The organism is Bacillus silvicola, assembly GCF_050524305.1.
Taxonomy (GTDB): domain Bacteria; phylum Bacillota; class Bacilli; order Bacillales; family Bacillaceae_G; genus Bacillus_A; species Bacillus_A cereus_AT.
In genome coordinates, this window is sequence record NZ_JBNGVC010000001.1 from 1,037,503 (window position 1) to 1,095,173 (window position 57,671).

Here is a 57,671-nt window from a genome sequence, read left to right on the forward strand (position 1 = left end):
GCCGTGAATTGACTCATCACGAATTATTAGGTTAATAATCTCACCACTTGCTGTCAGTTTACCTTGACCAGCTAAGTAAAGTGGATAGAAGAATCCACTATAGAATAAGTAACTTTCTAAGAATACGCTTGCTACCATTGCCATGTATAACTCTTTTTTCGTTACTTCAGGCTTTAATAGACGACGGTAGTAGCGAGTAATAATACCAGCCTTTTTCTCAAGTAATGGATGGTTATCTACCCATTCAAAAATATCATCAATTTCTTCTTCAGTAGCTAGCGTTGTGAAAATATGACTGTAACTCTTCGCATGTACTTCTTCCATAGCACCCATGAAAGCTAATACACTTTTCGCTTGTAAATTTTCAAGATGAACAAGTACAAGTGGCATCCCTTCGCCGCCTTGTTTCGTATCTAAAAGTGTTAAACCACCTAATACACGCTTATAAGCAACCTGCTCTTCTCTTGATAATTGTGCCCAAGTATTTTTGTCAGAAGATACCGCGATTTCTTCTTCTGTCCAAAACTGAGCGATGTTTTGCTTCCAAAACATTAAACTAAAATCGTCTTCCTTTTTGTTCCAGTTTACCGCGCGCATTCAATCGCCCCTTCTCTAAATAAACATGAAAAATTGATAACTAAGCATGAGCAGGGTTCAGAAAACCCTGCTCATAATGTCACACTTTTTATATTAAACAGTACAAGCCACACACTCTTCCACGCTTAACTTACGTGTTCTTGTATAGTACAGACTCTTTAAGCCTTTTTTATGTGCATAGATGTAGTAACGTGCTAACTCACGTGTTGAAATATCACTATTAACGTAAAGAATCGTACTAATTCCCTGGTCAATATGCTCCTGAATTTCTGCGATTAAATCAATTAATTTAAACTGATTCATGTCGTAAGAAGATTTATAGTACCAGAATGTATCTTTTGATAAATATGGCATTGGATAATATGTTGTCGCATTCGCATACGTTCTTGATTCGATTTGACTTACGATCGGCATTACGCTTGAAGTTGCATTTTGAACGTAACTGATAGATTGTGTAGGAGCGATAGCAAGACGATATGAATTATATAATCCATTCTTCTTCACTTGCTCTTTTAAACTTGTCCAATCTTCTTTTGTTGGAATATGAATTCCTTCAAATAATTGCTGAACTTTTTCAGTTACTGGGCTGTAATCTGTCGTTTCATACTTTTCAAAGTATGTGCCGTTCGCATAATCAGACTTATCGAAGTCTTTAAATGTTTCGCCTTTTTCTTTAGCGATTTCCATACTTTTCTCAATCGAGTAGTAATTTAACATCATAAAGAATGTACGAGCGAACTCTTTCGCTTCTGCACTTTCATATGCGATTTTATTTTTTGATAAATATCCGTGTAAATTCATTGCTCCAAGTCCAACTGAATGAAGCTCATCATTTGCTTTTTTTACAGTTGGCGCATTCGGAATGATCGTCATATCAGAAACAGCTGTTAAAGCTTCCATTCCCGCATGAACTGCTTCACGGATTTCTTTATTTTCCATTACATTTACGATATTTAACGATCCTAAGTTACAGTTAATATCACGACGGATAATGTCATCTGTACCGTAATCATTTATTTCAGAAGTTTCTTGAAGCTGGAAGATTTCTGTCTCGAATGTTCAACCGAGTTCGCTACTACTCAGTCCGTTGCTCATGCAACTGCTGTATGTCACCATACAGGACAGACTATATCATCACCTACAGCATTACCTGGTTAGGTGCTCCGCTTTTCGAACGCCAATCGCTTGCGCTCTACTCCCAAATGGGATAGTCGTTAGGCTTTTACTTATCTTAATCTTTCAGAAAGTCTCTTATTACTTTATGTTGTCCGATAACTCTGCTATACAAAATAATAAGATACATTCTGAACTTTTATATTTTCATTCTAAGATAAGATTTAGCACGGTAGGTTACCTCAAACTTGAGGCTTTCCCCGTTTAACGGAGTGTTCGACTAGCATTTCTACTAGAAGGTGCTACATATTTAACACAAGTTCGACATCTTCACAGTTCCAATATTCTTCAATGGATGCTGGTTATTTGCATTTGATTTAAACATTAAGTATGGGTAACCAGACTCAAGCTGAATCATAGCGATTTTAATCAGCATATCACGTGCACTAATATCTAGTGGCTTCTTCTTCACTTTCGGATTGCTCATTAATTCATCGTACATTTCATCAATATCTATATCATCTAAATGTTTTCCGTACTCTTTAAATACTGTATAAGGCGCGAAAACATGGAAAGGTTCGTTTTTCTCAGCAAGTTCAAAGAACTTACTTGGAACGATAATTCCGATTGATAGGGACTGAATACGGCTCTTCTCATCGGCATTTATTTTTTTTGTATCAAGAAATTCAATAATATCCCAATGGAAAATGTTTAAGTATACAGCGCCGGCACCTTTTCGTTGGCCAAGTTGATTCGCATATGAAAACGAATCTTCAAGCAATTTCATAACAGGTACTACACCACTTGCGGCGTTATCAATACCTTTAATTTGCTCACCACGTGCACGTAGCTTAGATAAGTTTAAAGCTACTCCACCACCGATTTTCGATAATTGCATTGCAGTATTAATGTTAAAGCCGATTGAATTTAAGCTATCGTCCATCTCTAACAAGAAACAAGACACCATTTCTCCTCTTCTGCTTCTTCCCGCATTTAAAAAGGTTGGTGTCGCTGGTTGGTAGTTTTGTTTTACAATCATGCTTGCGAATTGTTTTGCCTTCGCAACATCACCGCGTCCTAAGTATAGTGACACAATTGCTACACGATCTTCATAGCTTTCTAAGTATTGTTTTTGATCATTCGTTTTTAACGCATAATCTTTATAGAACTTAGATGCTGCCATATAAGATTGGAACTCGAAGTTTTCACCATAAGCGATGTTATATACTCCTTCTACTTCCTCCAAGCTATACTCGTCCAGAACGTTGTAATAGTAATCGTGTTCTTTCATATACTCCATTCGCTCTGCCACGCTATTAAAAGGAACGGTATTCTCTCTAGCCTCTTCCATAAAGACTTCTAATGCCTCTTTATCTTTATGAAGCTGATAAAAACCATCCTGCATTTGCGTGATTTCATTATTCAGTTCAATGTGTCGCAATCTCCCGCACCCTTTCTTTAAAATATTCTACATCATTATTTGTTCCAGATAACTCAAATTTTGATACAATAGGCACTTCATATTTAGTAGAAATTTTGTCAGCACTTGCACCAAACATGTCTCCCCAATTACGATTGCCGCTTGCAGATACGCCTTTTAATTTTTCATTATTGCGTTCTAAAAAGTCTAAAACACGTTCCGGTACATTGCCAAAACCTGTTGTATACGTAATAAGAATAAAGTCTTCATCTAATACTAGAGCTTCATCAATTTGAACGGCCGGCATATTTAATTTGTGGATGAAACGCTTCACGTTTCCTGTCATAGAATCATATGCAACTAACATTTCCGACCCTCCCTCTCCAATCTATATTCTCTGTATGTCGTTTCTTGATTTCTCTATATATTGTATTACGTTTCAAAATAAGACACAAGATATATGTATAAATTCTTTCTTTTTTTAACTTTTACTTTTCGACATGACCGTCGATTTTTTTCAATACAAAGACTATGAAACAACATTCTAAAACTCATGTCAATAAAGTGCTTTTCAAAAAAGTTGTCAACGAATTTAACCTTATTTTAAAAAAAGTTGACAATATTTTTTGTCATAAAACAGTAAATGCTGGAGTAATATATTTCTCCAGCATCACGCAAAAAAGAACAGACATTAAACGATAATCTGTTCTAAAAAACGATTACATTTATCAATTTTACTTTATTAAATATTATACATATACTTTCGTTCCTCGTTACATACTAAAAGATAACTATTATAGAAAAAGATTATTATTATGGAACTTCAATTTATTTATGAAAAAAATTATTCCGGATGCTCAATACGCAAAATATCTTTTATAAATATATGATGTGGATTCTCATCTTTATCGAGCATTGTACATACAGGAGCTTCTTCATCAAAGTATACGATCATTCCTTCTACGTATTGATATGTATGTTGAACTTGTACAGTTACTTTAATTTCTACAGCTTGCTCATATGCTCTTTTTATTTTCTGAAGCATTTTTGCTGAACATTTTCGTTTCTCTGGATACATAACCATTCCCATAAACCTATTCCCAGCTCTATCTTTCCACATATAATCCCAATGTGGTAATATGCCTTGTTTAAAATCTCCCATAATTCTCCTCTCCTTTATCTTCTATTTATGAACGTGGTGTTTCTGAATATGTATAAATTACCTGTCCACCGCGCTGTGCATTCCCGATAATATGTCTAAAATCTTCTCGACTTACAACAACTTCCCTGAACGTATAAAATACATCTTTCGTCGCAACATACTCCTTTATTTCACCATTTTTCAGCTGATCCAAAATTGCATTTGCTAATTGTTTATCCATGTATTTCACCTCTCTGCAATAGTTTATTTTATCGCATCTTCTATAGGTCGACAACGGTAAAATTATCCCGTTACTATTATGTAATTCACTTTCATTATTTTTATAGCTATATCACTTTATTATATTCGCACTAAATATCATATACTAACATAGCTACTTCTCTATATCAAACTTTTTGACGCTCTGTATAACAAAGTTCCAATCCACTGTTTGTTATTTTATTTTATGCTACAATATATGCATAGAACTAGGAGGGATACTATGATTCGGAAAGCAAAAAAGACAGATGCGATAGGAGTAGCACCTTTACTGTATAACGCTCTGCACGAAATTGCTGAAAAAATCACAGGTAGCACAGTTGAAGCAAAAGTGATACTAGGACTTGAAACATGGTTCGCAAAAGAAAATAATCGATTGAGCTATGAAAACTGTTTAGTGGCTGAACAAGATGGAAAGGTAGTTGGGGTTATTGTCGTTTATCACGGTAGTAACGCTGAACAACTTGATGCACCAATCGTACACCACTTAAGAGAACTACATGAAGACGAATCCATTACGTTAGAAAAAGAAGCTGAACTTGATGAGTATTATATTGACACGTTGTCAGTTTCAAATATGTACAGTGGACGTGGCATTGGCTCTAAATTAATCGATGCAGCTGAACTTCATGCAACTGAAAAAGGTCATGAAAAAATCGCCTTACTTGTTAATTTAGAAAACAAACGCGCTTTTTCACTATATGAAAAACTTGGTTACAAAAAAGATAACATCGTTATGCTCGTTGGTGAACCGTATGCCCATCTAATAAAACCATTACGGTCATTAGTTTCTATATCTTAAAAGGACAATTCTTTTTGCTTGTTATGTAAAGAAAGAGACTGCCAAAGGGACAGTCTCTTTTATGTTAAATTCGTATTTAATACATTTCCATCCATCGCCTCACGAAATGTATACGTTGTACATCCCCACGGCTTCCTATGGAAAATAGGCGAACCTGACCACCCTATTGCCCTCAGTTCAGTCCCAATCATCACATTGAAATAACTATGACCTACAAGAGTAATATGTCCGTGTACGAGCGCATAGCGGTGTAACATATTAGCAGCTTGCCTTGCTCTTTCTCGCACTTCCTTATAAGACTCAACATCCTTACTATAAGCAGCTATCCATAGTGTACGTCCAATAAACATCCATACATTAGGTTTACATTTCAACCATTTTGGAGCATAAAAACCTGTCGGAACTTCAGCTTCCCTAAAAAGAGGATTTTGCACAAAAGATAAAGAATCCGTTAATTCGGCTGCTAATTGCACAGCGCGCCTCTGATCACTCGTTACGACCAATTTCGCTGTTGTAATCGCCTCAATTGTTTCAATCGGTATATGAGCTTCTTTTACCGTAGTTCCTAAATCATATTGCTTCATCCATTCACGAAATGAAATAATTGTCATTGGCTCTATAGCACTATCCAAACGACCATGACGAATAAAAGAAATTCTCATTCTTTCCACTCCCCATTCATCACTTACGAACTATATTATGTACTATTTCTTATTGCCATCATACCATGCATAAAAAGAAAGTTATACATCATTACATATCCCCACTACTATCATGCGTTATCGATGTATGCAAACCATCCAGTCCATCAAAATATGTAGTTGTTTCATGTTGACGCATTTTCTTCAACTGTATATAAGAAAATAAAAATAATAAAATCGCTATAAAGCTCCCCACAATTTCAAACATCATTTTACCGCCCCTAATTTCTCCTACTTTAGTAGGTCATTGTATCTTTTTTATTATACTCCCATATAAAGATGTATGCATTTCCATCATTCCTCTCCTAACAATATTTTTTTCACATATTTTCTTACAAAAAGTGAATATTTTTCGAATTTTTACTTTGGAAACATTTACAAACTAGACAATATGGTTCAAAATAAGAGGAAATAAAAAAAACCAAAATTATTCTTTTTTGGGAAAACTGTAACAAGGAGAGTTGCTTATGCAGATCGCAGAAACTGGAGATATCATTGAATTTAAAGGTGGAATGCAAGGCCGTGTTCAAAAAGTAAATCAAAACTCCGTTATTGTAGATATAACAATTATGGAAAATTTTAGAGAACTAGATATGGAACCTCTTACAGTTGTAAGTCATAAAAACTATACTGTCATTAATCAAAATGCATAATATAATAGAAAGAAAGGATCTGTATAACATACAGATCCTTTCTTTCTATTATATATTAACGATTATCAATTGTTTCTGGATATAGATCATGGTTCATCATGCGGTAGTCTGCCATTTGTTCATATTTCGTTCCTGGGCGACCATAGTTGCAGTAAGGATCAATTGAAATCCCTCCACGTGGTGTGAATTTCCCCCATACCTCAATGTAACGCGGATCCATTAATTTAATTAAATCATTCATAATAACGTTCATGCAATCTTCGTGGAAGTCACCATGATTGCGGAAACTAAATAAATATAGCTTTAAAGATTTACTCTCTACCATTCTTTGTTCTGGAATGTAGCTAATATAAATTGTTGCAAAATCTGGTTGGCCTGTTTTCGGACATAAGCTTGTAAATTCAGGGCAATTGAATTTCACAAAATAATCACGGTTTGGATGATTATTATCAAATACCTCTAAAATTTCTGGGCTATATTCAAATAAATATTTTGTATTTTGATTTCCTAATAATGTTACATCTTTTAAATCTTCATCTAATCTTCCTGCCATTTTAAACATCCCTTCTCATTATACTCCGCGTTTATTTCCCCATACTAACGCATGAAGCTGCGGCAATACTTTTGCATTATTCATCTCTTTACAGTTAACCGCTTTTTCAATAAGCCATTCATACTTATCTAATAATTTTTTAATTAGCATCGCATCATCCACAGTTTTTGTATCATCATTCCCTACTTGTAAGAAAAATGGCACATCTGGATAACGTTCATGCATCTTAACTGCATACTCAAAGTCATAATCGTCAAATACTACTACCTTTAAACTAATATCTTTTCCTGCTAGTTTCTGAATCACATCATCTAACTTCTGAAAATCAGTACTCATCGTCGAACTTGGTGGTTTTGGAGAAATCGTTATCTCATCAATTTGAAGTAACCAATCTTGCCATTTACTCCCTTGCGTTTCGATTGCTGTTCGCATTCCATTCTCTTTTAATATAGAAAGAAGAAACTCAATATTTTTCAGCAATGCTGGATTTCCCCCTGAAATCGTAACATGAGAAAAATTTTCGCCACCAATTTCTACAAGCTCATTCCAAACATCTTCTGGAGTCATCTGTCTAATTTGATCTTTAGCCGATCCATCCCACGTAAAAGCAGAATCACACCAAGCGCAGCTATAATCACAGCCAGCTGTACGGATAAACATCGTCTTTTGTCCTACAACCATTCCTTCACCTTGAATAGTCGGGCCAAATATTTCTAAGACTGGGATTTTACTCATCGAGCATCCACTCCCGTCTTACTTCCGCATAACTAGTCGGTGTCTCAAACAAACGAACAAATTCAACACGCGCTCCTTTGTATTCACTCGCACGATTATCTTTTGTTAATGCTTCTGCCATCTTTTCATAAATCCAAACTACCATATTTTCAGCAGTCGTATTCATTGCTGGTAATGTTTCATTTAAATAACGATGATCTAAATAAATTTCTATTTCATTTTTCCAAATTTCTTTTATATCTCCAAAGTCAATTGCAAGGCCTATTTCATTTACATATCCGCTAATTCCAAATACGACTTTATATGTGTGGCCATGTAAATTTTTACATTTACCTTCATAACAGTGTAAATGATGCGCTGCATCAAATGTAAATTCCTTGCTGACCATTACTCTTCTATTATGATACTTGAGTTGTTCACGCTGAATATCCTTGTCCATTTTTTGCAAATTTTCTACGATGCGAAATCCAAAGAAATTATCCATTAGTTGTTCGCTCCTTCGCGTTCTTGTAAGTACGTATCTAATCCTGCTTTACGAAGTTGACATGCTGGACATTCACCGCAACCATCACCAATGATTCCGTTATAACATGTTAATGTTTTTTCTCTAACAAACTCGAATGCACCAAGTTCATCAGATAATTTCCATGTCTCTGCTTTATCAATCCACATAAGTGGTGTATGAATGACAAACGGATAATCCATAGATAAATTTAATGTAACGTTTAACGATTTCACAAACACGTCACGGCAATCTGGATAACCACTAAAATCAGTTTCACATACACCTGTTACAATATGACGTGCTCCAACTTGTTTTGCTAATACAGCAGCAAATGATAAGAATAGTAAATTTCGTCCATCTACAAATGTCGATGGCAATTCACCGTCTTCATGTGTAATCTCCATATCCGTTCTCGTTAACGCATTTGGAGCAAGTTGATTTAATAGACTCATATCTAGTATCGTATGTTTAATACCTAGCTCTTTCGCAATTTCTGCTGCACAATCAATTTCTAACTTATGACGTTGATTGTAGTTAAACGTTACAGCTTCCACTTCTGCGAACTGCTCTATCGCCCAAAATAAACATGTTGTACTATCTTGTCCACCACTAAAAACAACAACTGCTTTTTCTTTTTTCATTTCACTCATTCTCCTTCTCTACTACGAATAAGAAGAAAGAACGTTCTTGAACTGTCACAATAAAAAAACAAAACAATACCTAAGGATATTGTTGTTTCCATAGTTTTTTATAGAGGGAGTTCGCGAACCTCTCCCATGCAGTGCATGGAATTTCTTCTTTCATTGACAAAGCTTATTGTAACATATTGTATACTACCATAAAAAATTTCTGATTTTTCCGCTATTTCTCATTTCATTTCTTTCATTTTATAGTATGATTAATTTAATGTTAGAAGAGAGGAGGCATCCCACTGGAACTCTTTATTATTTACCTCTTTTTAAATATATTATCTATTCTCGTTACAATGCTCGTATATCATTTATTTTGGAATCAGAAAGGGAAACGATCTCCTAAATTAAATTCAGCTATATTTATTGTATTGTGTTGCCTCGCTACCATACTATGTATCACTTTTGCAGCAAAAACAAATAATGGTTTTCAGTTCGACATGCGACATATCGTATTAATTGTCGGTACGTTAACGGGAGGGCCTATTGCTGGTGGTTCTATTTTAGCTGTATTAAACATTTATCGCTTTTTATTAGGAGGAATAGGTGCGTTTCCATCCTTTATCGCTTCTATTCTCCTATTTATTGTTCTACTATTAACATACAAATTTTTCAATCGAAGTTCTAATCATATAAAAATAACACTTGCTATTTTTTACAGTCTTACTTATGGATTTGGTTGGATACCATTTTTCCTTGCAAGTGTTACAAATGATGCAGATTATATACCACATATCATTGTGTACGAACTATGTACGATGATTGGCACGATCCTTATTTTATATTTACTACACATATTACAAATGCAAGTTCGTCTCCAAAATGAACTTATGAACGCTGAGAAATTTCATTTAATCGGCGAAATGGCGGCTTCCATCTCTCATGAAATTCGTAATCCTTTAACTTCAACGAAAGGATTTTTGCAACTTTTACAGTCAAATACGTGCTCTGAGAAGGAACGAAAATTATATATCGACATAGCCATTAATGGGATCGAACAAGCAAATCATGTTCTTACCGACTACTTAACTTTTGCAAAACCGAGTATTGAAAAAGAACAACAATTACAAGTAGAGGAAGAATTACTTCATGCGTTGTCTTTGATTACACCTCTTGCCAATTTAACGAATGTTCGTATACATTACATAAAACAAAGTACATCTTTCTTTATAGCTGGTGAAAGGCAAAAGCTGAACCAATGCTTATTAAATATTTTTAAAAACTGTATTGAGGCTATGCCTAACGGTGGTGACCTTATTCTTACATTAGTTCCAGACCATAAACATATACAATTATATATAAAAGATACAGGCGTTGGTATGGATCCAGAACAAGTAAAACGCCTCGGGTCACCCTTCTACTCGACGAAAGAAAAAGGGACCGGACTCGGGATGATGGTCGTCTTCAGTGTCATTCAAGCAATGAATGGAAAGATTGATATTATTAGTGAAAAAGGAACAGGTACAACATTTTTATTAACTTTCCCAATCATACAAAAAACGTGATGAAATTCATCACGTTTTTTCTGTTCCTTCAACTAATTCTGCAAAAGCTTTCACTTTTCCATGTGGTTTTTGATTCTCTTTCCGAGCTTTCCAAGCGCGCTCTTCTTCTCTCTTTTTCTTTGACATACTTTTCAACTCCTTTTCTCTTCTCCATGTAGTATTCCAAAATGAGAAAGAAAACTATGCATGAGTAAAAAAGGAAAAGAAGCGGTTCACCGCTTCTTTCACTTTATCCCGTTATTTGAGGGCAGCCCGATCGGTAAAGAATAATAATCAGTGCGGGATGCCATCCAATGATTAAAGTTTCACTTTATCGCTGTAAAATTGCATGTTTTGCTTCTTTTAGCTGTGTAAGATGCCTTTGTTCGTGCAAATCCAAAAATTGAACCCATTGGTATAAATTCAAATCATTAAAAATAGGATGTTTCAATCCATTTTCAAATAATTCTTTTTCATCTATCACACTATGAAGTGCATGTAATAATTCTTGTCGTGAATGTTCTAGTAATTGAATTCCTTGCAGTTTCTTCATTAATGTTTCTGTTGGTTTCATTTGTTGAGGAGCTTCCCGTTTATATGTGCGATCAAGCGTAAGTTGGAGGTCTTTAAATGGAGCAATTTTTCTTTCTTTTTTTTGCAAAGCATATACAAGGGCAGATGTGACAGACTGTTCAACTAAATGTAAATGATGCAAAATTTGAATAATACTCCATTTATCACGACGTGGCTTTACATTCACCTCCGTATCATTTAACATTTCAATTTCTGATAACAGCGTGCTTCGTGTAGACTGTAATGAGTGGACTAAAGTTTCTAAACTAACATCCATATTAGATTGAAGCATAATGCTTTCCCCCCTTTTGTTGGTGAAAAGAGGTGCTCCTTATTAGAAACACCCCTTAGATAATTCTGAATTTTCTTTTATTATCTCATCATTTTTCCATTATGTCGATGTTAAACATGTGAAAAAAAGCGCATATTTTTTACAATTTTGTGTCGTCAACAGCACGTAACCACGCTTCAATTTCTGTAATTACACTTTTTACACAACCTTCAGCAAATGGCGATGTTAAATTTGCAACTTCTACTAATTCTAAGAATGATTTACTTCCACCTTGCTGACAAAGATTCACATAATCTTCCCAAGCCTCTTGTCTATTATCTCTTGCACGTTTCCAAAATTGCAGTGCACAAATTTGAGCTAACGTGTAGTCAATATAATAGAACGGTGAGCTATAAATGTGGCCTTGACGTTGCCAGAAACCACCGCGCTCTAAATAATCATTATCTTCATAATCACGATGTGGTAAATATTTCTTCTCTATGTTACGCCATGCTGACTTACGTTCTGCTGGCGATGCTTCTGGATTCTCATATACATAATGTTGATATTCGTCTACAGATACACCGTACGGTAAAAATAGAAGTGCTGAACTTAAGTGTGAGAAATAATATTTTTCCGCATCTTCTTCAAAGAATAACTTCATCCACGGCCATGTAAAGAATTCCATACTCATCGAATGAATTTCACACGCTTCATATGTTGGCCAATTGTATTCCGGAATTTCATACTTACGACTTTCATATACTTGGAAAGCATGACCAGCTTCATGTGTTAGTACATCAATGTCACCAGACGTTCCATTAAAGTTTGAGAAAATGAATGGCGCTTTATAATTCTCAATATATGTACAATATCCACCACCAGCTTTTCCTTTTTTCGCAACTAAATCTAATAAATCATTATCTAGCATGAAATTAAAAAATTCATCTGTTTCAGCTGATAATTCTTTATACATCGTTTTCCCGTGATTAATAATCCAATCCGCATCACCTTTTGGAGTTGGGTTACCTGTAGCAAACTCAAAGTTTTCATCATAATAAGCGAGCTTTTCTACACCAATGCGTGTTTTTTGCCTATTTCTTAACTCTGTTGCAACCGGAACGATATAATCTAATACTTGCTGGCGATAGTCCGCAACCATTTCAGCATTATAATCTGTACGATACATTCTCGCATATCCTAATTCAACAAAGTTTTTAAAACCAAGTGTTTTTGCAATTGTTGTTCTCACTTTAACAAGCTCATCATAAATACGGTCTAACTCTTCCTCATTCCCAGCTAAAAATCCGTAGTATGCTTCACTTGCTGCTTTACGTTCGCTTCTTTCTTTTCCTTGCATAAACGGAATAAGTTGTGATAACGTTCTTTCTTCTCCTGCAAAGTCAATTTTTGCAGATGCTAACAACTGTGTATATTGTGAAGACAATTTATTCTCTAATTGCAAATCTTTCACTACTTCATCTGAATATGTTTTTAAATCACATTCAGCTAGAGCAAATAATTGCTTTCCATAATACGCTTCTAATTCTTCACGGAATGGAGAATTCATTAACGCCTTATAATATTTTGTTCCATAGCCTTGTACAACTGGAGAGTACTCATCAAAGAAATCTTGCTCTTCTTTATAAAAAGCATCTGTCGTATCAACAGAATGACGAATGTAACAAAGATTCCCCATTGTACCAAAATCATTACGAATTTCATTAATTGAATTAATTACTTGTTTTTGTTCTTCAACCGTTTTTGCATTATCGAACTTTTCTAAAGCAACAGTAAACTTCTCTTTTAATTCTTCAATATTTGGCCGTTTATATTCATAGTCTTTAAATGACATGAACGAGCCCCCTCTCCATTATATGCATCATTACTATAATTCAATGCTCACTTCCAAATATCCTCTTATTTTTCAGCAAAATACAGCAGCTACTGTCATAATTACATGTAAACAAAAAAGCCTTGGATTTCTTTATCCAAAGCTCCTTTGGAACGTATTATTATTTTTCATACTTTCCAATTTTTTTTAATAGATCAAGTAATTCATCCTTTTCATCTTTCGTTAACATTTCGAAAGACTGATGTATAACTTGCTCATGCCCTGGAAAAATAGAAGCAATAAAGCTCTCCCCAGACTCCGTTAATTGCGCATAAATAACACGTCTGTCATTCGGGCATGGGATCCTCTTTACTAGTCCTTTTTTCTCGAGCTTATCTACAACGTATGTAATGCTGCCACTAGCTATTAAAATACGCTCACCAATTTGCTGAAGTGGTTGGCCTCCTTTATGATATAGTAGTTCTAATACAGCAAACTCAGTTGGATTTAATCCGTTACTTTGTATGGATTTATTTGTAGTATCCATAACAGAACGATGTACACGGGATAATGCAATAAATACTTTTAAAGATTGAGAAATATCTTCTCGCTCATTATTTGATGTCATACCATTTCAACCCTTCACTTAAATTCTCCGCAACAAAAAGAAAAGCAACGTAGTACTTCATTACAATTTACAAATGAATATTCACTCATCCCTTTTCATTTCCCTAATGTAATGCAAATGATTCTTGAATAAAAACATGACAATTTTAACATAGTTTATATATAATGATAATAAAAAAGAAGGAGTACCAAATTTGAAAGTCAAATTACAAAGCATAGTTTTTTACATACTGCTTGTTATACTGCCAACGATAGGGATCGGTGCCACATTTTTTTCGTATCACACTTATCAAATGAAACAAGAAAACAAACTATCTGCTCACACTGTTCTCTTTTTATATAGAGACTATTTAGACCATCACCTTGGCGAAGCTATATCTGCCTTAGAAATGCTCGCAAAAGTCGTAGGGACCGAAACTGGAAACATCAATGGAATTAAACAGATTGTACATGATACGGATGGAAACGATGCACGATTTTCTGGTCTATATTACTCTACAACAGATGGGATGATTACAATCGCATCTGAAGGCGATTCGCCGCCTATTGACGTTTCTGACCGCCAATACATTCAAGATGCATTACAATCTAAGAAAACAACTGTATCATCAGTTATTACAGATCGCGTTCTTGGACATCAAGCTATTATGATTGCCTCTCCAATATTTAATAGACAAAAGGAACTCTCAGGCTTATTATTAGCGAGTTTACGTTTTGACTACATTTCAGCCTCTTTAAATGCTATTAAACCACAATATCATTTCGAAGTGACTGATAAACATGATGTAGTTTTTCTAACTGATGATAATAATGAAACAAACGATGGGCATTCTAACATGCTCACTACCCCACTCCAAAGATTAAATTGGAAGGTCTCTGTTTCTCCGTTACCTATTCATCAACAAACTTTATACCAGTTAGTTTTAATAGAGTGTATAGCTACTTTATTTTTACTGTCTATTTTATTTTTACTTGCTCAATATATGTTATTAAAACGTCAAACAAAACTGGAAAGACAACAAAATGAACTGCAAAAAATTGAATTGGTTGGAACTTTTGCAGCTAGTACAGCCCATGAAATCCGTAATCCTCTTACTGGAATTAAAGGACTCGTTGCTCTGTTAAAAGAGAAATATAAAGATGACCAGGATCAGTTCTACTTTTCCATAATCGAACAAGAAATAGAACGGATTAATGAAATTGTAAGCGAATTTCTTATTCTTGGAAAGCCAACTGCCATCATTGAACAAACATATGATGTAAGAACGATTCTTAATGAGGTAGCATTAATTATTCAATCTGAGGCGAATCTACATAACATTGTATTTCATTTACATTTGCCAGACCAACCTGTTCATATACTTTGCTCAAAAGACCATATGAAACAAGTGGTTTTAAACATTACAAAAAATGCAATTGAAGCTATGGCTTCTGGTGATACATTAACCATTGTAGTAACAAACAATGAAAAACACGCACAACTGCAAATTATTGATACTGGAAAAGGAATTCCAAAACATATTCAAAAACACCTCTTTCATCCGTTCTTTACTAATAAAGATACTGGAACAGGTCTTGGACTTGTCATATGTAAACGAATTGTAGAGATGTACAACGGGCATATATTTATTGATAGTAAAGAAAACAAAGGAACGACAGTTCATATAGAGATTCCATTACACATAGTATAATTATCCTTATCCCAAAAGGATAATTATACTTATTTCATAAAACCAGCCACAAGCATTCTCCAAAAATTGCTCGATTTTCCTTCATACCCAATTTGAAAAATAGGGACCTTTATAATTGAAAACCATTTCGGTGTTTGTCTTTCTTTGTAACTCTGATACTGTACGATAAGCTTGTCCAATTCTTGACTAACTTGAATTGTCTCCATACTATTTAACCCACTTGTTAATCCTAAATGGATCATTTCTTCACGTTTCATATGAATATCATGCGAAAGCTTTTCTAATGTGTACTTCCTTTTTACAGTAAACATCCATATCCCCCTTATTATTCTCCCATGCTCTCAACGTCTCTTCTACTTTAGCCCTTTAAACATTTAATTCTATTTGAAGAATCAGAAATTTTAACATTTTCCCCCTGTAATTTACAAATCTTTACCCTCACTTTGAGAATTATTACAAATTATTCTATCTTTGTAAATACATTCGCAATAATAGACATTTTTTTCATCTTCTTTTTTGTAAATACTCAGTAAACAGTGGGTTCTCTATTTTCAATGTACTTTTCTTCGACATTTTTTGTTTAATTTATGTAAAAACGCAAAACATAATGATGATTGATAAAGTGAAACTTTAATCAGTGAGGGTTTTGTTCATCCCCCGCTGATTATTAGCCCTCACCAATCGGGCATTTACGGACAGTGGATCTCCCACCTAACTTCTTTGCTCTAGCCGAATTTTGAGGTGGGAATCTTACTGCCCGCAAATAGCGGGATAAAATAGAAAGGAAATATTCAAATGCACAAATATACTATTACATTTCTCGTCTTCATCCTGTTCATACCCTTCTTCCTATTTCCTATTCAAGCAAACGCTCATACGAATAAAGTTGCTATTGTCATCGATGATTTCGGCAATAATATGAAAGGAACTGATAGGATGTTATCACTTCCTATTCCACTCACTATTGCTGTTATGCCATTTCTTCCTTCTACTAAACAAGATGCAATAGCTGCCCATAAAAAAGGGCATGAAGTTATTATACATATGCCCATGGAACCAATTAGAGGAAAAAAAGAGTGGCTTGGACCGAAAGCGATTACAACAGATTTAAGCGATGAAGAAATAAACAACCGACTCGAACAAGCAATTCAAGAAATACCTCATGCAATAGGAATGAACAATCATATGGGATCAAAAGTAACCGCTGATGAAAGGATTGTACGTCTTATACTTTCTGCCTGTAAAAAACACGGTTTATTTTATTTAGATAGTAAAACAAATCCCAATAGTGTTGTCCCAAAAATCGGTAAAGAATTAGGGGTGCCTATCATTGAAAATCAATTATTTTTTGATGATGTATATACGGCAAGTCATATTTCAAGACAAGCCCAATTACTCATCAAAAAAATTCAAGAAAAACCAATCATGGTAGCTATCGGGCACGTTGGTCCTCCAGGTGAAATTACATCACGTGTTATTGAAACTTCTATTCCTAAAGTTCGCGAACATGCAGACTTCATTTTTTTATCTGATTTAGTATTATCTCCACCTCCTGTTTCAAAATAAGATTCATTTCTCGTACTAAAAAAGGTAGCTATCTACATATAACAGATAGCTACCTTCCCTTTTTAACTTAAATATGATCTACATGACTCACCCTAAATCCCTTTTTCTCTATCTTTTCAATTAATTGCTTTAATCTTTTTTCATTTAACTCATCTGATATATTTACGATAATACGGCGAATATATTGATCACCATTATCAAGCGTAAACAGTCCACCTATATTGTATGCCTTTAACAATGTCCCCAGCTCTTTAATTGTTCCCTTACAATCTTGTGTTGCAATTGTTAATATATAACCACCCGTCCGCATACCGAACGAATCTTCAATAACATCAAATACATTAGAATGTGTTAAAATACCGACAAATTCATTATATTCATTTAAAACCGCTAAAAACGGGAGACGACGAATCACGTAAAAAGCTCTAAAAAAAGAATCCTTTTCAAAAATAAACGAATTTGAATCTTCCAGCACATCTCCTGTACTTACATGCTCTAATCCGCTATTACACTTCTTCTCTAAAAGATCTACTTTATAAATAATCCCCGTGAATTCCTTCTCATCTTCTGCTAATACAGGGATCGCCCTAAATCCCGTTTCATTCATAATTTGCAAAGCCTTTTCACCAGAATCATTCGTTTTGCAAAATGTCACTTGCTGTTTTGGCAGAAAATGATATTTAACTCGCAAAATATGTTCCTCCTTACATGTCAACATGTAATCTATATATAATAAGGAGACCTATATTTTATGAGTGAAATTTAATTTTAAAACGCTTTCATTTTTATAGAATGGTAACCACTGTGAATACACCTTTATATAACAGAACTTTTTGCCCCTTTTATCATTAAAAGCTTTACGTGGTAGTTCATTAAATATTCTATACCTTCCAACCATTTTTTCGCCTCTTCTGGTGATTTTCCCCACACGATCATTCCGTAATTATGAACAAGGACTACTCCTCCACCTTCAGTAAAATTCGGAACATTACTTTCCAATAAATCAGCGAATTTTTTTTCATCTTCTACAATTGGAATTGTCATTTCTGTAATGCCTTCTTTGCCAAAAACACGTTCCACGCTGCGTTGTTCGAATGTCACTTCTCCTTCTTTCCCATATAACTCTGACATTAAATGACTATCTACAGTCTGTACTTGTAAAATACATTCTGCACTGCTTTTTTTATAAATATCCGCATGCATAAACGACTCTGAAGCTGGTTTTTCTTCGTTTTCAAATACTGGCTCACACATGTAATTTACTACAATAAAGTCTTCTTCAGAAAATACTCCTTTATCTCTTCCCTCTACATTTACCAAAAATGTTAATGGCTCTTTTGACGTACACATCGATAAACTAATTTTTGTACCATAAAACCAATCGCGAAGTGCCAGTTCTGCCTTCACATCTTTTAATTCGTTCCATTTCTTCAGAAAAAATAACATTTCGTCACCCCCGGCGTAATATTAATATAATGTTCGAATCCTTTCTATGTAAAAGGAATGTTTTTTGATTATTCTAAAAATTTAATTGAATTATCACACGAGAATGCCTTTTTGTCAATATGGTTTCAGCACCTATCAGAAAAATAGACATATCACCTATAAGCACTCCTGTCTATTTCTTACTTGATTTTGTACATATAAAAAATACGTTATTCTTCTTATTAAAGAATAACGTATTTTTCTCATTTATTATCTTTTTATTGCATTATACAAAAATTGCGCATATTGTTCACGTGTTACGAAATTATCCCCTAAAAAGTTCCCATTCCCGTCACCTTTTGATATGTTATTATCCTCTAAAGCTTTCACATATCCTTCTGCCCAATGACCAGTTGGTACGTCTTTAAAGTTCTCCAAATTACTTTCATTTGCCTTTAACCGAAATACTTTTTGTAATACTACTGACATCTCGTACCTAGTTAATACTCCTTCTGGACGAAACTTCCCTGTACCATCTCCTTGCATAATTCCAGCTTGTGCAACTGTAGCAATATCTTGCTCAAACATATGCCCTTTCGTATCTGTAAACATCTCTTTCTGCTCTACTTTATTTTCTAATTTCAAGTACCTTTGTACTAAAGATGCAACTTGTCCACGGGTAATATTATCCCCAAATCCAAATTGTCCATTTCCATATCCTTTGAAAATATTTTCTTTCGCTAAATAATTAATTGCTTCTTCTGACCAATGTCCTTTTGGTACATCTTTAAATTCTACTACTTCTACTTTTTCATCTTCTTTAGAAGTGTTATCCCCTTTACTTTCTACTACATTTTGAATTACAGATCCTGTAAAGAAGATTCCTGTATCCGCAAATGGATCTTTCACTCCAAATTCATATACCTTCTCACCTGGCGTACTCCATTTAATTACACCGTTACTATACGTACCACTATCACTCTTCAATCGAATTTTCGTAGAAATTTCACCATCTTTTTCATATATAGGTACTTTCATTTCTTTATTTACTTCTGCTTCTTCTAGAAATACTTTTTGATTTTGAACATTAATATATGCTGTCTTACTTAATTCCACAACTGGTCTCACATCGCGGATTTCATTCGCCACAAAACTTAGAAATACTAACTTTTTCAAATTGCTAACTGGTGTTAAGTCTGCAATATAATTTGCCTCTAAATCAAGTTTTTGTAAGTTTACTAGACTTGATAATGGAGTAATATCTTTTAACTCATTGTTAGGTAAGTTTAAAACTTTCAACTGTGTCATCTTACTTAGAGGAGTAGCATCTGTTATTTCATTTTTTCCTATCCATAACTCTTGTAATTGATTCATTTGATCAATACCCGATAAATCTTTAACCTTATTACGCGTTAATACTAAGTCCTTTAAAGGTAATGAATATAACGGTTTAATATCTTCAATTTGATTACCTGCTAAAGTTAAGTATGTTACATTTTTCAACGCGCTTAATGGAGCAACATTCGTAATTTTATTATTTGCTAAATTCAAGTAATCTAGTTGTTCCATTTTCGCTAATGCTGTTACATCTTCTATTTGGTTGCCTGATAGATATAAACTTTTTACATTTTTCATTTCAATTAGTGGTGCAACGTTTGTAATTTTATTATTACTCAAATCAAGAGATTCTAAATTATCCATCTTAACAAGTGGTGTTACATCTGAAAATTCATTACCACGCAAAGCTAAATGATTTAATTGCTTTAAATTCGCAAAGAACGACGGATCTGTTATCTTCGCATTCGCAACTGTTAAAGATTTTAAATTTGGCATATATTTTAATGCACTATAATCAAGAATCTCATTCGTGTTTAAAAACAAGTCCTTTACTTGTAATAACTCTTCTTTCGTAATTGGTGTATTTAAATCTTTTCTATTAAATACTTTTTTATTAACAAGTTCTCTTAATTTGTTATCTGTTATCATATTTTGATTATCAACTGGATTATCTGTTTCCGTATTGCCTGAATTAGAGTTATCATCTGGTTTCTCTGTTTCTTTGTCGCTTACAGTTGGATCTTTAATTTCAAATTGAACTTGATATTTGTGATCGTATCCAATAGCTGGAATAAGTATATGCATTTGCATATTATGCTTCTTCTCAAATTCACCAATTTCAAATTGAACTACTTTCGTCCCATTTTTCCTCTTATCTTCTGACAAAACTTTTACATCATGAAATACACCAGGCTGGTTTCTATCTTCTATTCTAAGATATTGAAAATAATCGCTATCTTGCATTGTTACAGTAACAATTTTTTTCCCGTCTTCAATTGCTACTTTAGGATTTTTTATGTACTGAGAAACCATAGATGGCTCATCTTTTTGATCCTTATATATTTTAATCTCAGTATCATACGTGCGATCACTGGCTGCTGCTAACGACTGGTTTGCTTCAATTTTTATTGCTGCTAATGCTGGAGTAGAGTATGCAGCAAATGGAATAGCTAATGTTGTTGCTACTACTAGAGCTTTAATATAACTTTTTTTCAAAATAATATCCCCTTGTCTTATATACATTCCAATTGATAATACCTATCAATTACTAACATAACAAATGATAATGAATATCATTATCATTGTCAACGGGAATATTACATTAAGTTTATAATTTCCATAGATACAAAATAAAAAACCCTTTACTCAAAGGGCTTTTTTACCTATCGTATGAAGGATTTCATTTTTTTCCTTTTCATTAATAACACCAATTTTTTGCAAAATGTTTGCATACAATACAAGTTTATTATATATCCGTTCTGACATACTTCCCCTTCTTTCCTTCGACCAACTTTTTTTGTATTGGTAAATTATATGAACGAGATGAGAAAATGTGTCCACTTTTTTGCATAAATACAAATCTTTTATTTTGTTACTTACTGATAGTAAAACTCCCACCTAAAAATTAGGCGGGAGTCTAGATGTATTCAATTCATTTAGCAAATTGTCCATTGAATATTATGTTTTTTGACTTCTTCTTCAAAACTATAAGGCATTTTCTTATCACAAATGACATGTTGAATTTGAGAAAATGCTGCTATTCTATAATTCCCTTTTACGCCTACCTTTGTATGATCACATAAAATAAATGTTTTCTCAGCTAGCTTAATCATCGCTTCTGAAAGTTTCGCCTTTTCTAATTCAAAGCTAGAAACCCCAAAGCCTGGCAACAACCCATCAATCGAAACGAATGCCTTATGAAAATGAAATTGATGGATTACTTGCTGTGAAATAGACCCTGACACCCGTGAATGTTTTGGGGATACTTTTCCACCAATAAATAAAACCTCACCGTGAAACATCTTTTTATTAATAGAAGATATTAATTGTGTCGCTACTGGAAAAGAACTCGTAACAATCGTTAAATTTTTACGATGAACAAGATATGGTACCATTTGAAGTGGTGTACTTCCATCATCAATCGCAATAACATCTCCATCTTCTACAAACGTTGCTGCTTTATACCCAATTCTTTTCTTCTCTTCTATATGCAGCATCTCTCGTTCTAACATTGGTGCCTCTATTCCAACTCCCGGAAGTTGAACGGCTCCACCATACACTTTCTTCAACTTCTTTTCACGATCTAATTCTTCTAAATAACGGCGAATCGTCTCTGTTGATACAGCAAACTCTCTCGCTAATTCTGAAACTTTTACTTTCCCTTTAAACTCTACCTTCTCAAGAATTGTTCGCTTTCTTTCTTCACCTACTACAGACATAGCCTCACCCCATTTATATCTACCTCATAAACTGCCTTACTTATACAAAGTTATAATTTTCTTTGTAAGTAGAAATCTCTTCATGAATATAAATACCACGCTTTTCTAATTCGTCAAAAATGATTTGTGGATTTTCAAAAGCTTCTTCAGGAGTAATAACACCGACTTTATTAACTACTCCTTTTGCAATTAACTCTGTAGCGACTCCGAATGGGATTCCAACATTTCTTGTATAAGCTCTTAATTGCTCCCAACCTACTACAGAACCATCAGATAACGGATGTGTATGATATAACACATGCCTTTGTTTTTCATTATTTTTCATACCTACTACCTCTACATGAAGTGCATAACCATAAAGCTCTGTTTCCTTTCCTTCTTTCGATTTTAGTAGATACTTCGAAATACAATCCATAATACCTATTTCTCTACCGTTTATTTCAATTTGATCATTACGCAATATACCATAATCATATAAAGCACGAATGAGCTGCATATTTTGCTCAGGCCAAGTACCTCTCGTTTCTATCAGCACAACACCTTTGTCCTTCAGTGTCTTCGCCAACGTAATCGTTTCTGAATGCGGGATTATATACTGCGTTGTTTTTCCGTAAGGCGCTGGTAATTCAATTTCTCTTGGGCGCGCAAACGGAGGTACTTGCTTAAATTCACCGTCTTCATACACTGTACGCGATGGTAAATGTGGATCATATTCATATGTCGTTGTTTCTGTAATTGATGCTGAAAAAGCAATTGGGCGGTATGAGCCATGGCTTACTCGAACTGACTCTACAGTATCTAGTTGATTTGCTGCATGCATAGCCATCATTTGCGTTACACCTGGTGTCATACCGAACCCAGGTAAACATGTTTTTCCGTTTTGAACAAATATAGCATGCGAATCATTTTCTTCACCAAATCCATTCAAATTCACACCGTGACAACCTGCTTCAGCAATACAACGAGTTGACAAACCATTTAGCTTTATCGTCGTGCCATCCATTACAATGTCATAGCCCTTCATTTTTGCAACCGTATCCTCATGATTCGTTACATCTACTTTTACAAAATCTACGCGAGGATCGTTGAGCCATTCTACTACTTTCAGGCCCTCTTCTTCATTAAAATCAGCTACTGTAATCGTCTCAAAAGATGAAAATTGTACTAAATCTAAAATTGCTTCATGACAAATTTTACCTGCTCCACCTAAACAAAATACTTTCACCCTATAACAACTCCTTTAGCAATACTATCAACTAAACGATTAATGTCTTCTTCATGTACATCACCGATATTTCCAATACGGAACGTATCTACTTTCGAAATTTTCCCTGGGTAAATAACAAATCCGTACTGCTTTAATTCGTTATATAATTGCTGAAATTCAAATCCTGCTTCTGGATAAATGAAAGATGTAATAATAGGAGATTGATATTTTTCATCTACTAGTGGCTTAAATCCGATTTCTCTCATTCTATTCACTAATAGTTTTTGATTGTTATAATATCGATTGTAACGTGCTCTTACTCCGCCCTCTTTTTCTAGTTCCAGGAGCGCTTGATAAAAAGCGTGTACAACATGTGTAGGTGACGTAAAACGCCATTTTCCATTTTGTTTTTCCATCATTTCCCACTGATCGTATAAATCTAAAGATAATGAACGTGCCTGCCCTTGACACTTCAACAATTCATCACGCTTTGCGATAACAAAGCCGAATCCAGGCACACCTTGAATGCACTTATTCGCACTACTAATTAAAAAATCAATTTGTAAATCAGCAATGTCTATTTCAATACCGCCGAAACTACTCATTGCATCAACAATTGTAACTTTTCCATACTGCTTCCCTAATTTACATACATCTACAATTGGATTAATAATACCTGTCGTTGTTTCACAATGAACAACGGCAATATGCGTAATCTCTTTATCTTGCTGTAATAACTTTTCTACTTCTACAATATTAGTAGGCTCCCACTCTTCCGTTTGACTGACCACCACATCTATATGTAACATCTCCGCCATTTGCACAATCCGTTTACCATAGGCACCATTTGTACAAATAAGCAGCTTTCCAGTTGTAGGAATAACAGAACCGATTACTGCTTCAACCGAAAAAGTACCGCTTCCCTGCATTAAAACTGTTGTGTACTTTTCTTCTTCCTTTGTTGCTAACGATACAAGCCTATTTCTTACATCTTGCACCATCGTGTTATATTCAACATCCCACGTACACCAATCATATAACATAACTTCTTTTACAGTTTTTGTTGTCGTTAATGGTCCTGGCGTTAATAATAAGTAGTGATTTTCATTCATGATCCCGTGCCCCTTTTATGAAATAATAAGTTCTTGTTTCTCGATATGTTCAATTACGTTCTCCAGTTCTTGCATCGTTTCAATCGTAAAATGAGCCCCGTTTTCAACGAAACGATTACGAACTACTTCCATCTTTTCATGAAGTTCTACCGGATCCATAGTTTCAACTTCCCACTCGCTTAAGCCGAGCTCACTACTACCGAGAATTACGCCAACAGTCCACATCCCAGCATTTCTGCCCTCTTTCATATCTGACACCGTGTCTCCCACTTTTATCATATGATTCATCGGATACACACCAAGTTCCATCGCATTTTTATAGCACATCCACGGGTACGGACGACCTGCTGGAACATCATCTGGCGTCACAAGAAAATCAGGTTTATACCCTTGTAATTTTGCTTCTTTTGCAACAATGTCCATCATTTCTCTCGTATAGCCAGTTGTTGAGCCGATTTTAATGCCTCTTTTACGTAATGAAGCCATCACTTCTCTTATCCCATCAATTGGCGTGGCATAGTTTGGCAAAATAGCAAAGAGAATTTCTTCAAATTCTTTATACATCTCATGAATGTCTGCTTCTGTTGGTAATTGTCCGAAAACATGCTTCCACTCATTCGCGATACGAGGCATTTCTGTTAGTGCTCTTACATGATCTATTTTTAATAATCCCATTGGCTTACGTGCTTCTTCTGCTGTAATTTTAACACCACGTTTATGAAAAATTTTCATAAATACTTCCAGTGGTGCAAAACATCCGTAATCAACTGTCGTACCTGCCCAATCAAAAATAACTGCTTCTATTTTCATTCTATCCATCACCCTTCTTACTTATCTTTTTTGCCATTGTGACGTTCGGTTACGAAGTGCTTTCGTTCCCCATTCATATACAACTCTCACTACAATATTTGTAACAACAATAAGTACACTCATTGCAGCTGCTGGTGCTACATTTCCTGCATCATCCATATTTACAATTGATACAGCAGCTAGTTTAAAATCAGCCGCATACAAGAACACGACTGCCGATACAGTTACCATTGAATTTACGAAGTAGTACATAACCATTTCTAAAATGGCTGGTAAACACATCGGTACCGTTACTCGAAAGAAAGTTTTATAAAACGGTATGCTCATCGACTGCGAAACAAGCTCAAACTCTCGGTCTAGTTTCTTTAAAGCCGTCGTTGCCGTAACGAATGTTACAGAGTAGAAATGAATGATATTTACTAATACTAAAACGGCAATTGTGCCATATAAAGAATGAAACGGATTTGTTATTGAAAGTCCTAGAATTTGAATTGTTGGTTGACTGAAGAAAAAGACATATCCTAATCCAAGTACTAATCCAGGAATCGCTAACGGTACAATTGAGAAGAAATAACCCACTTTTCTTAAAAATTGTAGCTGTTCTATTTTTTCAATCGCATAAGCGAACACAAATGTTAAAATCGCCCCGATAACTGCCGTAACGGCTGAGACAATTACACTATTTTTAAATGCTTCAAGTCCGTCTCCTGTCAAACTTGAAAAATTAAAATGCTCAAATGTAAAACTCATATTATATGGCCATACTTTCACACTTGCAGCAATACCAACTGCCACAAATAAAAGCATGATCATAAGCGTTACTACGCTACAATATACGAATGAAATAACATCTCTTTTCTTATTATTTATTATTCTGTAAGGTACTGCTTTTGAAGATAAGAGATTCGCCTGTTTCCTTTGCGTAATACGATCAACTGCAAATGCGAAAATAGCTGGGATTAATAAAATCATTCCGACAGTTGCGCCCATGGACATATTTTGCTGTCCAATTACTTGCTTATATACGTCAGTAGCAAGCACATTATATTGTCCACCAACAATTTTGGGTGCCCCAAAATCAGTGAAACTAAGTGTAAATACAACGAACATCGCACTAATTAATCCGTATTTCACACTAGGTAAGGTAACCGTAAGAAACTGCTTCGCTTTACTTGCACCTAACATATTAGAAGCTTCATATAAACGATAATCAGAACCTTGGAAAGCAATTAATAAAATAAGGAATGCTTGTGGAAATGTATACATAACTTCAGCCATTACAATTCCTACTGGTCCGTATAACGGTATTTGTATTCCTTCAAATAAACCAAACATCCCTTTTGTTATTAATCCTTGATTACCAAATAAATATGTAAGCGCAATACCGTGCATCATCGTCGGTGCGAATAATGGTAATAATGCTACGTATTGAAATACGCGCTTTCCAAAAACATTGGTACGAGCAATCGCATATGCATAAGCGAACGCGAGTGTAACTGAAATAATTGTTGTAGCGCCCGAAATCCATATCGTATTTTGTAATGATTGTACTAGCGTTGGTGTTGTGAAATATTTACTGAAATTCGCAACACCAACGAAAGCTCCGTCTTTATCGTAAAAGGCTTGTGTAAATAGTTGTAATAGAGGCAATACAAGCATGATAAAAAATGAAAGAAGCATACCAATAATTAATAGTCTTTGTATCCACTCTTCTTTACCGATACGTCTTTTAATCTTTTTTTTCGCACTTTCCACCTTTAAATTTTCTAACATCTCCATCTATACAATGACCTTCTTTCCATATGACAACATATGATTTTCTGAGAAAGAGATTTGAATTGGCTTTCCTTTTCTAATAGCAGTTTCCTCTACTTCTGATGCCAATATATCCACTACAATTTTCTCGTTATAAAGGTGTGTTTTCTCTTCTATAACCCGCACTTCCGTCCGGTATACAGAGCCGCGAAATTCCATGCTTTCTACAACTGTTTTAATACCATTATTTTGTACAACTGTTACATGTTCCGGACGAATTGCATGTTCTTCGTTATTTTTCGAAAAGAAATTAATAGAACCAATAAAATCTGCCACAAACGGATTGGCTGGTCTTTGATAAATCTCCTCTGGTGTTCCAATCTGCATAATTTCCGCATGATTCATTACAACAATTTTATCAGCCATTGTTAATGCCTCTTCTTGATCATGCGTTACCATAATAGTTGTTACTCCCACTTTTTCTTGCAAATCGCGCATTTCTCTACGCAACTTTTCACGCACTTTTGCATCTAAAGCTGATAACGGCTCATCGAGTAACAGAATATCGGGAGACAGAGCGAGCGCACGTGCAAGTGCCACTCGCTGCTGTTGTCCACCAGACATTTGAGCAGGATATTTATCTTTTACATTCAGCAAATCAACAAGTTCTAACGCCGATAGCGCCTTCTCTTTTACTTCTGCTTTTCCATATTTTTTTGTCTTTAAGCCGTATTCAATGTTTTCAAGTGCTGTTAAATTCGGAAATAATGCATACGATTGAAACACCATTCCGAAGTTCCTCTTTCCGGGAGGTAATGCTGTAATATCTTTTCCATCCACAGCTATACTACCTGTTGTTGCCTCTTCTAGCCCTGCTAAAATTCGAAGCAATGTTGTTTTCCCACAACCACTTGGGCCTAATAAACATACAAACTCATTTTTTTTCACAGTAAAAGAAATATCTTTTAACGCTGTAAATGCATCAAACTGTTTTTGAATGTGTTGAATTGATAAATATTCGCTCATTTTTTCTCTCTCCCACTCACTTACTTTTTCGGTTCTGCTTTTTGACCAAACTCTTTTTCCCATTTTTCTAAAATTTTGTCACGATTTTCTGCTGCCCACTTAAAGTCATTCTTTTTATATAACTTTTCTGTCACATCTTTAGGGAATCCATCTGGAAGTTTATAATCATTTTTAATTGTCGCAAATCCATTTTTCTCGAAGTATAACTTCATTACATCATCAGTAATTGCCCAATCTAAAAATGCTTGCGCTAATTTATCATTTTTTGCATTATCTTTTTTAATAAGTGCGTTCGCTTCTACTTCCCAACCTAATCCTTCTTTCGGCAATACAACTTCAACTGGTGCACCTTTTTGTTTCTCTTTCAAAGCACTATAAACCATTGATACACCAACTGGATATTCACCTGCACCTGCTAATTTCGCTGGTTTTGAACCTGAATGAGTATAAGTTGCCATATTATCATGAAGTTTCTTCATGTAATCCCAGCCCTTATCTTCTCCCATAATTTGTAGCCATGCAGAAACTGTTAAAAATCCTGTTCCAGAAGAAGCTGGATGTGGCATAACTAGTGTTCCTTTATATTCTGGTTTCGTTAAATCTTCATATGATTCTGGCATCGGTAAATTTTTCTTCTTCAATTCTTCTTTATTCACAGCAATCCCCGTCATAAATGCAGTATTTCCTACCCATTTTTCTGGTTGCTTATCATCTTTAAATTGCGGAAGAACACGATCTGCTCCTTTTGGAGAGTATCCTTTTAACATATCTTTTTTATCTAAAGCTAATAGACTAGACGCTGCAGTTCCCCATACAACATCTGCTTGTGTATTTTTTCCTTCAGCTAGCAATTTCGCAGTAATTACTCCTGTTGAATCACGTACAATGTTCAACTTCACATCTGGATATTTCTTTTTAAAAGAATCAAGATAAATTGGTACAAGTTCTTCTTCAATCGCTGTGTAAACAGTTAATGATCCAGATAATTTATCATCTTTTACTTTTGCCCCAGCACTTTCTTCTTTCTTTGCACCACACCCCATTAATAACGAAAATACCATTCCAGTTGCTACAGCTTTAAAGATTGTTTTTTTCACTGTCTCTCTCTCCTTTTACAAATCTTATGTACAACTCAAATATAAACAACTAGTGTAAAAGCAGTATTAAACCAACATTAATCTTTTGTTTGTTGTTTGTTTTTGTGTAATACGTTGCTACTTCTATGTTTTTTCTCATTTTTCTGCTAATATCAATCGTGAAATTTACAAATAATTAAAAAAACCTTTATAATCCCACAAAAAAATGAGGCGTTTGTAAAAAACGCCTCATTTTTGTTTACCTTTTTTTGAATTACGATTTGCGTACTTCGCACTATTTTCTCCTTCATACTCTACTGCAAATTCTGCATCGGGTAAGCTTTCTTTCGGAGTTTTATTATTATTAATTGCTGCATTTTGTTTTACTTTCCTTTTTACCAACATACTCACCTGCTCTCACTAAATAACTTTCTATTCTAGTTTGAAACAACTTAAAGTAATTATTACTGGGAAGTGTTAACAAGTACATAAGAGCTTATATATGGAAATACTACATACGAACAAGCCATTACAAAAAGGAGCGATGACTTTGAAGGAGAAAGAAACGATCCAATCGCCAATTTTAGACGAAACGCTCCCTCATCAAATGAATTTTCCATCTTTTAAAGGCACGGGCAAAAAGATGCAACAACCTTTTATAAATCAATATGATGTTGTAATTGGAGACAGTAAATACGATTCCACTAACAGTCCTCTTAATAATTGGAGTGATGAGGTAGATCCTGCCATTATGGCTGGGGAAGAATGGATACATCCTACAAATGATATTGGGTGGATTTCAGAAGAAAATCAAGAACTACTTAAAAACGAAGTTGATAAGAAAAATGATGCTTTTATGCATCCTCAATTTGGAATTAACGACTAAAAAACCATTCTACCTAACATAGGTAGAATGGTTTCATACTATCCAATAATAATTCTCTCTTTCGGATATTTATAGCGAGGTGGTTGCTCTCTTCCGCCACTAGCTAATATAAATGTTAAAATACCGACGCGTCCGATAAACATAAGTACAATGAGTACAAGTTTACCAACAGTTGTTAATTCAGGAGTAATACCTGTTGATAGTCCCGTTGTCCCGAAAGCAGAACAAACTTCAACTATTAAGTTCATAAGTGGTACATTTTCTGTAATGGATAAAATAAACAGCGCCGAGGCACATAATAAAATCCCCATCGTCATAACGACAGATGCTTTCAACACATCCTCTTCATGTAGCTGACGTTTGAAAACTCGGACTGTTCTCCCGCCCCTTGCAAATGTATATAACGATAATATACTAACAGCAAATGTTGTTGTACGTATTCCGCCCCCAACTGAGCTTGGAGATGCTCCAATGAACATTAATATACTCATAAATAAAAGCGTTGGTTGTGATAATTCACGGATGTCCATTGTAGCGAGTCCACCACTTCGCGTCGTCACAGATTGGAATAGCGTATAAAATACCGTTTCATGCCATGACTTTCCTACTAAAAAATGATTTCGTTCTAATAGAAAAATCATAATTGTTCCAACAATAACGAGTGCAAAAAATGTCGTTGTCGTCAATTTTGTAAATAATGAAAAGCGAAATAGTTGCTGTCGCCTTTTACTAAGGAATTGCTTTACTTCCATTAACACCGGAAAACCAATAGCTCCTAAAATAATAAGCAACATATGAATCATTTGAACAATGTAATCTTTTTTGTACGGAATAAGTGATTGTCCTGTTAAATCAAATCCTCCGTTCGTTGTTGCACTCACAGCAGCAAAGAAACCGTGAAAATAAGCTTCTTGCCAAGTCGGAAAATATAGTAAAAATCTTGTACCTAACAGTATTGCTCCAATGAGTTCTATCGAAATAATTACAATTAAAATAGAACGCATTAATTCTACAAGGCCCGATAAATTTCCTTGGTTATGGTCTGCCATAATTAACCTTCTTCTTTGCAAACCAATCTTTTTACCCGTTATAATCCAAACGAATGTACCAAGTGCCATAATTCCTAATCCGCCCAATTGTAAAATCAAGGCTAAAACAATAATTCCTGCTGTTGTAAACGTATCTGAAATAGTAACAACAGAAAGTCCCGTAACACTTACGGCACTAACAGATGTAAACAGCGCATCTATAAATGTCCATTTCACACCAGGCTTCGTAACAAATGGCAAACTAAGTAAAATTACCGATACAACTACCGCTAGTAAATAAAATACAACGATAAGTTGCACGGGACGTAATTTTTGTAAAAACTTTTTTATATCTCTCATTCCATCACTTCGCTACCTTTTTCTATCGATTAAATAAAGAAAAATCATCACTTTCTTCATTTGTAAATAACTGCTGAAATAGTTTCGCAAATACCATTCCGTATACAGTTCCATTTCCCCCATACGGCAGTGCGTAATATAAATTATGTATTTCTTTATCTTCTTTTAAAATAGGGAGACCATCATGACTGCCACCAAATGCTGCTGCCCAATAGTACTCTGCCTGTATATTTTTATATTGCGGGAACATTTCTTTTACAATGTTAATAAGGATATCACGCTTATGCAATAATTTCGTATCACCAATTGATTGAATTTGCATCGCTTCATCTAATCCACCTACAATAATGCGGTTTTGATACGTTCGAAAATATAAGTAAGGCCGTGCTGTTTCCCAAATTAATGATTGCTCATGCCAGCCTTCAAAATAATCTATTTTATTTGTTACAACAGCATAAGACGTTTCTACTGTTGTGTTTTTTTCTTTCTTTCCAAAGATTGCTTCATAACCTGTCGCCATAATAATATTCTTTGCTACGATTTTATTTCCTGTGTTCGTGTAACAAATTAAATCATTTTGGATTTGTTTAATATGTAATGCCTCTGTATGCTCATATATAGTAGCACCCATTTGTTTCGCTTTATGCAAAAGACTATGCGCTAATAAATATGGATTCACTTCTGCATCACCGTTTGTATATAACGCCGCTTGTTTTGCAAATGAATAACGCTTCTTAATATCAGACTCTGTAAAATATTCAACCGGAAACCCATAATGGCGTAACGTATTATATTCTTCTTGTAAAAATGAAATATCTTCATCTCTACTTGCATAATACAAACTATTTCGTGGAATAAAATGGGGATCAATATCGAGAGTTGGCACAACTTTCTCCATTGTTCTAAGCGCTTCATAACAAAGTCTATATGCTCGCCCCCCTTTCGCTTCACCAAATGTATGAATAAGAGAGGTCAACGATTTATCATGAACAAATTGTAATAATCCTGTATTTGCAGCTGTGCTACCACATGCAATTGCTCTTTTTTCAATGAGCATAACACGCATTCCAATTTTAGCTAACGAATACGCTATATGAGCACCCGCTTCTCCACTTCCAATTACTAGCACATCACATATCATATCATTTTCTAACGTTGGATAACAAGGTACAGAAACTCCAGCACTCCAAAACAACTTACCAGTCATAAGCTTCATAATTATACTCCTACAATGTATTTTTCTCCTCCCTATGTTTCGTCATTTTCCATAAAAAAATCCAACTAACATACGCTAGTTGGATTTCTTCTTTTTAATTAGAACGCTCTTCAAGCCAATTTCCAACCGTCGGATATGTTTGCTTTACAGCCGTTCCACCATACACAATAGACATATGTCCTGTCGGTAAACATACATACTGTTTATCTGTGCTAGAAATATGATCAAGTAAAGCCTCTACTTGACATGGCAAAGCAATATGATCACGTTTCGCGGAAATATTTAAGACATTCGCCTTAATATTTGCAAGGTCTACCTTTTGTCCGCGAATAACGAGTTCACCTTTCACTAATTTATTATTTTGATAAAAATCACGAATCCATTGTCTATACGATTCACCTGGGAATGGAATACCGTCACCAACCCATTTTTGAACTAACTTCCAGCTTTCGACGAAGCGCTCATTTTCTGAACGATCGACTAAAGCGACATATGGACCAACGAAGTTTGTAATTGGTTTTAACATCTTATTTCCGAAATCAATCATTTCTGGCGGAATATTTCCGAATGTATCAACCGCTTTATCTAAATTGAAATATTTCTCATCTAGTAAAGGACCGTATAATCCTGTTTCAGAGAAATCAAAAGGACTTGTCATAAAAATCAAGTTACGAATTGGCATGTGTGGATGAAGTGCTGCATAAATAGATGTTAATGTTCCACCCATGCAATAACCAAGTAAAGAAATCTCGTCCGATTTTGCAGTTCTCATTACTTTTTTCACTGCTTTTGCAATATAATCGAACACGAAATCATCAAATTTTAAATGACTATCTTCTAAACCAAATGTGCCCCAATCAAGCATATATACATCAAAACCACGATCTACTAAATATTCCACTAAACTATTTCCTGGAGTTAAATCCATAATATATGGTTTATTAATAAGAGCATATATTAATAAGATTGGAACTCTCTGCGTTTTTTCTTGTTTTGGAATATAACGATACAGCTTCGTTTTATTCTTCGTCCAAATAACCTCTTTCGGTGTTAAACCAACTTGTGGTTCTGGTTCGCGTAATAAAATTTCGCTCGCTCTTTTCACACGACGATATGCTTTGCGATATTCTTCTGGGTACAACTCTAATTGCTTTTCCCATTCTGTTACGAATGTAGTCATTTTTTTATCCCCTTTTCGGTCGATTTCTTTCTAAAAAAAGAAGTGCATTCCTGCTATGGATATGCACTTTTTTCTTACTTCATTACATGTATAATCCGCCGTTAATGTTTAATTGCTGACCAGTGATATACGCACCGTCACGGCATAGGTATACTACACCTTTTGCAATTTCATCAGCTTGACCAAAACGTTTTTTCGGGATTTTCGCAACGATTTTTTGACGCACTTCTTCTGGTACTTCTGCTACCATTTCAGTATCAATAAATCCTGGGCAAATTGCGTTTACAGTTACATTTGTTTTAGCAAGTTCTAACGCTAATGATTTTGTAAATCCTAACATACCTGCTTTTGCTGCTGAGTAATTTGTTTGTCCAAATCCACCAGCTTGGCCAATAATAGAAGAAATACTAATGATTCTTCCTTCTTCTGCTTCCGATATGTATGGAAGTACTGCGCTTGTCGTATTGAATACGCTACTTAAGTTCACGTCAATTACGCGCTCCCAATCTTCACGATTTAATTTTTTGAATGTACGATCTCTTGTAATACCAGCATTATTAACAAGAATATCAACTTTACCAAAATGATTCACAGCTTCTTCTACAAGTCTGTTTGCATCTTCTACTTTAGAAACATCCGCTTGAACTGCATAAACGTCATGTCCTTCTTTTCCTAATTCATTTACTAAGTTTTCAGCCGCTTCTTTACTGCTATTATAGTTAATAACAACTTTTGCTCCCTCTTGTGCTAATGCTACTGTAATTGCTTTCCCAATTCCTTTTGCCCCACCTGTTACGATTGCTACTTTGCCATTTAATTGAACCATTTCTTTTCCCCCTTAAATGAATTTGTGAACGATTGTTATGAATCATTTTGGTACTCATACTAATAGAGTCCATATATTAATTATGTTTCGTTGTTTATTCATGAAAAAGAGATTCTCCCTCTCTCTTTTTCACGTTATAAACAAACGCTTTTATCATTTTTTATTTTCTGGCTTATTCGCAGGCTTTACTTCTTCTTTTACAGGTACTTGTAGTTTAGCTAGTACCGCATTTTGCTTTTCTAGTAATTCTAGAATTTGATCAACTTTCGTTTCTAACGTGCGAATATCTTGTTTTACTTTCGTAACATCACGCTTTAATGTAGGAGCTTGTCCTAAAGAATCCACTTTCTCTTCTAGAACTTCCTCGATGTTATCAATTTTATTTTCTAAGTTAATAACAAGCGTAGCTACTCTAGCGATATCCTCTTTCGTTGGCACATTCACTTGTTCTAAATAACTTTTTGTCGTATCATTTAATGCTTTTTGATAAAACAAATTCAAATCTAGAACGCTGCCCATCCAAGCAGAATATTCTTCTGTTTTAATTGTTTCATTGAGCGCTTTTCCCCAAAATGTTTCGGTTTGTTCATAAGCATTTTTCCATGCTTGCAATGGATCGAATTTTTGATCAATCACTTCGCCTACACTCCCTTTTTCGTTTTTGAAACAATTCAACCTATTCACTATTTTCTAATATTCCGAATAAAACTTCAAGTCTATATTTTATTTTTCTTTATTTTCTAACAAATGTATTGACATTAAAAACAGATAGGTGTAAATTGCACTTATAAGCAAAAAATTCCATCTAACTGATTCATGAGGTGATGCACAATCATGCTACATAATGAACCAGAACACCCAGAAAGTTTGGAAAAAAACCAAGCGAAACAACCAAACTCCATGCCAAAAAACTTCTTAGTTCCTTTCTTACTTCTCTGTCTAAAAGACTGGAGTCTTCATGGTTACAAACTCATTCAAATGCTAATGGACATCGGCTTTTCTTCTGTTGACCAAGGTAATGTGTATAGAACATTGCGCAAGTTAGAAAAAGAAAATCTCATTTCTTCCACTTGGGATACAAGTGAAGGCGGGCCAGCGAAACGAATTTATTCTTTAACAGAATATGGAGAGCAATATTTATCAACATGTGCGACTTCTTTTGAACATTATCAAAATATGTTGCGGACGTTTTTCACGTTATACACCAATGCATTCTTTCCATTTTCTACTTCTCCAGAAAAGGATGAAAAGGGTTCTTCATCTTCACCTGGTGGTACAGCAGAGTAATCTGCGTTCACAATATGCAAAAAAACATTTGGAGGTCAAACAATGGAAACTAAACCATACGAATTAGTCGATGCATTTTGGAAAAACTGGTCTCAATCTCTTTCCCTCTTCTCTTCAGCTGGGAAACAATTAGAGCAACTTACTTTAGAAACGTTAAAACAACAACAAGACGCTTTGCATAAATTAACATCAGGAGTAAATGAACTAGAAAAAGAACTACAACAATTCACAGCTCAGTTCAATAACCAATATACAGATTACGTGAAGCAATTAACTGGAAACTCCTTAAATGATCAAATTAACGAGTGGCAAGGGAAATGGAATGAGCTTTCTACTCAAATGCATCAACTTACTGTTTCTCCTACAAAAACATCTTTGTCTATTCTTACTCAAACTAGCGGTCAATTTGAAGAAACAACAAAACACTTTATTGAACAACAACAATCGCAACGCGAAGAGGTTCAAAAACAGTTAGAAGTTTTTTTGGGAGAGTTCAAGTCCAAACAACTCGAACTCGCAAAGCAGTTCGAGGAAAACTCAAAAAATCTATTTACTTCCATCAAGTAAGAAAAATGTGGCAACTAACTGCAGCACAAACAAAACTCTTTCTTCCTCCTACTACATCAAGATGGCTTACATTTTTCGATATGGAAAAGAAGGAGGACAAAATGAATCCATTTCAAGAAGCACAAACTGTTCCGGAGCTTCGTTACGATGAGATTCAAGTCGGTGATCAAGCATCACTAACAAAAAAAATTACGGATGAGGACGTTATCAATTTCGCAAAATTGACTGGAGATGTAAATCCTATTCATATTCTAGACTCTTTTGCAAAAACGACAATGTTCAAAGAACGTATTGCTCATGGCATGCTCGTTTCAAGTTTTATTTCTACCATTCTTGGAACGAAACTCCCGGGCAAAAATACGATTTATTTATCTCAAAACGTTTCATTCCGTGCTCCTGTCAAAATCGGTGATACACTTCGCGTTGTGGCAGAAGTTATAAAAAAACGTGACGATAAAAAAATCATTACGCTGCAAACAAACATATATAATCAATCCGATGATATTGTCGTGGAAGGTACAGCGACAATACTGAAAAAAGAGTAGCAAATTTGCTACTCTTTTTTTCTATCCAAGAACTTCTAAACACACCGATTACTTCCGCGTATGAGCACGTTGTTTCCACATAAAATAACGGTACCAGTTCAGATAGTACTTAGCTGAACTGGACTACTCATAAGGATGTGTATCAACATGGTAAAAACAAACAAATTACTAGTTCCAGGTGCAGAACAAGCGCTTGAACAATTTAAATATGAAATTGCGCAAGAATTTGGTGTAAGCTTAGGATCTAACACAGCATCTCGTTCTAACGGCTCAGTTGGCGGTGAAGTAACAAAACGTCTTGTTGCTTTAGCTCAACAACAATTACGCGGATAATTATATAGCATATGGCTTAGAGGCAGATATTCTCTGCCTCTTTCTTTTTTAACATACATAATAGTTCTTCTTCACATACTAGTAAGAGCAAATTGAAAGGAACGATATGTGACATGAAACGGATCAACATTAGCATGAGCCCTCCCCGTGTTCTTACTTTATCTTTTATTACGCTATCAATTATTGGTACATGCTTATTAAAATTGCCAATTGCTACAACAACTTCTATTTCATGGCTCGATGCCTTATTTACAACGGTTTCTGCTTGTACGGTTACAGGGCTTGGTGTTGTGGACACTGGAAAAGTATTTACCTTATTTGGCCAATGTGTAATTTTAACGCTTATACAGGTTGGCGGGCTCGGCATTATGAGCTTTGCTGTTTTAATTGCAATCATGCTCGGCAGAAAAATTGGTCTTCAAAACAGAATTTTATTACAACAAGCATTAAACCAAACAAATGTCGGTGGAATCATTCGTCTTGCAAAAGCATTATTTTTATTTTCTTTTGCTGTAGAATGTATCGCTACTTTACTTCTCTCTTTTGAATGGGTACCAAAATACGGGATTGCCAAAGGGATCTATTACAGTTTTTTTCATTCTATCTCTGCCTTTAACAATGCTGGCTTTTCTATATGGAGCGATAATTTAATGTCCCACTCTCATAGCGTTCTCGTCAATCTTGTTATTTCTTCTCTCATTATTTTAGGGGGAATTGGTTTTACAGTGATCGTAGATATAAAAAGAAAGAAAAACTTTAAAAACCTTACTTTGCACTCAAAACTTATGCTCTCTTCTACTCTAATCGTCAATATTATTGCTACAGCTTTTATTTTTATATTCGAGTTTCATAATTCAATTTCCATGAGAGGTTTTACCCCCTTTGAAGAAGGTATGGCTGCTTATTTTCAAGCGGTTTCGACGCGCACTGCCGGGTTTAATACTGTTGATATCTCTGCATTATCAAAACCTTCCCTTTTATTAATGATGCTTCTTATGTTTATTGGTGCTGGCAGTGCTTCAACTGGTGGTGGGATTAAGTTAACAACTTTTTTAATTATGTTTTTAGGCGTATTTAAATTTTTGCATGAACAAGATGATATTGTCGTGTTTAAAAAATCCATTAAAGATACGCTCATTGTCAAATCTTTAACGATTACCATTATTTCAATTTCGTTTATTTTTCTTTCTATTTTAATTTTAAGCATCACTGAACGAGTTCCTTTATTAATGAGTGCTTTTGAAGTATTTTCAGCATTTGGAACTGTCGGCCTTAGCATGAATTTGACGCCACACTTAACAATCATCGGCAAAACAATTATTATCTTTATGATGTTTTTTGGAAAGATGGGGCCTTTAACATTAGCCTTTTCATTTGCACGTAAAAAACAAAGAAAAATAAAATATCCAAACGAAGATATTTTAACAGGTTGACAACCGTATAAATTATCCATATAATGAGAGTACAATAGCATATCTCCAAAGGGGAGTAGCGTCCAAGAACTATTTCTTGGAAACAAAGTCGTCATTACGTAGAACTTAGTTCTTCCGGCTTTGTTGGCATTTTCATTACATATGTCTAGCAAGACCTTTGCCTATCAACGGCAGAGGTCTTTTTTGTTTTTATCAATTCCTTCCACCGTTGATGCGCAGGAGTATGGGGAAGCTAAGCAGTGGGGAACTTCTTCACTTGTTTAGCATTTATAGAAATGAGAGGAGAATGTACATGGATGTATCATTATTATTGGAGTATGGTTGGGTATTACTCATCCTAATTGCACTAGAGGGGATTTTAGCGGCTGATAACGCTCTCGTTCTCGCAATCATGGTAAAACATTTACCAGAAGAAAAACGAAAGAAAGCACTATTTTATGGATTAGCTGGGGCATTTGTTTTCCGATTCGGATCATTATTTATGATTTCGTTCTTAGTCGATGTATGGCAAGTGCAAGCAATCGGTGCCATTTACCTTATGTTTATCGCTGGTAATCACTTATTTAAAACGTATGTTAAAAAGAATACGGATGAAGATACAGAAGAAAAAGAAGCAAAGAAAAAACAAGAGAACTTTTGGTGGACTGTATTTAAAGTCGAGGTTGCTGATATTGCCTTCGCAGTCGATTCAATTTTAGCTGCTGTTGCATTAGCAATGACTTTACCAAAAACAGGATTAGGTACAATTGGTAGTCTTGATACTGGGCAATTCGTTGTTATCTTTGTAGGTGGACTTATCGGATTAGTCATTATGCGATTTGCAGCAACTGCTTTCGTACAAATATTAAAACGTAAACCAGGACTTGAAACTGCAGCATTCTTAATTGTAGGTTGGGTTGGTGTGAAGTTAGCAATCTATACATTAGCACACCCTGCATTAAATGTAATTCCGCATTCATTCCCAGAATCTACTCCGTGGAAACTTACATTCTGGATTGTATTAGTTGGAATCGCAGTTGGCGGTTGGTTCTTCTCGAAAGAAGTAGAAGTAAAAGTAGAAAAGAATTTAGACGAAAAAGCGCTGTAATTACAGCGCTTTTTCTTTTTTGTTTCAATTCCCTCTCTATTTTTAGAAAAAATTCCATTATACTACCTTTTGTAATCGCTTTCTTAATTTATGTATGTCCTTTTTGTGAAACATTGCACAAACTTATTGAAACTGTGAACAATTCCATGTACTTTATTCTTATAAGGAGTATTTATAGATGATGTACTAAAGGAGCGTATTACTCATGCTAGAACAAGGATTAGACTATGTTGTAAAACTGGCTAAGAACAAAAAGCAAATGCTAGATACAAATCCAATGCAATATTTCATTCGTGCTGCACTTGCTGGTATTTATATCGGTTTTGTTATTGTACTATGTTTTAAGTTAGGTAACTTTTTTCACATTGCAGATTCACCAGCAACTTATTTAGCTGCTTCCATGTTTTTCGGAATTGCTCTCGTACTTATTATGTATGGCGGTGCTGAATTATTTACTGGAAATACAATGTATTTCACAGTGGCAACTTTACGAAAAGAAACAACGATTTCTGATACACTTCGTAACTGGATTGCTTGTTATGCAGGTAACTTAGCTGGCGCTTTATTCTTTGCCCTACTATTTTACGCAACTGGCATTTTCGGAGCAATCGATCACGGTCATTTAATGAATACAGTCGTTGAAGGAAAAATGAACACACCTACAATGCAATTATTCTTTAAAGCGATTTTATGTAACTGGCTCGTATGTCTTGCCTGCTTCTTACCTTCTCAAGTAAAAGGTGATACAGCAAAAATATTGATGATAATGATGCTCGTTTTCACATTCTTCTTATCTGGCTATGAGCATAGTATTGCAAACTTATCATTGTTTGCCTTATCTTTAGTTTCACCACATCCTGATACAATTACTTTCGCTGGGGCTATTCATAACTTAATTCCAGTTACAATCGGTAACATTATTGGCGGATCGGTATTTGTCGGTATGGTATATCATTACTTAACAAAGAAAGCACCTGTTGCTAAACAAGAAGAAACTGAATTAGTAGCAGCTCAAACAGAGGAAATTATTCCTTTACAAGCACATATGAAACATTAAAAACTCCAAAGTTTTGCTTTGGAGTTTTTAGCTCCCTACATATTTCAAGACAATACAAGGATTAATTTCCCCTTCTTCCTTCCCTCTCTTTATTCTCTGTTTCATCTGATGCATGCCGATGACATCATTTGTATGAAGGTGAATCTCATTTGCATATAAACCTTCCCTACAGAAAGCTTCTACAAAATCTAACCCACTTTTTTTTCGCCATCCCATATTAAAATCAAGGGAAATAATATTTATCTCATTATCCCTAACCATACGCAAGGTAGATTCTACTGTAGTTGCCAAAACATATCCGTACGGGCAACTTCTTTGATCATCCATATATACATTCATTTTCTATCTCTCCTCTATTTTGCATACATGACCAATACGTAACATATTGCTCCAAGGCTAATAAAAGGTCCAAACGGAATTGGAGTTCTTACCTTTATACGTTTTAATGCTATACCTATTCCGAAAAAACAAAGACTAAGGAAAGATGCTAAAAATAAAGTTATAAAAATGCCTTTCACTCCTATTATAAATCCGAGTAATGAAAGTAATTTCACATCACCTCCGCCAAGACCCGCTGGATAAATCTTTTGCATGCAATATAACAAAATAAATATAGTTCCACTACCAGCTATACTATCTATCCAAGTAACTAACGGTACAAAAACACATTCTAAAATAAGCAAAAAAGCAAACCAAATTAAAATACGATTAGGTATTAACATATATACTAAATCTGTAACTGAAATAATAAGCAGTAAAGAAATGAGCGATAAAATGATTATGAGCTCCTGTTCTATTCCAATTACATATACAGTAAGAAAAAATAAACTCCCTGTAACGAACTCAAATACTATGTACAAACTTGAGATTTTTCTTTTACAACTCGTACAACGCCCTTTTTGTATACAAAATGAAATGATTGGAATAAGTTCTTTCGGCTTTAACGTATACTTGCAGTAGTGACAATACGAACGCGGTGTAATAATAGATTCACCTACTGGAACCCTCATTGCGATTACCATAAAAAAAGAACCAAACACCATCCCCACTAACAATGCATATAAATAAGTGAACATCCCTTCCTCTCCTTTCCAGAAGAACATAGCAAAAAAAGGAGAGAACTTCTACTTCATATTATCTTTATTCTATTAAAAAAGCAGGCCGTTTTCCGGCCTGCTTTCCCCTATTTTATACGATGAAATATACTGCTTTTAATGGTCCGTGAACTCCGACAACAAGGTTCATTTCAATATCTGCAGAGTTACTTGGTCCTGTTATAAAGTTAATACAAGATGCAACTGCTTCGCCATTTTCTACACGTGAGTTCATATCCTGAACTGCTTGCGTAATACGAGGTACAAGTGTTTCACGTGGAATAATAGCAAAGTATACAGTCGGTAAAAAGTGTAAAGAACGCCCTTGACCTTTATGACTCTGTACAACAATCGTACCAGATTCAGCTAAAGTATAATCACTAAATGCGATTCCAATATTCGCTTTTTCCGCTATACGCATATTCTCTTCTTTTTTCTCAGGATCCCATACATTTACTTCAACATTTTGCTTTGGAAGCTCTTCTTTAAATAAAGAAGTCAATCCATAGGAATCAAAACGTTCATCTGCTGATAACATAATAGGTCCCCCGCCGTTTTCGACGATTACCTTTTGAATATCTTCACGTAAACGGTCGTTTGTCGTTTCCACAACAGTTGTATGAATGTTTGTACATTGATTTTTAAATACTTCTAACAATTCTTCTTGTGAATAGTCCTTTAACGTTTCTACATTCACATTACTTTTCCATGCTGGACGTTCTACGCCTTCTGTTTTACGCGCGCGTCCAAGTTCTTTTGCGATATTATCTAGAAAGGACTCACGGTTTTGAATTAATCCTGTCATTATTTGTCCCCGCCTTTCTTATGATCTTTATACCAATCACGGAATCTTTCTTTACTTGGAGCCGGGAATTCACGAATATCTGTCCAGTTTTTAAGCGGTCCAACGCCTTTTGATACACGGTTACCAGATGTAAATGGACTCATTGCTGCTGGTGCCATTTTTGATCCCATTTTATATAAAGCTGCTGAAGAAGCACCCATACTAAACATTTTCATTGCTAATTTTTCTGCAAGTGGGGCACGGCCTTCTTGCTCAACGATAACTTGACGATGTTTTAATAATAAATCATGCAATGGAATTTTTACTGGACAAGCTTCTGTACATGCTCCGCATAAACTAGATGCATAAGGAAGTTCTTTGTAATCATCATATCCACCTAGAAGTGGTGTTAACACTGCACCAATTGGTCCTGAATATATAGAGCCGTATGAATGTCCACCAACGTGACGATATACAGGACATACGTTAACACAAGCAGCACAACGAATACATTGCAATACTGAACGGAATTCCGAGCCAAGAATTTGAGAGCGGCCATTATCAACAACGACTAAATGAAACTCTTCTGGTCCATCTACCTCTTCCTCTTGAATTGGTCCTGCTACTGTTACATAACTTGTTAATTTTTGACCTACTGCACTACGACATAGTAAACCAACTAAAACATCTAATTCTTCCATTGTCGGAACCATACGTTCCATACCCATTACTGCAATTTGAGTTTTTGGAATCGACATAACAAGATCGGCATTACCTTCGTTCGTTACTAAACAAAGAGAGCCAGTATTTGCAACAGCGAAGTTACAACCTGTTACACCAATTTCCGCATCCATAAATTTTTCACGAAGTTGTTTACGAACAAACTTTGTCATTTCGTATGGATCATCAGAATTTTCATAGCCAAGTTTTTCTTTAAACACATCGCGAATTTGCGTTCTATTTTTATGAAGTGCAGGCGCAATAATATGTGAAGGTGGATCGTTATCTACTTGCAAGATATACTCTCCTAAGTCACTTTCTAACACTTCACAACCAATTTCTTCAAGCGCATGGTTCATACTAATTTCTTCAGTTACCATTGATTTTGATTTTACAACTTTTTTCGCTTGTTTCTTTTTCGCAACGTCTTGAATGTACTTTGCCGCATCCTCTTTCGTTTTTGCAAAGTAAACGTGACCGCCTCTTTTTGATACATTTTCACTTAACTGCATTAAATAATAATCAAGATTCTCTAATGTATGTTGACGAATTTGTTCACCTAGTTCACGCCACTCTTCCCAGTTTCCTAATTCGTCAGCTGCTTTTAATCGATTTGTATATAATCTCGTTTGTGCAGAAGATACCGCTCCGCGCATAAACGAATCTTGAATTCCATCGCCTACGCGATCATTAAATTTTTTCTCACTGATTTTCATAGACATAGCTTATGTTCCCCCTTCATGAGCGACTATTCAGTACCTCAGCAATATGCATTACTTTTACTTCTTTACCTAAACGCTCAATACGTCCGCCAATGTTTAACAAACATCCACAATCTGCACCGATTAAATAATCAGCACCTGTTTCCATTACACTATCTACTTTTTCATCCACCATTTGCTCAGAAATAGGTGTCATCTTAACTGAAAACGTTCCCCCAAACCCACAACAATTTTGCTCGTTTGGCAGTTCTCTTACAGTTAATCCTTTTACGTTTGATAATAAAATCCCTGGTGCCTCTTTTACTCCGAGTAGGCGTGTCATATGACAGGATTTATGAATAGTAGCAATCCCTGGTAAACTTGCACCAACGTCTGTAACTTTTAAAACATCTACAATAAATTGTGTAAATTCATATGTTTTATCAGCAACCTTTTGTGCACGTTTAGCCCATTTTGGATCATCTTTAAAAACATGCGGATACTCATGAAACATTGTCGCACAAGAGCCAGATGGCGTGACGATATATTCTGCATCTTCGAAAGTTTCAATCATATGTTTCATCGCTTCTTTTGCTGCTTCTACATGGCCGCTATTATAAGCAGGCTGACCACAACAAACTTGTGCTTCTGGAAATTCAATTTCACAACCTAAACGCTCCAATACTTCAACTGTTGCTTTACCGACGTTTGTTTCAAACATATCGACTAAACAAGTAACAAATAAAGTAACTTTCATAACTATAATTCCCCCTCATTACAACTTCGCCAACAATCATATGGTCATCAGATGACTAAGATTAGAAGAAGTAGGCTCAACCATGGCCTATCCTCTCCCTCTTCCAAAGAAAACGCTTACTTAATCTCTCTATTTTATCAGAAAATTAGATTTTTAAAAGATTAAATTACGAATTTATATCGCTTTTACCTGTGACAATATGTTCTACATTTGTTAAATGATCTAGCATCGCTTGCTGCGCTAATTCCACATCTTGCTTTAACACCGCATCATATATAGATTGATGCTCCTCTAAAAGTCGTTCTGATGTCGTTTGTTCACCATATAAAATAATGCGTCTTGATTCACCAATTGTTTCAGCAATCATCTCTGAAACATGATTCATGAGCTCAAGTAAGATGCTATTATGCGAAGATTGTGCGATTCCCATATGGAACTGAAAGTCTGCTTTTTCACCAGCTTTTTCATCTCCAATGCTTTTTGCCATTTCATCTAACCAATGTTTCATATTTTGCAAATTATCATCCGTACGTTTTGCCGCAGCTGCTCGAACTGCCCCCACTTCAAGCACCTTCCGTACTTCTAATAAATTCAAAATATCCTCTTTCTTCATTAATAATTTATTATTTAATGATTTTGTTAATGAAGAAGAATCGAAATTCTTTACATATGTACCTTCTCCTTGTTTCATTTCAATTAAGCCCATTGCTCTGAGCGCACTTAGCGCTTCACGAACTGCAGATCTGCCAACTTGAAACTGCTCTGCTAATTGATGAACAGGAAGTAGCTTGTCACCAGGTTTTAACGTACCATTTTTAATCATTGTTAAAATAGCTTCAGATACTTCTTCGTAAATTTTTTTTGGTTTAATAGATTTGTACTCCAGTTAAATCACCTCAGTATCTTCCAAACAACAATTGTAACGTTTTATAAGAACTTAGCATCCATAACTATTTTAGAACGAATTAGTAAGAAGTACAAATGTTTTGTTCATAAAATAGTCAAATTTTTGATATTTGTTAGATATTAATTAATATATTTCCGTGTAACTATAAAGAGCATATCTCCGAAGTTAGAACATGCTCTCCTCATCTTGTACTTTTAATTTAATAATAACTGCCGTTCCCTTACCTTTTTCACTTTCTATTCTCCACTCACCATCATGTATATGAACAATTTGTCTTACAATTGCAAGGCCTAAACCTGTGCCACCATGTTGACGACTTCTCGCTTTATCTACTCGGTAAAAGCGTTCCCCGAGACTTTCTAAATGCTCTGTATCAATACCTATTCCTGTATCTTTTATGTGCAATTCGCAGTAATCATCAATTTGCTTTAATGTTATTATGATATCCCCGTTTTGATTTGTATAACGTATCGCATTATCTAACACATTATGAAGTACTTGTTGCATACGATCATCATCAATCATTACGATAATTTCAGGATTTAAATTCGTTGAAATACGAAGTTTTTTTTCTATAAACTGTAACTCGTACGTATCAAGTACGTCTTCAATAAGCTGTGAAAAAACGATAGGTTGTTTCTTTAGAGGAAAGTGTTCACCTTCTAGCTGCGCTAAATCTAATAAATCATGAACGAGGCGCTGCATGCGATCTGCTTCTTTATGGATGAGTTGCGTTACTTTTTCCTGCTGCGGCCCCTTTGCCACACCGTCTAAAATAGCTTCACTATATCCTTTAATATAACTAAGTGGTGTTCTAAGCTCATGCGAAACATTAGCTAAAAACTCCTTACGCTTTACATCTTCTGTTTCTAAAGAATTTGCCATTTTATTAAACGCTTTTCCCAATCGTCCGATTTCATCTTCTGAAGAAATTGTAATCCGCTCTGAGAAATCTCCAGTAGCCAAATGATTTGCAACCCGCTCCATTTGCGAAAGTGGTCTTGTGATAGCAATAATAATTTTTCTACCAATCCATATTGTAATTAGAATCATAGCCAGTGCTAACGGCGCTAAAATAAGGCCCATATCAAATATTAAATCTTTTATACTTTTTAAAGGAATATAAGAGTATACAATACCAACTAATTTTTTATTATCTAAAACAGGAATGACAACACCCATAATATTGCGATTAAAATGTTCTTCATACCCTATCTTAGTCACAGTTTTTCCATTTAATAGTGACTGTCTATCCCCTTCACTTATAAGAGAATGATGGTGCACATCGAAAGGCAAACATGCACTTAAATCACGCGGATTATACACGAAAAGAACATCTGAACTAGATATTTGATCGTATGCCCTTACTTTCTCTTCAAAAGTGGATACTCCTTCATATTTATCATATTGCGTAGCAAGACGCTTCCCTTCCATTACTAATGAATCTTTTAAATTGTCCACGTATAGCTTTTCATATGAGTATAAAGATACAAAATAAAGAAAAGAAACTGTTACACATACTGCACATACTACTGTAAGCCAAAGCTTTTGTACCATCGTAAACATACGTTACACCTCAAATTTATAACCTACACCCCAAACGGTTTGAATGTAGTTTCCACTTTCTCCGAGCTTTAGACGCATCGTTTTCACATGCGTATCTACTGTTCTTGTACTTCCTGCATAATCATATCCCCATACTTTTTCAAGCAATTGCTCCCGACTAAATACTTGTCCATTATGTTGGCAAAGAAAATATAGTAAATCAAACTCTTTAACTGTAAGTGACACTACTTGTCCATCCGTCTCAATTCGTCTACTTTTTTCATTAATAAGGATCGGGCCAAATTGAATCTCCTCTTGCTGCTCTTGCTTTGTATACCGTCTTAGTACAGCTTCCATACGAGCAATTAACTCCCCTGGACTAAATGGCTTTACAATATAATCATCGGCTCCCATACGTAAGCCGTTTACTCTATTCCACTCTTCACCTTTTGCTGTTAAAAATATAATCGGTACATCCGATGTTTTTCGAATCTCTTTACAAACTGAAAGTCCATCCATCTCTGGCATCATTATATCTAGTACGACGAAATCATAATGATCATTCTCTAATTTTTGAAGTGCTTCTTTTCCATTTTCAGCTTCTCCCCACTCGTATCCGAAGTTATCTAAGTACATTCCGACAAGTTGTCTCATATCACTTTCGTCATCTACAACTAGCACTTTATATTTACTCATTGCCCTTCCCCTTCTCTCTCTATGAGTTGAAACGGTCCTTTGCCGACTTTAATTGTTTGTTTTATTTTCATATTCTTCATATCCATAACGCATACTTCATCGCCATCATAACTAGCTACATACCCTTCTGTTCCGCTTTTCAAAAATGAAAATGGGTTTGATCCTACTTCTACAGAAGCTACCTCTTGATACGTGCTAACATCAAACTTTCTAAGCGTATTTGAACCGTGACTTAGCGCATATACATACTTATCATCCTTTGTTATATTCACAGGCATAAATGGAGCATGTAAAGAACGCACCATCTCTCCGCTCTGTAAAGAATACACTAATACTTTCTCATTCACTTGACTTCCATCACCATGTCCACCAATCCATATTTCTTTCCCATCAGCGCTAACCGTTGCTCCTGTTGATGCCGGGGGAATCATAAAGGATTGTATAACCTCTTTTTTCTTTGTATCAATTGTCGTTAGTTTCGTATCATAAAAGTTTAGCACGGTTAATCGCTTATCATGCTCTACCATCGTTATTGGTCCTTTTCCTGTTGAAACACTCCCTGTCTCTTTCCCTTTTATCGTAAAGAACCTTACCTTTTGAGCATTTTGATCGGCAGCAAATAATTGTTTTTTGTCTTCTGATACGACTACATTCACAATTCCTTTTCCAGTCTTATATTTGTCCACCTGTCTTCCTTCTGTTAGTGAGTATACATACATATATTCTAACTGCTTGCCGTATACAAGTATTTCCTCATTATTTGGAAGTAGTGCAATTCCTGCCATCGGTTCATTTAATTCCCATGTCGTGATTAATTTTTTAGATTTTTTATCAATAAAACTAATACTACCTTCTTTTATATTCGTTGTTATAATAACATTTTTACCTTTAGCAATTGGTGTATATGAACTTCCTTGACACCCCACTAATAGAAATAAAAAACAGAGAAGAAAAATAAACTTTCTCAAAAGATTCCCTCCATCTTCGGATGATTTCGTTATAATTGTAAAATAACAAATAAATGTGTGGAAAATGTGAAATCTTCCTTTATTAATAAACTTACATATATAATGTACAACAAATAGAATTTGAGGTGTGCAAATTATGCTTTTTCCTGATTTAGCGAATAAAATTGTACGGGAAGTACGCAGACTGATTACAGAAAATATTATTATCATTAATATACAAGGTGTTATTATCGCAAGTACAGATGCGGAAAGAATCGGTCAATTTCATGAAGGCGCACTCCGCTGTGCGAAACAAAAAAAGACTGTCATTATTACAAAAGAAGATGAAAGGCGACTGCAAGGCGTAAAGGCGGGGATGAATCTTCCTTTGCTATTCCATGATGAAGTAATCGGTGTTATTGGAATCACAGGAGAACCTGAAAACATTTCCCAATATGGAGAAATATTACGTAAGATGACCGAACTATTAATTCACGAAAATTACTTTTTAGAACAGCTAGAACTTGAGCACCGTTCTTATGAAGCATTTGTTTTTGATTGGCTTCAAAATACAGACTGGTCTCCAAGTTTTTTCGATCGTGCAAAAACACTTGGTATTGATTTATATAAGAAGAAACAACTTATTTTGTTCTCTATCGATCAAAATGACACGATGCTTCAGCGTAAAATTTGGCAACACGTACGCAATATATTAGCAAAGGAGCATCTCTTTGTTCGCTGGGGAAATGATCGATTCATCTTATTTACAACGATAAGCTCCAAAGAGCAAACTTATCAATTTTTAAAACGATTAAAACAAGACTGTGAAACTTTATTTTCTATTACTTTATATATCGGGATTGGACAAACAGTTACACCAAGTAATATGAACTTATCGTACGAACAAGCATTACAAGCTCTTTCAGTATCACTTGAAACGAAAAAAATTGTATTTAATGAAGATTTACGTTTAGAAATGTGCTTACAAGATATTTCTACTGAAACGCGGGAACAGTTTTTAGAGCGTACCATCGAAAACTTAGTATCATCTCCTGAACTTATGCACACTTTACGTTTATTTATTGATTATAACCAATCCTATAAGCAAACAGCTCAGCAATTACATATACACATTAACACATTGCATTACAGGTTAAAAAAGATTGAGGAACATACAGAACTTGACCCAAAACAATTCAAAGATTTAAATGTTTTATACTTTTCACTTCTATTATTAGATAATCATACAAAAAAGAACGATAAAACAGATTAATCTTTAGATGATTACACATAGAAAGAATCCCCTGACTTTTTTATCATTATAATGAAAGCACTGTTACAACGTTTTTTATTATTACTAAATACGTTAACAGTTTGAGGGGGATTTCCAATGTTAGAAAAGCAAATTATTGATTCATTCGTATCCATTGTTGGCGAAGATAATGTAGATACATCCAATATGGGGCGTTTAACTTATAGTTATGATGCCACTCCAAACTTCCAAGCGATGCCTGATGCAGTCATTGCTCCTCGTAATACAAATGAAGTAGCAGACGTGTTAAAAGTGTGTAACACTCATAAAATTCCTGTATATGTTCGCGGGTCTGGAACAAATCTTTGTGCTGGAGCGTGTCCACTTGAAGGCGGTATTGTCCTTATTTTCCGCCATATGAACAATATTTTAGAAATTGACGAAGAAAATTTAACAATTACTGTACAAGCTGGCGTTATTACACTTGATATTATTAAAGCAGTAGAAGAAAAAGGTTTATTTTATCCACCAGATCCAAGCTCTATGAAAATTTCTACAATCGGCGGTAACATTAATGAAAACTCAGGTGGATTGCGTGGGTTAAAATATGGCGTAACACGTGATTATGTAATGGGGCTTGAGCTTGTCTTACCAAACGGCGATATCATTCGCACTGGCGGTAAATTAGCAAAAGATGTAGCTGGTTACGATTTAACTCGTCTATTTATCGGTTCTGAAGGAACACTTGGTGTTGTTACGGAAGCGATATTAAAACTTGTTCCTATGCCTGAAACGAAGAAAACAATGCTCGCACTATATGAAGATATTAACGAAGCTGCACGTGCTGTTTCTTCTATTATTGCAAATAAAATCATTCCTGCGACACTTGAGTTTTTAGATCAACCGACAATTGAAGTTGTAGAAGAATTTGCACAAATCGGTTTACCAACTGACGTTAAGGCAATTTTATTAATTGAACAAGACGGCCCGCCCGAAGTTGTCAATCGAGATATTGAAAAAATGGCTAACGTTTGTCGTTCTATGAATGCAGTCGATGTTCGCGTTGCAAAAGATGAAGCGGAAGCAGATGCGCTTCGAACAGCTCGCCGTAGTGCACTATCAGCACTTGCAAGACTAAAACCTACAACAATACTGGAAGATGCGACGGTACCACGTTCACAAATTGCTCCAATGGTTGAAGCAATTAATGCAATTGCAAAGAAATATAATATTCCTATTTGTACTTTTGGTCATGCTGGTGACGGCAACTTACACCCAACTTGTATGACAGATGCCCGTAATGAAGAAGAAATGCACCGAGCTGAACAAGCTTTTGCTGAAATATTTGCGAAAGCAATTGAACTTGGTGGCACGATTACTGGTGAACATGGTGTTGGCGCGATGAAAGCTCCTTATTTAGAAATGAAATTAGGTAAAGAAGGTATTGCTGCTATGCAAGGAATTAAACAAGCCTTCGATCCAAATAACATTATGAATCCAGGTAAAATGTTCGCGAAAGACTCTCGTAAAAGAGTGGTGGTTGAGCGATGACCACATTAAATACAAAAAACATTCAAAAGGAATTTAAAGAACGATTAAGTGAAGATGAACTACTAAACTGTATGCGATGCGGCTTTTGTTTACCGACTTGCCCTACTTATATTCAATCTGGGTATAAAGAATCGCATTCACCACGCGGACGTATCGCATTAATGAAAGCCGTCGTCGATGGTTTAATTGAGCCAGATGAGGATGTTGAAAATACATTAAATGTTTGCCTTGGCTGCCGCGCTTGTGAGCCTGTTTGTCCATCTGGTGTGAATTATGGACATTTATTAGAAGAAGCTCGTGATATTATAAATCAAAATAAAAAGTTCTCGGTGCCAGTGAGAGCCGTTCGTAAAGTCGTTTTTGAAGGACTATTCCCTCATCAAAATCGAATGAGAACATTAACAGGACTAATCGGATTTTACCAGCGTTCTGGTTTACAAACGCTAACACATAAAGCAGGGATTATGAAGTTATTCCCTGAAACACTTGCAACGATGGATCTTGTTTTACCAAAAGTCCCTAAAATGAAAGCAATGAAAAATCGTCCTGAATTTTTACCTGCTGAGGTAGCAAAGAAAAAACAAGTTGCATTCTTCACAGGTTGTTTAATGGATACGATGTTTTTAGAAACAAATAACGCAACGATGAAACTTCTTCAGTTAGCTGGTTGCGATATCGTTATTCCGAAAACGCAAAGTTGCTGCGGGGCATTACATGGGCATGCTGGTGAAAAAAGTGGAGCAAAAGAATTAGCGAAACGAAATATACAAGCATTCGAAGATTTACAAATAGACTATATTATTACGAATGCAGGTGGCTGCGGAGCTTACCTCGTAGACTATGATTATCTTTTAAAAGATGATCCAAAGTGGGCTGAACGTGCAAAGCAGTTTGTTTCTAAAATTAAAGATATTACCGCTATACTAGTAGAATTAGATTTCCATAAACGTACTGACTTACGACTCACGCCACAAATCATTACGTATCAAGACTCTTGTCATTTACGCAATGTTATGCGAACATCTTCTGAACCTCGTATGTTACTAGAAGCCATCCAAGGCGCAACATACCGTGAAATGAAAGATGCGGACCGCTGCTGTGGTTCTGCTGGTATTTACAACATTGTTCATTCAGAGTTATCAATGGAATTCCTAGATTATAAAATGGACTGTGTACATGAAACAGATGCAGCAAAGATTGTTACTGCAAATCCAGGTTGTCTATTACAAATAAAATTAGGCATTGAACGGGAAGGTCTTTCTCATAAAATGAGAGGAATTCACATCGTAGATTTATTATTAGAAGCAATTGAAACTAACTCGTAATAACTCGTAACATACGTAATAATAGGAAAACGGCTATCTCCTTCGTCTATGTAAAGAGATAGCCGCTTTTTTGTCTGCTACAACATTAAAAATATGTTACTTTATTATAAAAAAGAACAACAGAAACATTACAGTTTTGTAAAAATCAATCCATTATATTCCTCGAAAAATCGCTCAAACCATTGATACAATAGGATTCTTCATTTTCTATTTAGGTAACTTTATCCAAAAATCCCCTCTTAAAACGAAGTATAAAAATGCTAAAAATTCCTTTTATACTCTATGTTTCTCTTATTTCCGCCCTTTTCTTCCCTTAGGATAAATTAGGTAATTTCGAAGTCTATGAATTTTTTTCCATCTTTTTTCTTGTAAATTGTATGCTACGATGAATTTGTCAGTCAGACAGGCTGTCAAAAACAAATCGTGTGAAAACAAATTAAAACTTTATATAGGGGGACACACATCATGAAAAAGCGTGTTTTATTATCTGTAGCTGCTGCAACAGCTCTTACTTTAGGAGTATCTTCTTTAGATGCACAAGCTGCAACAGTACAACCATCTAACATAAAGGTTCAAAATATTCAGCATTCAAAAATGATGATGAAGCAAATGAGCCAACAAGAATTACAAGCATTCTTACAATCTATGGGAGTTGAATCATTAGCACAATGGAATCAAGGACAATTCCAACAAGATTGCTTCATTCCTGGTCAACAGCCTACTGAAAATGTTGTGACTGAACAACCAACAGCTAAGCCAGAAACTCAAAAGCCTGCTGAGCAAAAACCAGTTGAGCAAAAGCCTGCTGAAGAAGTTCAAAAACCAGAAGCTCAAAAACCTGCTGAAAACAACAATACTCAAAAACCTGCTGAACAAAAACCAGCTGAGCAAAAGCCTGCTGAAGAAGCAAAATCTTTAAGCGAGTTCGAACAACGTGTTGTTGAATTAACAAACGCTGAGCGTGCAAAACAAGGTTTATCAGCATTACAAATCGATACTGAATTAAGCAAAGTAGCACGTATTAAATCTGAAGATATGCAAAAAAATAACTACTTTGATCATAACAGCCCTACATACGGATCTCCGTTTGACATGATGAAGAAATTTGGCATTTCTTATACATCTGCAGGTGAGAACATCGCTCAAGGCCAACGTACACCTGAAGAAGTAGTACAAGCTTGGATGAACAGTGCTGGACACCGTGCAAACATTTTAAATAACAGCTTCACTCACATCGGTGTTGGTTATGTAGAAAGCGGCAACTACTGGACACAGCAATTTATTACGAAGTAAATAGAAAAAGAGTCTTCTAGGAGAAGACTCTTTTTTTATGCTTCATAGCTTTCTAATATGTATGCGTATAAAATGTAGAACATAAACAAAATAGACCCGCAGCTTATTACACTAATTAACAAATAAAATCCCCATTTCAGGCTCAAAAGCAATGAAAATAATATGCTACATGCCATCACTTGAAAGATTCGACTACTAACTAAACGGATTTTTTGTAATTTGATCGGTTCTTTCCCTGTATCCTTCACCTTTTTAAACACTTTACTAAGCATAAAAAGAAACATACTAATTCCAATCGTTAGTCCTGTCTGAAAGAATATACTACTTCTCAAATTAATAAAAAGAATAAGCATATGGATAAACAACATAAATAAAGTAATACTCTTTATAAATCCGCTTACACTAAAATGCTCTCCTTCGTTAAACTTATATATATTATGTGAAATAATATACACGAATCCATGTAAAAAAATAATAAGGACAGGCAGAAATAACACGACAACTTGTTTACTTATAAACTCATTCGCTACACCATTCTCGTTCCAATGCACTGCCATACGAGTTGGTAAATATGTATAGATGCATAGAGTAAGTAAAAGACAAGCGAAAAATATTCCTAGCACATATTTATATTTGACCAAGTGATTCTCACCTCTCTTTTCTCTTAACGGCTTCGCCTCTTTTCGAGAAATCCCTGCAAAAATCTACCTTTTTCAATTTTAAACTTACATTTTACCCGTTTTCTCTTTCAAATTTTTTCATTGTATTATTTAAGTTTGCAGGGAAAGGTACCTCAACCATAATCTCTTCTTTCGTAATTGGATGCACAAAATTAATCTTCATCGCATGTAGCGCTTGATGAGACATGTATTTTGTTTGACCGCCATATAATAGATCCCCAACTAACGGATTTCCATTATAGCTCATATGAACACGAATTTGATGCGTTCTACCGGTTTCTAACTGTAACGTTACAAGCGTAGCATTTTGTTTGTTAAAATATTTCTCTACTTTATAATATGTTATAGCTTGGTCTCCCTTTGGAGAAACACGGCGTCTCGTAGCGTGATGTCGATCTCTTCCGATAGCTGCATCAATTGTCCCTTGCTTCTTTTTTACTTTTCCTTCAACAAGTGCCGCATACGTTCTTTTAATTTTCCGTTCCATTAATAAACGATCCATAATTGCACCCGCAATTCTATGTTTTGCGAATACAACACCACCTGTCGTATCTTTGTCTAACCTATGAATATGGCGAACCTTCGTCTCTAAACCTTGCATTTGAAAATGAAAAGCAACAAGATTAGCAAGTGTTCCCGTCCCATTTTTTTCAGATGGATGTGTATCCATTTGCCCCTGCTTATTTACAATGAGTACGTGATCGTCTTCATACACTACATCTAATTCACCATATTCTGGATCTATGCCGTACTCCTCCTCCATAAACATATGAACTTGTAACTTATCTCCTTCTTTTAAAAGCTCATCCCATCTCCTCTGTTCTCCGTTAACCGTAATACCTTTTTCCATACGAAGCTGATGTAATAACTTTTTTGGCACTTCCCATTCTACTTTTAACAACGATTCAATGCTTATACTATTCCATATCGCTGGAACCGTAATTTCGCACCATTCGCCCTTTTTCTTTGTTTCCATACTGTATCACCTTATTTCTATTGATTCTCTCATTGTAACGGAAAACACACTTTGATGCACCGTCAAAAAGAGAAGACAGTCTTATAATAGACTGCCCCTCATGCTCTAATTCTTTTCATTTCTTGCAATACTGCTTCAGCTTTTTGTTCATACGATAAATCTTTAAAGAAATCTGCCAATCGTTTATAGTCGTTGTACGTATCTAATAAGTCGTCTATCTTCTCTCCTTTCATAACTTGCTGCTTTTGCTTCATTTTTACTGGATAACGATACCCCGATACTTCTTGTATTTTGTAATACTCATCCTCTACTTGAATGACCTTTACAAGTTCCTCTTCTTCCGCATCCATCGTATACCCATCAAATTCTCTAAGGAGTTCATAAATGATATGAGTCCATTCATCTTTTGGATAAAATCCTTTTTCTAACCGATAACCGACAATGCGATACATATGTCCATCTTTTTCAGCAAACTGTACTGTATCATTTAGCTTAAACTTAAAATAACGAAACATTGCCTTCACCTACTTGTATGTAATGTTCTTATCACATACTATTTGCAAAATATAGGCCTTGCTATTCATAAAAAAATACTCACCTTATAGATGAGTATTTTTAGGACGATTTTTCTTTTTTCTTTCGGAATGGTAACCACCAGTTCCAATCTCCAAACAATTTCATTAAACTTGGTACTAGCATAAGGCGAATAATTGTTGCATCAAGAAATATAGCTAATGCAACCCCAATCCCCATCTGCTTTACTGGTAAAATATCTGTAAATGCAAACGCACCGGTAACAACAATCATAATTAAAGCAGCGGATGTAATGATACGGCTTGTTGATACAAGCCCTTCTAACGTTGCTTGATCGTTATCTCCTGTTTCCTCATACAACTCATGAATACGTGAAATAAGAAATACTTCATAATCCATACTAAGTCCAAATACGAGGCCGAAAATGAAGATGGGTAATACAAATAAAACTGAACTCTCTTCTAATCCGAAATGTCCACCTTCAAATAACCAAATAACAATTCCAATTGTTGCACTTAAACTAAGTACGTTCATAATAATTGCTTTAATTGGAATGAGTATAGAACGGAATGCGAATAATAAAATGACAAATGTTGACCCAAATATAACAGACATACCAATTGCAACTTTATCTTTAATTTCATCTTCTAACTCTTGTTGGAACGTTGTCATCCCGCCTAAAT

Annotated in this window: 62 protein-coding genes, 1 pseudogene and 2 riboswitches (2 of these 65 only partly in view); of the genes and pseudogenes, 17 read left to right on the forward strand and 46 right to left on the reverse strand. The window is 35.1% G+C overall.

Annotated elements, in window-relative coordinates; genetic code table 11:
- From nrdF to ACP6L7_RS05510, 6 genes and pseudogenes are all read right to left on the reverse strand, one after another.
- Positions 1–597: the 5' portion of a class 1b ribonucleoside-diphosphate reductase subunit beta gene (nrdF, locus tag ACP6L7_RS05485; protein WP_097831839.1), read on the reverse strand. Its footprint begins 372 nt before the window's first position; 597 of the gene's 969 nt are visible here — the first part of the coding sequence; its start codon is at positions 595–597; its stop codon lies beyond the left edge, outside the window.
- Between the two features lie 93 nt (positions 598–690).
- Positions 691–1,641 (reverse strand): ribonucleotide reductase large subunit, encoded by a 951-nt coding sequence (locus ACP6L7_RS05490; RefSeq protein ID WP_306295567.1) that lies wholly within the window; start codon positions 1,639–1,641, stop codon positions 691–693.
- A gap of 382 nt (positions 1,642–2,023) precedes the next feature.
- Positions 2,024–3,151 (reverse strand): annotated as a pseudogene (locus tag ACP6L7_RS05495) (ribonucleotide reductase N-terminal alpha domain-containing protein); the annotation flags it as partial.
- On the reverse strand, positions 3,138–3,497 hold the full coding sequence (gene nrdI / locus ACP6L7_RS05500) for a class Ib ribonucleoside-diphosphate reductase assembly flavoprotein NrdI (RefSeq protein WP_000959445.1): 360 nt from the start codon (positions 3,495–3,497) through the stop codon (positions 3,138–3,140). The pseudogene ACP6L7_RS05495 and the gene nrdI, both read right to left, overlap by 14 nt.
- Before the next feature lie 477 nt (positions 3,498–3,974).
- A complete protein-coding gene (locus tag ACP6L7_RS05505) occupies positions 3,975–4,292 on the reverse strand; it encodes a hypothetical protein (RefSeq protein WP_071744777.1) in 318 nt (105 codons plus the stop codon).
- A 25-nt stretch (positions 4,293–4,317) separates the two neighbouring features.
- Positions 4,318–4,512, reverse strand: a complete 195-nt coding sequence (locus ACP6L7_RS05510) for an abortive phage infection protein (RefSeq protein WP_097831840.1) — start codon at positions 4,510–4,512, stop codon at positions 4,318–4,320.
- Between the two features lie 261 nt (positions 4,513–4,773).
- Here ACP6L7_RS05510 and ACP6L7_RS05515 point away from each other — a divergent pair, with 261 nt between their 5' ends.
- Positions 4,774–5,352, forward strand: a complete 579-nt coding sequence (locus tag ACP6L7_RS05515; protein ID WP_097831841.1) for a GNAT family N-acetyltransferase — start codon at positions 4,774–4,776, stop codon at positions 5,350–5,352.
- A 59-nt stretch (positions 5,353–5,411) separates the two neighbouring features.
- Here the strand turns inward: ACP6L7_RS05515 and ACP6L7_RS05520 are convergent, their stop codons facing one another.
- Complete coding sequence (locus tag ACP6L7_RS05520; protein ID WP_097831842.1) at positions 5,412–6,014, reverse strand: histidine phosphatase family protein; 603 nt, start codon at positions 6,012–6,014, stop codon at positions 5,412–5,414.
- A 91-nt stretch (positions 6,015–6,105) separates the two neighbouring features.
- Entirely contained in the window at positions 6,106–6,264 is a 159-nt protein-coding gene (locus ACP6L7_RS05525) for a hypothetical protein (protein WP_097831843.1), read from the reverse strand.
- A gap of 256 nt (positions 6,265–6,520) precedes the next feature.
- Here ACP6L7_RS05525 and ACP6L7_RS05530 point away from each other — a divergent pair, with 256 nt between their 5' ends.
- Positions 6,521–6,706: a YkvS family protein gene (locus tag ACP6L7_RS05530; protein ID WP_001165081.1), complete on the forward strand. Its 186-nt coding sequence runs from the start codon at positions 6,521–6,523 to the stop codon at positions 6,704–6,706.
- Between the two features lie 55 nt (positions 6,707–6,761).
- Here the strand turns inward: ACP6L7_RS05530 and queF are convergent, their stop codons facing one another.
- From queF to queC, 4 genes are read right to left on the reverse strand one after another with little or no spacing between them, the layout of a single operon-like run.
- Positions 6,762–7,259 (reverse strand): preQ(1) synthase, encoded by a 498-nt coding sequence (gene queF, locus ACP6L7_RS05535; RefSeq protein ID WP_000918895.1) that lies wholly within the window; start codon positions 7,257–7,259, stop codon positions 6,762–6,764.
- A gap of 18 nt (positions 7,260–7,277) precedes the next feature.
- Complete coding sequence (gene queE, locus ACP6L7_RS05540; RefSeq protein WP_097830173.1) at positions 7,278–7,994, reverse strand: 7-carboxy-7-deazaguanine synthase QueE; 717 nt, start codon at positions 7,992–7,994, stop codon at positions 7,278–7,280.
- A complete protein-coding gene (gene queD / locus ACP6L7_RS05545; RefSeq protein WP_097830172.1) occupies positions 7,987–8,478 on the reverse strand; it encodes a 6-carboxytetrahydropterin synthase QueD in 492 nt (163 codons plus the stop codon). The genes queE and queD overlap by 8 nt, the downstream gene beginning before the upstream one ends.
- The gene (gene queC, locus ACP6L7_RS05550) at positions 8,478–9,140 is read right to left on the reverse strand and encodes a 7-cyano-7-deazaguanine synthase QueC (RefSeq protein WP_097830171.1); all 663 of its coding nucleotides are present in this window, start codon (positions 9,138–9,140) and stop codon (positions 8,478–8,480) included. Before queC ends, queD begins: the two co-directional genes overlap by 1 nt.
- A 93-nt stretch (positions 9,141–9,233) precedes the next feature.
- Positions 9,234–9,277: riboswitch (PreQ1 riboswitch) on the reverse strand.
- Positions 9,278–9,484: 207 nt separating this feature from the next.
- On the opposite strand from queC, the gene ACP6L7_RS05555 reads away from it, so the two are divergent.
- Positions 9,485–10,693, forward strand: a complete 1,209-nt coding sequence (locus tag ACP6L7_RS05555; protein WP_097830170.1) for an ATP-binding protein — start codon at positions 9,485–9,487, stop codon at positions 10,691–10,693.
- Between the two features lie 9 nt (positions 10,694–10,702).
- Here the strand turns inward: ACP6L7_RS05555 and ACP6L7_RS05560 are convergent, their stop codons facing one another.
- The 4 genes from ACP6L7_RS05560 to ACP6L7_RS05575 all read right to left on the reverse strand — a co-directional run bounded on the left by ACP6L7_RS05560 (position 10,703) and on the right by ACP6L7_RS05575 (position 13,978).
- Positions 10,703–10,819: a DUF6254 family protein gene (locus ACP6L7_RS05560; protein WP_000038354.1), complete on the reverse strand. Its 117-nt coding sequence runs from the start codon at positions 10,817–10,819 to the stop codon at positions 10,703–10,705.
- A gap of 184 nt (positions 10,820–11,003) precedes the next feature.
- Entirely contained in the window at positions 11,004–11,537 is a 534-nt protein-coding gene (locus tag ACP6L7_RS05565) for a DinB family protein (protein ID WP_097830169.1), read from the reverse strand.
- 139 nt (positions 11,538–11,676) lie between these two features.
- On the reverse strand, positions 11,677–13,371 hold the full coding sequence (locus ACP6L7_RS05570; protein ID WP_097830168.1) for a M3 family oligoendopeptidase: 1,695 nt from the start codon (positions 13,369–13,371) through the stop codon (positions 11,677–11,679).
- Between the two features lie 160 nt (positions 13,372–13,531).
- Positions 13,532–13,978, reverse strand: coding sequence for a MarR family winged helix-turn-helix transcriptional regulator (locus ACP6L7_RS05575; RefSeq protein ID WP_000203343.1), 447 nt, complete (start codon positions 13,976–13,978; stop codon positions 13,532–13,534).
- Positions 13,979–14,171: 193 nt separating this feature from the next.
- Here ACP6L7_RS05575 and ACP6L7_RS05580 point away from each other — a divergent pair, with 193 nt between their 5' ends.
- On the forward strand, positions 14,172–15,668 hold the full coding sequence (locus tag ACP6L7_RS05580) for a DUF3149 domain-containing protein (protein WP_097830167.1): 1,497 nt from the start codon (positions 14,172–14,174) through the stop codon (positions 15,666–15,668).
- 29 nt (positions 15,669–15,697) lie between these two features.
- Here ACP6L7_RS05580 and ACP6L7_RS05585 read toward each other — a convergent pair whose 3' ends face one another.
- Complete coding sequence (locus tag ACP6L7_RS05585) at positions 15,698–15,979, reverse strand: aspartyl-phosphate phosphatase Spo0E family protein (RefSeq protein WP_097830166.1); 282 nt, start codon at positions 15,977–15,979, stop codon at positions 15,698–15,700.
- Between the two features lie 484 nt (positions 15,980–16,463).
- On the opposite strand from ACP6L7_RS05585, the gene ACP6L7_RS05590 reads away from it, so the two are divergent.
- Entirely contained in the window at positions 16,464–17,234 is a 771-nt protein-coding gene (locus ACP6L7_RS05590) for a divergent polysaccharide deacetylase family protein (protein WP_430528906.1), read from the forward strand.
- 67 nt (positions 17,235–17,301) lie between these two features.
- Here the strand turns inward: ACP6L7_RS05590 and cbpA are convergent, their stop codons facing one another.
- The 11 genes from cbpA to ACP6L7_RS05645 form a co-directional block, all read right to left on the reverse strand.
- Positions 17,302–17,925 (reverse strand): cyclic di-AMP binding protein CbpA, encoded by a 624-nt coding sequence (cbpA, locus tag ACP6L7_RS05595; protein ID WP_071744763.1) that lies wholly within the window; start codon positions 17,923–17,925, stop codon positions 17,302–17,304.
- A 125-nt stretch (positions 17,926–18,050) separates the two neighbouring features.
- A complete protein-coding gene (locus ACP6L7_RS05600) occupies positions 18,051–18,680 on the reverse strand; it encodes a class II aldolase/adducin family protein (protein ID WP_097830164.1) in 630 nt (209 codons plus the stop codon).
- A 249-nt stretch (positions 18,681–18,929) separates the two neighbouring features.
- Complete coding sequence (locus ACP6L7_RS05605; RefSeq protein WP_097830163.1) at positions 18,930–21,212, reverse strand: NEAT domain-containing leucine-rich repeat protein; 2,283 nt, start codon at positions 21,210–21,212, stop codon at positions 18,930–18,932.
- Between the two features lie 440 nt (positions 21,213–21,652).
- Positions 21,653–22,435 (reverse strand): DeoR/GlpR family DNA-binding transcription regulator, encoded by a 783-nt coding sequence (locus ACP6L7_RS05610; RefSeq protein ID WP_097830161.1) that lies wholly within the window; start codon positions 22,433–22,435, stop codon positions 21,653–21,655.
- A 40-nt stretch (positions 22,436–22,475) separates the two neighbouring features.
- Positions 22,476–23,660, reverse strand: a complete 1,185-nt coding sequence (locus tag ACP6L7_RS05615; protein WP_097830160.1) for a saccharopine dehydrogenase family protein — start codon at positions 23,658–23,660, stop codon at positions 22,476–22,478.
- On the reverse strand, positions 23,657–24,754 hold the full coding sequence (gene phnW / locus ACP6L7_RS05620) for a 2-aminoethylphosphonate--pyruvate transaminase (RefSeq protein WP_097830159.1): 1,098 nt from the start codon (positions 24,752–24,754) through the stop codon (positions 23,657–23,659). The genes ACP6L7_RS05615 and phnW overlap by 4 nt, the downstream gene beginning before the upstream one ends.
- 15 nt (positions 24,755–24,769) lie before the next feature.
- Positions 24,770–25,564, reverse strand: a complete 795-nt coding sequence (gene phnX, locus ACP6L7_RS05625) for a phosphonoacetaldehyde hydrolase (RefSeq protein WP_097830158.1) — start codon at positions 25,562–25,564, stop codon at positions 24,770–24,772.
- Between the two features lie 21 nt (positions 25,565–25,585).
- Entirely contained in the window at positions 25,586–27,343 is a 1,758-nt protein-coding gene (locus tag ACP6L7_RS05630; protein ID WP_141533330.1) for a putative 2-aminoethylphosphonate ABC transporter permease subunit, read from the reverse strand.
- Positions 27,344–28,345, reverse strand: a complete 1,002-nt coding sequence (locus ACP6L7_RS05635) for a putative 2-aminoethylphosphonate ABC transporter ATP-binding protein (protein ID WP_071744756.1) — start codon at positions 28,343–28,345, stop codon at positions 27,344–27,346.
- Positions 28,346–28,365: 20 nt separating this feature from the next.
- Positions 28,366–29,442: a putative 2-aminoethylphosphonate ABC transporter substrate-binding protein gene (locus tag ACP6L7_RS05640; protein ID WP_000750898.1), complete on the reverse strand. Its 1,077-nt coding sequence runs from the start codon at positions 29,440–29,442 to the stop codon at positions 28,366–28,368.
- Positions 29,443–29,670: 228 nt separating this feature from the next.
- Positions 29,671–29,823: a hypothetical protein gene (locus ACP6L7_RS05645; RefSeq protein ID WP_000240801.1), complete on the reverse strand. Its 153-nt coding sequence runs from the start codon at positions 29,821–29,823 to the stop codon at positions 29,671–29,673.
- Positions 29,824–29,923: 100 nt separating this feature from the next.
- Between ACP6L7_RS05645 and ACP6L7_RS05650 the strand changes: the two genes are divergently transcribed.
- Positions 29,924–30,307 (forward strand): DUF3905 domain-containing protein, encoded by a 384-nt coding sequence (locus ACP6L7_RS05650; RefSeq protein ID WP_000404296.1) that lies wholly within the window; start codon positions 29,924–29,926, stop codon positions 30,305–30,307.
- A 38-nt stretch (positions 30,308–30,345) separates the two neighbouring features.
- Here ACP6L7_RS05650 and ACP6L7_RS05655 read toward each other — a convergent pair whose 3' ends face one another.
- The 5 genes from ACP6L7_RS05655 to phaR all read right to left on the reverse strand — a co-directional run bounded on the left by ACP6L7_RS05655 (position 30,346) and on the right by phaR (position 35,553).
- Complete coding sequence (locus ACP6L7_RS05655) at positions 30,346–31,695, reverse strand: TrkH family potassium uptake protein (protein ID WP_097830157.1); 1,350 nt, start codon at positions 31,693–31,695, stop codon at positions 30,346–30,348.
- Between the two features lie 22 nt (positions 31,696–31,717).
- Entirely contained in the window at positions 31,718–32,911 is a 1,194-nt protein-coding gene (locus ACP6L7_RS05660) for an NAD(P)/FAD-dependent oxidoreductase (protein WP_097830156.1), read from the reverse strand.
- A 94-nt stretch (positions 32,912–33,005) separates the two neighbouring features.
- Positions 33,006–34,091 carry a class III poly(R)-hydroxyalkanoic acid synthase subunit PhaC gene (phaC, locus tag ACP6L7_RS05665; protein ID WP_071744751.1) on the reverse strand — a complete coding sequence of 362 codons (1,086 nt, stop codon included), beginning with the start codon at positions 34,089–34,091 and terminating at the stop codon, positions 33,006–33,008.
- Between the two features lie 82 nt (positions 34,092–34,173).
- Positions 34,174–34,917, reverse strand: a complete 744-nt coding sequence (locus ACP6L7_RS05670; protein ID WP_000250411.1) for an acetoacetyl-CoA reductase — start codon at positions 34,915–34,917, stop codon at positions 34,174–34,176.
- Positions 34,918–35,070: 153 nt separating this feature from the next.
- Positions 35,071–35,553, reverse strand: coding sequence for a polyhydroxyalkanoic acid synthase subunit PhaR (phaR, locus tag ACP6L7_RS05675; protein WP_097830155.1), 483 nt, complete (start codon positions 35,551–35,553; stop codon positions 35,071–35,073).
- A 198-nt stretch (positions 35,554–35,751) separates the two neighbouring features.
- Here phaR and phaQ point away from each other — a divergent pair, with 198 nt between their 5' ends.
- The 7 genes from phaQ to ACP6L7_RS05710 all read left to right on the forward strand — a co-directional run bounded on the left by phaQ (position 35,752) and on the right by ACP6L7_RS05710 (position 41,226).
- On the forward strand, positions 35,752–36,204 hold the full coding sequence (gene phaQ / locus ACP6L7_RS05680; protein WP_097830154.1) for a poly-beta-hydroxybutyrate-responsive repressor: 453 nt from the start codon (positions 35,752–35,754) through the stop codon (positions 36,202–36,204).
- A gap of 42 nt (positions 36,205–36,246) precedes the next feature.
- Positions 36,247–36,771 (forward strand): polyhydroxyalkanoic acid inclusion protein PhaP, encoded by a 525-nt coding sequence (gene phaP, locus ACP6L7_RS05685; RefSeq protein WP_000448600.1) that lies wholly within the window; start codon positions 36,247–36,249, stop codon positions 36,769–36,771.
- A 101-nt stretch (positions 36,772–36,872) separates the two neighbouring features.
- The gene (locus ACP6L7_RS05690) at positions 36,873–37,316 is read left to right on the forward strand and encodes a MaoC family dehydratase (protein WP_001067911.1); all 444 of its coding nucleotides are present in this window, start codon (positions 36,873–36,875) and stop codon (positions 37,314–37,316) included.
- Between the two features lie 147 nt (positions 37,317–37,463).
- Positions 37,464–37,649 carry an alpha/beta-type small acid-soluble spore protein gene (locus ACP6L7_RS05695; RefSeq protein ID WP_000241212.1) on the forward strand — a complete coding sequence of 62 codons (186 nt, stop codon included), beginning with the start codon at positions 37,464–37,466 and terminating at the stop codon, positions 37,647–37,649.
- 113 nt (positions 37,650–37,762) lie between these two features.
- Positions 37,763–39,082, forward strand: a complete 1,320-nt coding sequence (locus ACP6L7_RS05700; RefSeq protein WP_097830153.1) for a TrkH family potassium uptake protein — start codon at positions 37,763–37,765, stop codon at positions 39,080–39,082.
- Between the two features lie 38 nt (positions 39,083–39,120).
- A riboswitch (yybP-ykoY riboswitch) is annotated at positions 39,121–39,295 on the forward strand.
- Between the two features lie 79 nt (positions 39,296–39,374).
- On the forward strand, positions 39,375–40,169 hold the full coding sequence (locus tag ACP6L7_RS05705) for a TerC family protein (protein ID WP_141533329.1): 795 nt from the start codon (positions 39,375–39,377) through the stop codon (positions 40,167–40,169).
- Between the two features lie 205 nt (positions 40,170–40,374).
- Positions 40,375–41,226 carry a formate/nitrite transporter family protein gene (locus ACP6L7_RS05710; protein WP_097830151.1) on the forward strand — a complete coding sequence of 284 codons (852 nt, stop codon included), beginning with the start codon at positions 40,375–40,377 and terminating at the stop codon, positions 41,224–41,226.
- Between the two features lie 27 nt (positions 41,227–41,253).
- On the opposite strand, the gene ACP6L7_RS05715 is transcribed toward ACP6L7_RS05710, so the two are convergent.
- From ACP6L7_RS05715 to ACP6L7_RS05755, 9 genes are all read right to left on the reverse strand, one after another.
- Positions 41,254–41,565, reverse strand: a complete 312-nt coding sequence (locus ACP6L7_RS05715; RefSeq protein ID WP_097830150.1) for a cyclic-phosphate processing receiver domain-containing protein — start codon at positions 41,563–41,565, stop codon at positions 41,254–41,256.
- Between the two features lie 14 nt (positions 41,566–41,579).
- Positions 41,580–42,302 carry a prepilin peptidase gene (locus tag ACP6L7_RS05720; RefSeq protein WP_097830149.1) on the reverse strand — a complete coding sequence of 241 codons (723 nt, stop codon included), beginning with the start codon at positions 42,300–42,302 and terminating at the stop codon, positions 41,580–41,582.
- A gap of 112 nt (positions 42,303–42,414) precedes the next feature.
- Positions 42,415–43,125, reverse strand: a complete 711-nt coding sequence (locus ACP6L7_RS05725; RefSeq protein ID WP_097830148.1) for a LutC/YkgG family protein — start codon at positions 43,123–43,125, stop codon at positions 42,415–42,417.
- A complete protein-coding gene (locus ACP6L7_RS05730; protein WP_000061921.1) occupies positions 43,125–44,546 on the reverse strand; it encodes a LutB/LldF family L-lactate oxidation iron-sulfur protein in 1,422 nt (473 codons plus the stop codon). The genes ACP6L7_RS05725 and ACP6L7_RS05730 overlap by 1 nt, the downstream gene beginning before the upstream one ends.
- A 16-nt stretch (positions 44,547–44,562) precedes the next feature.
- A complete protein-coding gene (locus tag ACP6L7_RS05735) occupies positions 44,563–45,282 on the reverse strand; it encodes a (Fe-S)-binding protein (RefSeq protein ID WP_071770241.1) in 720 nt (239 codons plus the stop codon).
- Between the two features lie 166 nt (positions 45,283–45,448).
- The gene (locus ACP6L7_RS05740) at positions 45,449–46,138 is read right to left on the reverse strand and encodes a FadR/GntR family transcriptional regulator (RefSeq protein ID WP_255257118.1); all 690 of its coding nucleotides are present in this window, start codon (positions 46,136–46,138) and stop codon (positions 45,449–45,451) included.
- A 216-nt stretch (positions 46,139–46,354) separates the two neighbouring features.
- Complete coding sequence (locus tag ACP6L7_RS05745) at positions 46,355–47,755, reverse strand: sensor histidine kinase (RefSeq protein WP_097830146.1); 1,401 nt, start codon at positions 47,753–47,755, stop codon at positions 46,355–46,357.
- Between the two features lie 3 nt (positions 47,756–47,758).
- Complete coding sequence (locus tag ACP6L7_RS05750) at positions 47,759–48,430, reverse strand: response regulator transcription factor (RefSeq protein ID WP_097830145.1); 672 nt, start codon at positions 48,428–48,430, stop codon at positions 47,759–47,761.
- A complete protein-coding gene (locus tag ACP6L7_RS05755; protein ID WP_097830144.1) occupies positions 48,427–49,398 on the reverse strand; it encodes a YncE family protein in 972 nt (323 codons plus the stop codon). Before ACP6L7_RS05755 ends, ACP6L7_RS05750 begins: the two co-directional genes overlap by 4 nt.
- Positions 49,399–49,534: 136 nt before the next feature.
- On the opposite strand from ACP6L7_RS05755, the gene ACP6L7_RS05760 reads away from it, so the two are divergent.
- The 4 genes from ACP6L7_RS05760 to ACP6L7_RS05775 all read left to right on the forward strand — a co-directional run bounded on the left by ACP6L7_RS05760 (position 49,535) and on the right by ACP6L7_RS05775 (position 54,798).
- Positions 49,535–50,650, forward strand: a complete 1,116-nt coding sequence (locus ACP6L7_RS05760) for a CdaR family transcriptional regulator (protein ID WP_097830143.1) — start codon at positions 49,535–49,537, stop codon at positions 50,648–50,650.
- 117 nt (positions 50,651–50,767) lie between these two features.
- Positions 50,768–52,180, forward strand: a complete 1,413-nt coding sequence (gene glcD / locus ACP6L7_RS05765) for a glycolate oxidase subunit GlcD (RefSeq protein WP_097830142.1) — start codon at positions 50,768–50,770, stop codon at positions 52,178–52,180.
- Positions 52,177–53,505: a (Fe-S)-binding protein gene (locus ACP6L7_RS05770; protein WP_097830141.1), complete on the forward strand. Its 1,329-nt coding sequence runs from the start codon at positions 52,177–52,179 to the stop codon at positions 53,503–53,505. Before glcD ends, ACP6L7_RS05770 begins: the two co-directional genes overlap by 4 nt.
- A gap of 465 nt (positions 53,506–53,970) precedes the next feature.
- On the forward strand, positions 53,971–54,798 hold the full coding sequence (locus ACP6L7_RS05775; RefSeq protein WP_097830140.1) for a CAP domain-containing protein: 828 nt from the start codon (positions 53,971–53,973) through the stop codon (positions 54,796–54,798).
- Positions 54,799–54,833: 35 nt separating this feature from the next.
- Here the strand turns inward: ACP6L7_RS05775 and ACP6L7_RS05780 are convergent, their stop codons facing one another.
- The 4 genes from ACP6L7_RS05780 to ACP6L7_RS05795 form a co-directional block, all read right to left on the reverse strand.
- Positions 54,834–55,439: a DUF1648 domain-containing protein gene (locus ACP6L7_RS05780; RefSeq protein ID WP_097830139.1), complete on the reverse strand. Its 606-nt coding sequence runs from the start codon at positions 55,437–55,439 to the stop codon at positions 54,834–54,836.
- A gap of 91 nt (positions 55,440–55,530) precedes the next feature.
- A complete protein-coding gene (locus ACP6L7_RS05785) occupies positions 55,531–56,454 on the reverse strand; it encodes an RluA family pseudouridine synthase (protein WP_097830138.1) in 924 nt (307 codons plus the stop codon).
- A gap of 98 nt (positions 56,455–56,552) precedes the next feature.
- Positions 56,553–56,969 (reverse strand): histidinol dehydrogenase, encoded by a 417-nt coding sequence (locus tag ACP6L7_RS05790; protein ID WP_071744732.1) that lies wholly within the window; start codon positions 56,967–56,969, stop codon positions 56,553–56,555.
- Between the two features lie 100 nt (positions 56,970–57,069).
- A protein-coding gene (locus ACP6L7_RS05795) for an MMPL family transporter (protein ID WP_097830137.1) crosses the window boundary here: on the reverse strand, positions 57,070–57,671 show its 3' end. Its footprint extends 1,591 nt past the window's final position; the window shows 602 of its 2,193 coding nt (coding positions 1,592–2,193); its start codon lies beyond the right edge, outside the window; the stop codon is at positions 57,070–57,072.

Bases quoted from the DNA above. Each gene is read 5' to 3' on its own strand.
- nrdI (WP_000959445.1), bottom strand. From the start codon at position 3,497: ATGTTAGTTGCATATGATTCTATGACAGGAAACGTGAAGCGTTTCATC.
- ACP6L7_RS05505 (WP_071744777.1), bottom strand. From the start codon at position 4,292: ATGGGAGATTTTAAACAAGGCATATTACCACATTGGGATTATATGTGG.
- ACP6L7_RS05510 (WP_097831840.1), bottom strand. From the start codon at position 4,512: ATGGATAAACAATTAGCAAATGCAATTTTGGATCAGCTGAAAAATGGT.
- ACP6L7_RS05515 (WP_097831841.1), top strand. From the start codon at position 4,774: ATGATTCGGAAAGCAAAAAAGACAGATGCGATAGGAGTAGCACCTTTA.
- ACP6L7_RS05520 (WP_097831842.1), bottom strand. From the start codon at position 6,014: ATGAGAATTTCTTTTATTCGTCATGGTCGTTTGGATAGTGCTATAGAG.
- ACP6L7_RS05525 (WP_097831843.1), bottom strand. From the start codon at position 6,264: ATGATGTTTGAAATTGTGGGGAGCTTTATAGCGATTTTATTATTTTTA.
- ACP6L7_RS05530 (WP_001165081.1), top strand. From the start codon at position 6,521: ATGCAGATCGCAGAAACTGGAGATATCATTGAATTTAAAGGTGGAATG.
- queF (WP_000918895.1), bottom strand. From the start codon at position 7,259: ATGGCAGGAAGATTAGATGAAGATTTAAAAGATGTAACATTATTAGGA.
- queE (WP_097830173.1), bottom strand. From the start codon at position 7,994: ATGAGTAAAATCCCAGTCTTAGAAATATTTGGCCCGACTATTCAAGGT.
- queD (WP_097830172.1), bottom strand. From the start codon at position 8,478: ATGGATAATTTCTTTGGATTTCGCATCGTAGAAAATTTGCAAAAAATG.
- queC (WP_097830171.1), bottom strand. From the start codon at position 9,140: ATGAAAAAAGAAAAAGCAGTTGTTGTTTTTAGTGGTGGACAAGATAGT.
- ACP6L7_RS05555 (WP_097830170.1), top strand. From the start codon at position 9,485: ATGCTCGTATATCATTTATTTTGGAATCAGAAAGGGAAACGATCTCCT.
- ACP6L7_RS05560 (WP_000038354.1), bottom strand. From the start codon at position 10,819: ATGTCAAAGAAAAAGAGAGAAGAAGAGCGCGCTTGGAAAGCTCGGAAA.
- ACP6L7_RS05565 (WP_097830169.1), bottom strand. From the start codon at position 11,537: ATGCTTCAATCTAATATGGATGTTAGTTTAGAAACTTTAGTCCACTCA.
- ACP6L7_RS05570 (WP_097830168.1), bottom strand. From the start codon at position 13,371: ATGTCATTTAAAGACTATGAATATAAACGGCCAAATATTGAAGAATTA.
- ACP6L7_RS05575 (WP_000203343.1), bottom strand. From the start codon at position 13,978: ATGACATCAAATAATGAGCGAGAAGATATTTCTCAATCTTTAAAAGTA.
- ACP6L7_RS05585 (WP_097830166.1), bottom strand. From the start codon at position 15,979: ATGTTTACTGTAAAAAGGAAGTACACATTAGAAAAGCTTTCGCATGAT.
- ACP6L7_RS05590 (WP_430528906.1), top strand. From the start codon at position 16,464: ATGCACAAATATACTATTACATTTCTCGTCTTCATCCTGTTCATACCC.
- ACP6L7_RS05600 (WP_097830164.1), bottom strand. From the start codon at position 18,680: ATGTTATTTTTTCTGAAGAAATGGAACGAATTAAAAGATGTGAAGGCA.
- ACP6L7_RS05610 (WP_097830161.1), bottom strand. From the start codon at position 22,435: ATGTCTGTAGTAGGTGAAGAAAGAAAGCGAACAATTCTTGAGAAGGTA.
- phnW (WP_097830159.1), bottom strand. From the start codon at position 24,754: ATGAATGAAAATCACTACTTATTATTAACGCCAGGACCATTAACGACA.
- phnX (WP_097830158.1), bottom strand. From the start codon at position 25,564: ATGAAAATAGAAGCAGTTATTTTTGATTGGGCAGGTACGACAGTTGAT.
- ACP6L7_RS05630 (WP_141533330.1), bottom strand. From the start codon at position 27,343: ATGGAGATGTTAGAAAATTTAAAGGTGGAAAGTGCGAAAAAAAAGATT.
- ACP6L7_RS05635 (WP_071744756.1), bottom strand. From the start codon at position 28,345: ATGAGCGAATATTTATCAATTCAACACATTCAAAAACAGTTTGATGCA.
- ACP6L7_RS05650 (WP_000404296.1), top strand. From the start codon at position 29,924: ATGGAAATACTACATACGAACAAGCCATTACAAAAAGGAGCGATGACT.
- ACP6L7_RS05655 (WP_097830157.1), bottom strand. From the start codon at position 31,695: ATGAGAGATATAAAAAAGTTTTTACAAAAATTACGTCCCGTGCAACTT.
- ACP6L7_RS05660 (WP_097830156.1), bottom strand. From the start codon at position 32,911: ATGAAGCTTATGACTGGTAAGTTGTTTTGGAGTGCTGGAGTTTCTGTA.
- phaC (WP_071744751.1), bottom strand. From the start codon at position 34,091: ATGACTACATTCGTAACAGAATGGGAAAAGCAATTAGAGTTGTACCCA.
- ACP6L7_RS05670 (WP_000250411.1), bottom strand. From the start codon at position 34,917: ATGGTTCAATTAAATGGCAAAGTAGCAATCGTAACAGGTGGGGCAAAA.
- phaQ (WP_097830154.1), top strand. From the start codon at position 35,752: ATGCTACATAATGAACCAGAACACCCAGAAAGTTTGGAAAAAAACCAA.
- phaP (WP_000448600.1), top strand. From the start codon at position 36,247: ATGGAAACTAAACCATACGAATTAGTCGATGCATTTTGGAAAAACTGG.
- ACP6L7_RS05690 (WP_001067911.1), top strand. From the start codon at position 36,873: ATGAATCCATTTCAAGAAGCACAAACTGTTCCGGAGCTTCGTTACGAT.
- ACP6L7_RS05695 (WP_000241212.1), top strand. From the start codon at position 37,464: ATGGTAAAAACAAACAAATTACTAGTTCCAGGTGCAGAACAAGCGCTT.
- ACP6L7_RS05700 (WP_097830153.1), top strand. From the start codon at position 37,763: ATGAAACGGATCAACATTAGCATGAGCCCTCCCCGTGTTCTTACTTTA.
- ACP6L7_RS05705 (WP_141533329.1), top strand. From the start codon at position 39,375: ATGGATGTATCATTATTATTGGAGTATGGTTGGGTATTACTCATCCTA.
- ACP6L7_RS05710 (WP_097830151.1), top strand. From the start codon at position 40,375: ATGCTAGAACAAGGATTAGACTATGTTGTAAAACTGGCTAAGAACAAA.
- ACP6L7_RS05715 (WP_097830150.1), bottom strand. From the start codon at position 41,565: ATGAATGTATATATGGATGATCAAAGAAGTTGCCCGTACGGATATGTT.
- ACP6L7_RS05720 (WP_097830149.1), bottom strand. From the start codon at position 42,302: ATGTTCACTTATTTATATGCATTGTTAGTGGGGATGGTGTTTGGTTCT.
- ACP6L7_RS05725 (WP_097830148.1), bottom strand. From the start codon at position 43,125: ATGACAGGATTAATTCAAAACCGTGAGTCCTTTCTAGATAATATCGCA.
- ACP6L7_RS05730 (WP_000061921.1), bottom strand. From the start codon at position 44,546: ATGTCTATGAAAATCAGTGAGAAAAAATTTAATGATCGCGTAGGCGAT.
- ACP6L7_RS05735 (WP_071770241.1), bottom strand. From the start codon at position 45,282: ATGAAAGTTACTTTATTTGTTACTTGTTTAGTCGATATGTTTGAAACA.
- ACP6L7_RS05745 (WP_097830146.1), bottom strand. From the start codon at position 47,755: ATGTTTACGATGGTACAAAAGCTTTGGCTTACAGTAGTATGTGCAGTA.
- ACP6L7_RS05750 (WP_097830145.1), bottom strand. From the start codon at position 48,430: ATGAGTAAATATAAAGTGCTAGTTGTAGATGACGAAAGTGATATGAGA.
- ACP6L7_RS05760 (WP_097830143.1), top strand. From the start codon at position 49,535: ATGCTTTTTCCTGATTTAGCGAATAAAATTGTACGGGAAGTACGCAGA.
- glcD (WP_097830142.1), top strand. From the start codon at position 50,768: ATGTTAGAAAAGCAAATTATTGATTCATTCGTATCCATTGTTGGCGAA.
- ACP6L7_RS05770 (WP_097830141.1), top strand. From the start codon at position 52,177: ATGACCACATTAAATACAAAAAACATTCAAAAGGAATTTAAAGAACGA.
- ACP6L7_RS05775 (WP_097830140.1), top strand. From the start codon at position 53,971: ATGAAAAAGCGTGTTTTATTATCTGTAGCTGCTGCAACAGCTCTTACT.
- ACP6L7_RS05785 (WP_097830138.1), bottom strand. From the start codon at position 56,454: ATGGAAACAAAGAAAAAGGGCGAATGGTGCGAAATTACGGTTCCAGCG.
- ACP6L7_RS05790 (WP_071744732.1), bottom strand. From the start codon at position 56,969: ATGTTTCGTTATTTTAAGTTTAAGCTAAATGATACAGTACAGTTTGCT.